Annotated in this window: 53 protein-coding genes; 46 read left to right on the top strand and 7 right to left on the bottom strand. The window is 73.1% G+C overall.

The window, feature by feature from the left end; all coding sequences use genetic code 11:
- The first annotated feature begins 128 nt into the window (after window positions 1–128).
- Genes Q6969_RS01410 through Q6969_RS01395 form a run of 4 tightly spaced genes read left to right on the top strand, consistent with a single transcriptional unit; the run spans window position 129 to window position 3,436 of the window.
- On the top strand, window positions 129–1,484 hold the full coding sequence (locus tag Q6969_RS01410; protein ID WP_317228847.1) for a pitrilysin family protein: 1,356 nt from the start codon (window positions 129–131) through the stop codon (window positions 1,482–1,484).
- Window positions 1,485–1,492: 8 nt separating this feature from the next.
- Window positions 1,493–2,095, top strand: coding sequence for a histidine phosphatase family protein (locus Q6969_RS01405; protein ID WP_104289755.1), 603 nt, complete (start codon window positions 1,493–1,495; stop codon window positions 2,093–2,095).
- Window positions 2,096–2,153: 58 nt separating this feature from the next.
- Complete coding sequence (dapB, locus tag Q6969_RS01400) at window positions 2,154–2,987, top strand: 4-hydroxy-tetrahydrodipicolinate reductase (protein ID WP_317228846.1); 834 nt, start codon at window positions 2,154–2,156, stop codon at window positions 2,985–2,987.
- Window positions 2,987–3,436, top strand: a complete 450-nt coding sequence (locus tag Q6969_RS01395; RefSeq protein WP_317228845.1) for a hypothetical protein — start codon at window positions 2,987–2,989, stop codon at window positions 3,434–3,436. The genes dapB and Q6969_RS01395 overlap by 1 nt, the downstream gene beginning before the upstream one ends.
- A gap of 91 nt (window positions 3,437–3,527) precedes the next feature.
- Here the strand turns inward: Q6969_RS01395 and Q6969_RS01390 are convergent, their stop codons facing one another.
- Window positions 3,528–4,448 carry a TIGR01777 family oxidoreductase gene (locus Q6969_RS01390; RefSeq protein ID WP_317228844.1) on the bottom strand — a complete coding sequence of 307 codons (921 nt, stop codon included), beginning with the start codon at window positions 4,446–4,448 and terminating at the stop codon, window positions 3,528–3,530.
- 155 nt (window positions 4,449–4,603) lie between these two features.
- Between Q6969_RS01390 and thyX the strand changes: the two genes are divergently transcribed.
- On the top strand, window positions 4,604–5,353 hold the full coding sequence (gene thyX, locus Q6969_RS01385) for an FAD-dependent thymidylate synthase (RefSeq protein WP_317228850.1): 750 nt from the start codon (window positions 4,604–4,606) through the stop codon (window positions 5,351–5,353).
- A gap of 24 nt (window positions 5,354–5,377) precedes the next feature.
- On the opposite strand, the gene Q6969_RS01380 is transcribed toward thyX, so the two are convergent.
- Window positions 5,378–6,631, bottom strand: a complete 1,254-nt coding sequence (locus Q6969_RS01380; protein ID WP_317228843.1) for a hypothetical protein — start codon at window positions 6,629–6,631, stop codon at window positions 5,378–5,380.
- A 153-nt stretch (window positions 6,632–6,784) separates the two neighbouring features.
- Here Q6969_RS01380 and dapA point away from each other — a divergent pair, with 153 nt between their 5' ends.
- The 15 genes from dapA (at window position 6,785) to dapF (ending at window position 23,546) form a co-directional block, all read left to right on the top strand.
- Window positions 6,785–7,768, top strand: coding sequence for a 4-hydroxy-tetrahydrodipicolinate synthase (gene dapA, locus Q6969_RS01375; RefSeq protein WP_104289759.1), 984 nt, complete (start codon window positions 6,785–6,787; stop codon window positions 7,766–7,768).
- Between the two features lie 58 nt (window positions 7,769–7,826).
- Window positions 7,827–9,503: a ribonuclease J gene (locus Q6969_RS01370; RefSeq protein ID WP_317228842.1), complete on the top strand. Its 1,677-nt coding sequence runs from the start codon at window positions 7,827–7,829 to the stop codon at window positions 9,501–9,503.
- A 188-nt stretch (window positions 9,504–9,691) separates the two neighbouring features.
- Window positions 9,692–10,708, top strand: coding sequence for a hypothetical protein (locus tag Q6969_RS01365; protein WP_317228841.1), 1,017 nt, complete (start codon window positions 9,692–9,694; stop codon window positions 10,706–10,708).
- Window positions 10,705–11,412 carry an ABC transporter ATP-binding protein gene (locus Q6969_RS01360; protein WP_317228840.1) on the top strand — a complete coding sequence of 236 codons (708 nt, stop codon included), beginning with the start codon at window positions 10,705–10,707 and terminating at the stop codon, window positions 11,410–11,412. Before Q6969_RS01365 ends, Q6969_RS01360 begins: the two co-directional genes overlap by 4 nt.
- Window positions 11,409–12,641, top strand: coding sequence for an ABC transporter permease (locus Q6969_RS01355; protein WP_317228839.1), 1,233 nt, complete (start codon window positions 11,409–11,411; stop codon window positions 12,639–12,641). The genes Q6969_RS01360 and Q6969_RS01355 overlap by 4 nt, the downstream gene beginning before the upstream one ends.
- A 77-nt stretch (window positions 12,642–12,718) precedes the next feature.
- Window positions 12,719–15,583: a DNA translocase FtsK gene (locus tag Q6969_RS01350; RefSeq protein ID WP_317228838.1), complete on the top strand. Its 2,865-nt coding sequence runs from the start codon at window positions 12,719–12,721 to the stop codon at window positions 15,581–15,583.
- A gap of 5 nt (window positions 15,584–15,588) precedes the next feature.
- A complete protein-coding gene (gene pgsA / locus Q6969_RS01345) occupies window positions 15,589–16,218 on the top strand; it encodes a CDP-diacylglycerol--glycerol-3-phosphate 3-phosphatidyltransferase (protein WP_317228837.1) in 630 nt (209 codons plus the stop codon).
- Complete coding sequence (locus tag Q6969_RS01340) at window positions 16,215–16,736, top strand: CinA family protein (RefSeq protein WP_317228836.1); 522 nt, start codon at window positions 16,215–16,217, stop codon at window positions 16,734–16,736. Before pgsA ends, Q6969_RS01340 begins: the two co-directional genes overlap by 4 nt.
- Window positions 16,737–16,875: 139 nt before the next feature.
- Entirely contained in the window at window positions 16,876–17,184 is a 309-nt protein-coding gene (locus Q6969_RS01335) for a helix-turn-helix transcriptional regulator (RefSeq protein WP_317228835.1), read from the top strand.
- A 90-nt stretch (window positions 17,185–17,274) separates the two neighbouring features.
- Window positions 17,275–17,499, top strand: a complete 225-nt coding sequence (locus tag Q6969_RS01330; protein ID WP_094116180.1) for a DUF3046 domain-containing protein — start codon at window positions 17,275–17,277, stop codon at window positions 17,497–17,499.
- A 312-nt stretch (window positions 17,500–17,811) separates the two neighbouring features.
- A complete protein-coding gene (gene recA, locus Q6969_RS01325; RefSeq protein ID WP_094116179.1) occupies window positions 17,812–18,897 on the top strand; it encodes a recombinase RecA in 1,086 nt (361 codons plus the stop codon).
- Between the two features lie 111 nt (window positions 18,898–19,008).
- The gene (locus Q6969_RS01320) at window positions 19,009–20,115 is read left to right on the top strand and encodes a regulatory protein RecX (protein WP_317228834.1); all 1,107 of its coding nucleotides are present in this window, start codon (window positions 19,009–19,011) and stop codon (window positions 20,113–20,115) included.
- A 48-nt stretch (window positions 20,116–20,163) separates the two neighbouring features.
- A complete protein-coding gene (gene miaB / locus Q6969_RS01315) occupies window positions 20,164–21,738 on the top strand; it encodes a tRNA (N6-isopentenyl adenosine(37)-C2)-methylthiotransferase MiaB (RefSeq protein WP_317228833.1) in 1,575 nt (524 codons plus the stop codon).
- Window positions 21,735–22,658, top strand: coding sequence for a tRNA (adenosine(37)-N6)-dimethylallyltransferase MiaA (miaA, locus tag Q6969_RS01310; protein WP_317228832.1), 924 nt, complete (start codon window positions 21,735–21,737; stop codon window positions 22,656–22,658). The genes miaB and miaA overlap by 4 nt, the downstream gene beginning before the upstream one ends.
- Window positions 22,659–22,667: 9 nt before the next feature.
- Window positions 22,668–23,546, top strand: a complete 879-nt coding sequence (dapF, locus tag Q6969_RS01305) for a diaminopimelate epimerase (RefSeq protein ID WP_317228831.1) — start codon at window positions 22,668–22,670, stop codon at window positions 23,544–23,546.
- 72 nt (window positions 23,547–23,618) lie between these two features.
- Here dapF and Q6969_RS01300 read toward each other — a convergent pair whose 3' ends face one another.
- Window positions 23,619–24,245 (bottom strand): methyltransferase, encoded by a 627-nt coding sequence (locus Q6969_RS01300; RefSeq protein WP_317228830.1) that lies wholly within the window; start codon window positions 24,243–24,245, stop codon window positions 23,619–23,621.
- A 41-nt stretch (window positions 24,246–24,286) separates the two neighbouring features.
- Between Q6969_RS01300 and hflX the strand changes: the two genes are divergently transcribed.
- A complete protein-coding gene (hflX, locus tag Q6969_RS01295) occupies window positions 24,287–25,852 on the top strand; it encodes a GTPase HflX (RefSeq protein WP_317228829.1) in 1,566 nt (521 codons plus the stop codon).
- A 76-nt stretch (window positions 25,853–25,928) separates the two neighbouring features.
- On the opposite strand, the gene lexA is transcribed toward hflX, so the two are convergent.
- Complete coding sequence (gene lexA, locus Q6969_RS01290) at window positions 25,929–26,609, bottom strand: transcriptional repressor LexA (RefSeq protein WP_317228828.1); 681 nt, start codon at window positions 26,607–26,609, stop codon at window positions 25,929–25,931.
- A 360-nt stretch (window positions 26,610–26,969) separates the two neighbouring features.
- On the opposite strand from lexA, the gene Q6969_RS01285 reads away from it, so the two are divergent.
- From Q6969_RS01285 to Q6969_RS01265, 5 genes are all read left to right on the top strand, one after another.
- Window positions 26,970–27,377, top strand: a complete 408-nt coding sequence (locus tag Q6969_RS01285; RefSeq protein ID WP_317228827.1) for a hypothetical protein — start codon at window positions 26,970–26,972, stop codon at window positions 27,375–27,377.
- Between the two features lie 110 nt (window positions 27,378–27,487).
- The gene (gene hisB / locus Q6969_RS01280) at window positions 27,488–28,096 is read left to right on the top strand and encodes an imidazoleglycerol-phosphate dehydratase HisB (RefSeq protein ID WP_317228826.1); all 609 of its coding nucleotides are present in this window, start codon (window positions 27,488–27,490) and stop codon (window positions 28,094–28,096) included.
- Window positions 28,093–28,734: an imidazole glycerol phosphate synthase subunit HisH gene (gene hisH, locus Q6969_RS01275; RefSeq protein WP_317228825.1), complete on the top strand. Its 642-nt coding sequence runs from the start codon at window positions 28,093–28,095 to the stop codon at window positions 28,732–28,734. The genes hisB and hisH overlap by 4 nt, the downstream gene beginning before the upstream one ends.
- 70 nt (window positions 28,735–28,804) lie before the next feature.
- Window positions 28,805–29,551: a bifunctional 1-(5-phosphoribosyl)-5-((5-phosphoribosylamino)methylideneamino)imidazole-4-carboxamide isomerase/phosphoribosylanthranilate isomerase PriA gene (gene priA, locus Q6969_RS01270; protein WP_094116171.1), complete on the top strand. Its 747-nt coding sequence runs from the start codon at window positions 28,805–28,807 to the stop codon at window positions 29,549–29,551.
- Window positions 29,551–30,318, top strand: a complete 768-nt coding sequence (locus tag Q6969_RS01265) for an SseB family protein (protein ID WP_317228824.1) — start codon at window positions 29,551–29,553, stop codon at window positions 30,316–30,318. The genes priA and Q6969_RS01265 overlap by 1 nt, the downstream gene beginning before the upstream one ends.
- A 64-nt stretch (window positions 30,319–30,382) precedes the next feature.
- Here the strand turns inward: Q6969_RS01265 and Q6969_RS01260 are convergent, their stop codons facing one another.
- Window positions 30,383–30,865 (bottom strand): DUF1844 domain-containing protein, encoded by a 483-nt coding sequence (locus Q6969_RS01260; RefSeq protein ID WP_317228823.1) that lies wholly within the window; start codon window positions 30,863–30,865, stop codon window positions 30,383–30,385.
- Between the two features lie 376 nt (window positions 30,866–31,241).
- On the opposite strand from Q6969_RS01260, the gene infC reads away from it, so the two are divergent.
- The 19 genes from infC (at window position 31,242) to Q6969_RS01165 (ending at window position 49,714) form a co-directional block, all read left to right on the top strand.
- Window positions 31,242–31,835 carry a translation initiation factor IF-3 gene (gene infC / locus Q6969_RS01255; RefSeq protein WP_015490649.1) on the top strand — a complete coding sequence of 198 codons (594 nt, stop codon included), beginning with the start codon at window positions 31,242–31,244 and terminating at the stop codon, window positions 31,833–31,835.
- The gene (rpmI, locus tag Q6969_RS01250; protein WP_012298616.1) at window positions 31,828–32,022 is read left to right on the top strand and encodes a 50S ribosomal protein L35; all 195 of its coding nucleotides are present in this window, start codon (window positions 31,828–31,830) and stop codon (window positions 32,020–32,022) included. The genes infC and rpmI overlap by 8 nt, the downstream gene beginning before the upstream one ends.
- 46 nt (window positions 32,023–32,068) lie before the next feature.
- A complete protein-coding gene (rplT, locus tag Q6969_RS01245; protein ID WP_317228822.1) occupies window positions 32,069–32,461 on the top strand; it encodes a 50S ribosomal protein L20 in 393 nt (130 codons plus the stop codon).
- 65 nt (window positions 32,462–32,526) lie between these two features.
- Window positions 32,527–33,327, top strand: coding sequence for an RNA methyltransferase (locus Q6969_RS01240; protein WP_317228821.1), 801 nt, complete (start codon window positions 32,527–32,529; stop codon window positions 33,325–33,327).
- A 163-nt stretch (window positions 33,328–33,490) separates the two neighbouring features.
- Window positions 33,491–34,279, top strand: coding sequence for an amino acid ABC transporter ATP-binding protein (locus tag Q6969_RS01235; protein ID WP_396335498.1), 789 nt, complete (start codon window positions 33,491–33,493; stop codon window positions 34,277–34,279).
- A 148-nt stretch (window positions 34,280–34,427) separates the two neighbouring features.
- Window positions 34,428–35,351: a glutamate ABC transporter substrate-binding protein gene (locus tag Q6969_RS01230; RefSeq protein WP_317228820.1), complete on the top strand. Its 924-nt coding sequence runs from the start codon at window positions 34,428–34,430 to the stop codon at window positions 35,349–35,351.
- 109 nt (window positions 35,352–35,460) lie between these two features.
- Window positions 35,461–36,108 (top strand): amino acid ABC transporter permease, encoded by a 648-nt coding sequence (locus Q6969_RS01225; RefSeq protein WP_094116166.1) that lies wholly within the window; start codon window positions 35,461–35,463, stop codon window positions 36,106–36,108.
- Entirely contained in the window at window positions 36,105–36,929 is an 825-nt protein-coding gene (locus Q6969_RS01220) for an amino acid ABC transporter permease (protein ID WP_317228819.1), read from the top strand. The genes Q6969_RS01225 and Q6969_RS01220 overlap by 4 nt, the downstream gene beginning before the upstream one ends.
- Before the next feature lie 98 nt (window positions 36,930–37,027).
- Entirely contained in the window at window positions 37,028–38,065 is a 1,038-nt protein-coding gene (pheS, locus tag Q6969_RS01215; protein ID WP_317228818.1) for a phenylalanine--tRNA ligase subunit alpha, read from the top strand.
- A 2-nt stretch (window positions 38,066–38,067) separates the two neighbouring features.
- Window positions 38,068–40,611, top strand: coding sequence for a phenylalanine--tRNA ligase subunit beta (gene pheT, locus Q6969_RS01210; RefSeq protein WP_317228817.1), 2,544 nt, complete (start codon window positions 38,068–38,070; stop codon window positions 40,609–40,611).
- Window positions 40,612–40,738: 127 nt separating this feature from the next.
- A complete protein-coding gene (gene argC / locus Q6969_RS01205; protein ID WP_317228816.1) occupies window positions 40,739–41,788 on the top strand; it encodes an N-acetyl-gamma-glutamyl-phosphate reductase in 1,050 nt (349 codons plus the stop codon).
- Window positions 41,785–42,939, top strand: coding sequence for a bifunctional glutamate N-acetyltransferase/amino-acid acetyltransferase ArgJ (gene argJ / locus Q6969_RS01200; RefSeq protein ID WP_317228815.1), 1,155 nt, complete (start codon window positions 41,785–41,787; stop codon window positions 42,937–42,939). Before argC ends, argJ begins: the two co-directional genes overlap by 4 nt.
- Before the next feature lie 23 nt (window positions 42,940–42,962).
- Window positions 42,963–43,874: an acetylglutamate kinase gene (gene argB, locus Q6969_RS01195; protein ID WP_181034797.1), complete on the top strand. Its 912-nt coding sequence runs from the start codon at window positions 42,963–42,965 to the stop codon at window positions 43,872–43,874.
- Complete coding sequence (locus Q6969_RS01190; protein ID WP_317228814.1) at window positions 43,871–45,088, top strand: acetylornithine transaminase; 1,218 nt, start codon at window positions 43,871–43,873, stop codon at window positions 45,086–45,088. Before argB ends, Q6969_RS01190 begins: the two co-directional genes overlap by 4 nt.
- 159 nt (window positions 45,089–45,247) lie before the next feature.
- A complete protein-coding gene (gene argF, locus Q6969_RS01185) occupies window positions 45,248–46,171 on the top strand; it encodes an ornithine carbamoyltransferase (protein ID WP_317228813.1) in 924 nt (307 codons plus the stop codon).
- A gap of 47 nt (window positions 46,172–46,218) precedes the next feature.
- Window positions 46,219–47,472, top strand: a complete 1,254-nt coding sequence (locus Q6969_RS01180; protein WP_317228812.1) for an argininosuccinate synthase — start codon at window positions 46,219–46,221, stop codon at window positions 47,470–47,472.
- Window positions 47,473–47,476: 4 nt separating this feature from the next.
- Window positions 47,477–48,958 carry an argininosuccinate lyase gene (gene argH / locus Q6969_RS01175; RefSeq protein ID WP_317228811.1) on the top strand — a complete coding sequence of 494 codons (1,482 nt, stop codon included), beginning with the start codon at window positions 47,477–47,479 and terminating at the stop codon, window positions 48,956–48,958.
- Entirely contained in the window at window positions 48,955–49,092 is a 138-nt protein-coding gene (locus Q6969_RS01170; RefSeq protein WP_181034796.1) for a hypothetical protein, read from the top strand. Before argH ends, Q6969_RS01170 begins: the two co-directional genes overlap by 4 nt.
- 7 nt (window positions 49,093–49,099) lie before the next feature.
- The gene (locus Q6969_RS01165; RefSeq protein WP_317228810.1) at window positions 49,100–49,714 is read left to right on the top strand and encodes a DNA-3-methyladenine glycosylase; all 615 of its coding nucleotides are present in this window, start codon (window positions 49,100–49,102) and stop codon (window positions 49,712–49,714) included.
- A gap of 10 nt (window positions 49,715–49,724) precedes the next feature.
- Here Q6969_RS01165 and Q6969_RS01160 read toward each other — a convergent pair whose 3' ends face one another.
- The gene (locus Q6969_RS01160; RefSeq protein WP_317228809.1) at window positions 49,725–50,324 is read right to left on the bottom strand and encodes a hypothetical protein; all 600 of its coding nucleotides are present in this window, start codon (window positions 50,322–50,324) and stop codon (window positions 49,725–49,727) included.
- Entirely contained in the window at window positions 50,321–51,004 is a 684-nt protein-coding gene (locus tag Q6969_RS01155; protein WP_317228808.1) for a DNA-binding protein, read from the bottom strand. The genes Q6969_RS01160 and Q6969_RS01155 overlap by 4 nt, the downstream gene beginning before the upstream one ends.
- Window positions 51,005–51,295: 291 nt before the next feature.
- On the opposite strand from Q6969_RS01155, the gene tyrS reads away from it, so the two are divergent.
- Window positions 51,296–52,600: a tyrosine--tRNA ligase gene (tyrS, locus tag Q6969_RS01150; protein WP_317228807.1), complete on the top strand. Its 1,305-nt coding sequence runs from the start codon at window positions 51,296–51,298 to the stop codon at window positions 52,598–52,600.
- Window positions 52,601–52,685: the final 85 nt, after the last annotated feature.

Here is a 52,685-nt window from a genome sequence, read left to right as displayed (position 1 = left end):
GGTCCACGGTCCTGGTGCCCGGGCCGTGCGGGACCCACCACGCCGGACCGGGATGCTGACCGGCTCGTGCCCGCGCACCGCGCGGCGACCCCGATCGCGCACCAGGCCCGTGGCGTAGGGTGACGCTGATGTCCCGCGCCGTAGAACTCCCCCTCGACCTCCCCGAGCTCACCGTGCAGTCGGCGGGCGGTGCCCGCGTCCGACGCTCGGTCCTCCCGTCCGGCGTGCGCATCCTCAGCGAGGACGTGCCCGGCAGCCGCAGCGCCACGATCGGCATGTGGGTCGCGGTCGGCTCCCGCGACGAGCAGCCGGGCGACCTCGGATCCACCCACTTCCTCGAGCACCTGCTCTTCAAGGGCACGCCGTCGCGCACGGCCCTCGACATCGCGGTGTCCTTCGACGCGGTCGGCGGCGAGCACAACGCCGTCACGGCCAAGGAGTACACCTGCTACTACGCGAAGGTGCAGGACCGCGACCTCGGCATGGCCGTGGACGTGCTGGCCGACATGGTCACCTCCAGCCTCATCGACGCCGAGGAGTTCGAGACCGAGCGCGGCGTCATCCTGGAGGAGCTCGCCATGGCGGACGACGACCCGGGCGACGTCACGAGCGAGCGCTTCTTCGAGGCCGTGTTGGGCGAGCATCCGCTGGGCCGTCCCATCGGCGGCAGCCCGGCCGACATCGAGGCCGCCGAGCGCGACGCCGTCGTCGCCCACTACCGCCGCAACTACCGCCCGCAGGACCTCGTCATCACGGCAGCCGGAGCAGTGGACCACGACGCCCTCGTCTCCCGCGTCACCGCGGGCCTCGAGCGCGCCGGCTGGGACCTCGGCGTCCCGGCGGCTCCCGTCGCCCGGCGCACGGGCGCCGCAGGGGTCATCACGCGCGGCAGCGAGCTGGTCGTCGTCGACCGCCCCATCGAGCAGACCAACATCCTGCTCGGCGTCCCCGGCCTCGCCGCCTCCGACGACCGGCGTCCGGCCCTCGCCATGCTCAACTCGGTGCTCGGCGGCGGGATGTCGTCGCGCCTGTTCCAGGAGGTGCGGGAGAAGCGCGGCCTCGCGTACTCCGTCTACTCGTTCGGCGCCTCCTACTCCGACGCGGGCGTCTTCGGCCTCTACGCCGGATGCACGGCGGCCAAGACGGCGCAGGTCTCCCGCCTCATGCTCGACGAGTTCCGGAAGCTCGCCGAGGAGCACGTCACCGAGGAGGAGCTGTCCCGCGCGTTCGGCCAGCTCTCCGGCCAGTCGGCCCTCGCCCTCGAGGACTCGGACACGCGCATGTCGCGCCTCGGCCGCTCCGAGATCACCACGGGCGAGTACGTCGACCTCGACGAGACCCTCGTCCGCCTGTCCCGGGTCACCGCGGAGGACGTCCGCGCCCTCGCCGCTGACCTCGTGTCCCGTCCGCTCTCGATCGCCGCTGTGGGCACCGTCGGCGCCGACGCGTTCGCGCCGCTGCTCGAGACCACCTCGCTCCCGTAGGAGGAACCGTGTCCCACTACATCTACCTCGTCCGCCACGGCGAGCAGCAGGATGCCGAGCACGGCCTCCCCGACGGCCCGCTCTCGGGCCGCGGCAAGCGCCAGGCGCACTGCATCGCCGACCGGCTGAGCGGGGTCCCGTTCACCTCCGTCCGCCACTCGCCGCTCGCGCGCGCCGAGGAGACGGCCGCCATCATGGCGGAGCGCATGCCGGCGATCGAGCCCGAGCCGTCCTCGCTGCTGTTCGACTGCATCCCGTCGGGTCCGGTGCCGGACATGCCGCACGCGTTCGAGTCGTTCTTCGGCGGCATCACCGAGGAGGAGATCGACGCGGGCAGCGCGCAGATGGCCGATGCGGTGAGCGAGTTCCTCGCACCCGCGCGCGGCGACCGCCACGACCTGCTCATCACCCACAACTTCGTCATCGCCTGGTTCGTGCGGCACGTCTTCGACGCCCCCGACTGGCGGTGGATGGGCATCAACCAGGCCAACTGCGGACTCACCATCATCCGCGTGCGCTCGGCGAAGCCGCCGGTGCTCGTCGTGCACAACGACCTCGGCCACCTGCCCGTCGAGCTGCGCACCGGGCTCCCCGAGCAGCAGCCGTACTAGCGCCGCGGAGCGCCGGGCCGACCCGCACCGCCCGGAGACGCGCCGGTACGCTGGGCGGATGACAACCACGGTCGCCGTCGTCGGCGCTACGGGCCGCATGGGCCAGCTGATCTCCCAGATCGTCGAGGCGAGCACGGAGTTCGAGCTCGTCGCGAGCCTCGACTCCAAGGACGAGCTGTCGGACATGCTCGGCGCCGACATCGCCGTCGACGTCACGCTCCCGGCGGTCAGCCAGGGCGTCGTCGAGTACGCGGTCGCGCACGGCATGAACGTCCTCGTCGGCACGAGCGGCTGGACGGGCGAGCGCATCCAGGCCCTGGAGCGGCGGATCACGGGCAACCTCGCCGTCGGCGTCGTCATCATCCCGAACTTCTCCGTCGGCAGCGTCCTCGCGACCTCGTTCGCGCAGATGGCCGCCCGGTTCTACGACTCCATCGAGATCGTCGAGGCGCACGGCGCCTCCAAGATCGACTCTCCCTCGGGCACCGCGGTCCGCACCGCCGAGCTCATGTCGCAGGCGCGCGGAACGCGGGGGCCCGTGCAGGCGCCGCACACCGACCAGCGCGCGCGGGGCCAGCAGGTCGCGAGCATCCCCGTGCACAGCCTGCGGATGCAGGGCGTCGTCGCCAAGCAGGACGTCGTCTTCGGCGGCAACGGCGAGGTCCTCACCATCAGCCACGACACCCTGGCGCCGAGCGCCTACGAGGCGGGCATCCTGCTCGCGCTCCGCGAGACCCGCACGGCGCGGGGCGTCGTGGTCGGGCTCGACCGGCTCATCGACCTCGACGGATCGCGCGAGCGCGCGTCCCAGCAGGCCTCGGCCGCAGCGTCCGCGGGCCCCGTGGACGACGGGGGTCCGAGCGGTCAGGCCGCCACCGTCACGAGCGCCTGATGGGCACCCGCATCGGCGTGGGCCTCATGGCCGTGCTCATGGTGCTGTACCTGGCGGTGCTCGGCCAGCGCGCCGTGCTGCTCGTGATCTCCGGCGAGCCCGTGGGCGTCGCGCTGGGCCTCGGCCTCGTCATCCTCCCGGTGCTCGGCGTCTGGGCGCTCGTCCGGGAGCTCCTGTTCGGCACGCGCAGCGCGCGCCTCGTGCGGATCCTCGACGAGGAGGGCGGCCTGCCCGAGGACGACCTCCCGACGCGCGCGAGCGGGCGGCCGATCCGCGAGGCGGCGGACGCCACGTTCCCCCGGTACCAGGCCGAGGTGGAGCAGGATCCCGACAGCTGGCGCGCCTGGTTCCGGCTCGGCCTCGCCTACGACGCGAGCGGCGACCGCCGCCGCGCCCGCGGAGCCATCCGTCAGGCGATCGCGCTGCACGGCGCCGAGCCCGCCGCCTGAGCGCCGCCCGCGCCGGCATCGCCGCCACGACGCACGAAGGGTGGACCGCCCCGCCCCCGCGCCGATGGCATCGTCGCCGCAATGCGGGCCGCTACCCCTTCGCGAGCAGGCGGTCGATGGCGAGCTCCACCGTGGGGTCGCGGAAGGCGAACCCGTCCGCGAGCAGCTTCCCGGGTCGCGCGGGCTGGCTGGACAGCAGAAGCTCCTGACCGGCGTCCTGCAGCGCGAGCCGGATGAGGAACTCCGGCGCGGGGATCAGGTAGGGCCGGTGCATGCGCTTCGCCAGGTGCCGCATGAGCCGATCGGCCATGACGGGCTCGGGGCCGGTGAGGTTCACGGGTCCGGAGACGGACGAGGTCAGGAGGTGGACGATGGCGGCGGCCTCGTCGCGGAGCGAGATCCACGGCCACACCTGCCCGCCCGTGCCGAGGCGCCCGGCCAGGCCGAGGTTCGTGAGGAGGCGCAGCGGTGCGAGGGCCCCGGCCTCGGCGAGCACCAGCCCGGTGCGGAGCGTCGCCACGCGGACGTCGGCGGAGGCCTGGAACGCCTCGGCCTCCCACGCCTCCACGACCTCGGCGAGGAAGCCCGTCCCGCGCGGGGAGTCCTCGGTGAGGCGCTCGGCCGGCCGGTCGCCGTAGAAGCCGACCGCGGATCCGTTGAGCAGCACCCGGGGCGGGTGCGCCGCGGTGGCGAGCGCTCCGACGATGGTCCGCGTGGCCGTCACGCGCGACGACCGGATCTCCTCCTGGTACGGCTTCGTCCACGGGAGCCGGCTGATGGAGGCTCCCGACAGGTTCACCACGGCGTCGACCCCGTCGAGCACCGCGGGATCCAGCCGTCCCGCGGACGGCTCCCACTCGTGCTCGTCGGGTGACGACGCCGGGTGGCGCACGAGCCGCTGCACCCGGTGGCCGGCCGACTCCAGCTGCGCCTGCAGCTCGGTGCCGATCGTGCCGCCGGCGCCGGAGATGAGGACGGTGAGCGGTGCGGGGGATGCGGTGCTGTCGGACATGGTCGAGCCCTTCGTCGGTGCCCATCAGCCTAGGACGCGGCCCCGCGAGGACGCCGGGGAACGGCCGCGGAGCGCCGGGCCCGCCGGGCTCCCGGCGTCGGACGGTCGCGTACAGTGACGTCGTGCCCCACGACGACATCGCCTTCCGATCCGACATGACCGTGGAGCTCGTCCGCTCGAGCGCCCACGACTCCGACGTGATCTTCGCCGCCCGCGTCTCCACCGCCGGCGAGAAGACCCTCGAGCGCGCCCTCGACGAGCCCGACGCGCAGGACCGCGCCCTGGAGGGCGACGTCGACACGGAGGCGGAGGAGAAGCGGGTGAAGCGCGACCGCGGCCTCATCAACTACCTCATGCGCGACCGTCACGGATCGCCCTTCGAGCACAACTCGATGACCTTCTACGTCCAGGCGCCGATCTTCGTGTTCCGCGAGTTCATGCGCCACCGCATGGCGTCCTACAACGAGGAGTCGGGCCGCTACAAGGAGCTCGACGCCGTCTTCTACGTCCCGGGCCCGGAGCGCAACCTCGTGCAGGTCGGCAAGCCCGGCGCGTACGAGTTCCACGCCGGGAGCCCGGAGCAGACCGCGCTCGTGCAGGAGGAGACCCGGCGCACGTCCGCCGAGGCCTACGCCTCCTACCAGCGCATGCTCGAGCAGGGCGTCGCCCGCGAGGTGGCCCGCATCGTGCTCCCGCTCAACATCTACTCGTCGATGTACGTCACCCTGAACGCCCGCGCCCTCATGAACTTCCTGTCCCTGCGCACCAAGCACGAGGACTCGACGTTCCCGAGCTTCCCGCAGCGGGAGATCGAGATGTGCGCGGAGCGCATGGAGACCGAGTTCGAGCGGCTCATGCCCCTCACCCACTCGGCCTTCCAGAAGAACGGCCGCGTCGCGCCGTAGCGCGCGACGCGGCCGTGCGCGCCGTCACCCCACGCGCACCGCGACGCTGGTCCGCGAGACGGTGGGGTAGGGGTACCGCTCTCCCGTCACCCGCACCGCGAGGAGCCGCCCGCGGTCGGCGGCGACGGGCGTGTACGCGGGTGCCTCGGCGCCCGGGATGACCACCCCGTCGCGCAGCCACTGGTAGGTCAGCCAGGTGGGCGCCGGGCGCCAGAACCCGGTCCGCACGGTGAGCTGCCGTCCGACGAGCGGGAGCCCGCCGATCGCCGGCACGCCCGGGGAGATGACGGGCATCGCGACACGCGGCGTTGGGGCCGAGACGCGCTCGAGAGAGGCGCGGCCCGGTGCGCTGCCCCGGACGCCGACGGTGATGCGCTTGCCGCCGTCGAAGCGCGCGTCGACCTCGTAGGTCGGTCCCGAGGCGCCGGAGATCCGCTGGCCGTCGCGGTACCACTGGTAGGCGAGCGCGACCGGGCCGGGACGCCACGTGCCGGTCCGGACGGACAGCGTGCTCCCCGCGACCGCCCGGCCGACGACGGTCGGGGTCGGCGCGGAGGTGAACGACGGCGTCCCGGGCGCGCTGCCGGTGGCGAGATCCAGGTACACGTACCGGGCCACGTCGACGTTGGGCCCGTGCCAGAACACGAAGCGGACCGTGCGGTCGTAGCCGACGTCGACGGTGGTCGCTCCCACGGCGTCGGCGAAGGTGTACGGGTCGTCGCCGAACGCGTAGACGACCGAACGCTCCTCCGGCCAGCCGGCGAGGTACCCGCGCACGTCCCAGGCGAGGGTGATCCGGGGCCCGTCGACCGTGATGACCGGGTCGTACCGCGTGGGGTACCCCAGCGAGCGGACGTCCACGGGCGCGGACGCGGCGCCGATGACGGGGACGCCGTCGATCACGCCGGCGGCCCGGAAGGAGATGACGTGCGGTCCGGCCGGGGCCGGGATGCGGATCACGGCGGAGTCGAGCGGGCCCGTGTGGGCGGTCGTCCAGGGGCCCTGGCCGTCCAGCCGGTACTCGAAGCGGGGCTCGTCGACCACGAGCTCCCCGAGGTCGAGCCCGACGTAGACCTCGATCTCGGGGATGTCCGTGACCTCCCCGCCGATGTTCACGACGGGGGCGGGGAGCGCGGCGACCGCGTCCGCCGCGACGCGGGACGGCGGCGCACCGGGCGCGGCGATGGCCGGCGATGCGCCGACGAGCGAGACCCCGGTGACGAGCGCCAGGGTGAGGGCCAGAGCGGGCGTGCGCCTGCTCCGTGCCGTGAGGGTCATGGTCCACCGCCTTCTCGAGGACTCCGTCGTCCTCACGCGCAGGATGCTCCCGTGCGGGCCGTTCCGGCATCCCCCGTCCGGGGGCGGGTCGGGCCCGTCGGGGGCGACGGGGCGCGGATCCCGCTCCCGTCCGCGCGCGGTCCGAGCGTTACGATGGGAGCCGTGTCCTCAGAGAACCCCTTCGGCCAGGTCCTGGTGGCGCTCGTCACCCCGTTCACGGCCGACGGCGAGGTGGACTGGGCGGCCGTCGAGAAGCACATGGACGACGTCATCGTCGCGGGCGCGGACGGCATCGTCGTCACGGGCACCACGGGCGAGACCAGCACGCTGACCGACCCGGAGAAGATCAAGCTCGTCGAGGTGGGCCGGTCGGTGAGCGCGGGCCGCGCCAAGATCATCACGGGCGGCGGCTCCAACGAGACCGCGCACGCCATGCAGCTCGCCCGCCAGAGCGAGAAGGCCGGCGCCGACGGCAACATGATCGTCACGCCGTACTACAACAAGCCCACGCAGGCGGGCGTGCTCACGCACTTCCGGATGATCGCGGACGCCACGGACCTGCCCGTCATCCTCTACGACATCCCCGGCCGCACCGGCATCCCCATCCAGTACGAGACCATCCTGCGGGCGGCGAAGCACCCGAACATCCTCGCGGTGAAGGACGCCAAGGGCGACCTCGCGCAGGCGAGCCGCGTGCTCAACCAGACCGGCCTCATGTACTTCGCGGGCGACGACGCGAACGCGCTCCCCACGCTCGCCATCGGCGGCACCGGGCTCATCGGCGTCACGGCGAACATCACGGCCACGCCGTACCGCACCATGGTCGACGCCGTGAACGCGGGCGACCTGCGCGCCGCCACGCACGCCCACCAGCAGCTCGAGCCGCTCGTCCGCGCGGTCATGACCCACGTGCCCGGCACGGTCGCGGCGAAGTACATCCTCCACGGCCTCGGCCGCATCGGCAGCCCCCGCGTCCGCCTGCCCCTCGTCGGGCCGGAGGAGTGGGAGGCCGCCCAGATCGAGGACGAGATCGACCTCGTCCGCGACGTCCCCGGCGTCGACTTCCGCAACTTCCGCCCCGATCGCAACGCGGCCGCCGGCGGAGCCCTGCCCCAGGTCGCCGGCACCACGCGCTGACGCGCGCCCGCATCTCCCCGCAGCCGGCCCCCGGGCCGCACCGTCACCTAGGAGCCCCATGCCCCGGACCATCTACGATCCTCCCGCTCTCAAGCCCGGCATCCTGCGCATCACGCCCATCGGCGGCCTGGGCGAGATCGGGCGCAACATGACCACGTTCGAGATCGACGGCAAGGTCCTCGTCGTCGACTGCGGCGTGCTCTTCCCCGAGGAGCACCAGCCCGGCGTCGACCTGATCCTCCCCGACTTCAGCTCCATCGCGGACCGCCTGGACGACGTCGTCGGCATCGTCCTCACGCACGGCCACGAGGACCACATCGGCGCCGTGCCGTACCTCCTCAAGCTGAAGCAGGACATCCCGCTGATCGGCTCCGGCCTCACGCTCGCCCTCATCGAGGCGAAGCTCAAGGAGCACCGGATCAAGCCGTACACGTTCCAGGTGAAGGAGGGCGACCGCGAGCGCCTCGGGCCGTTCGAGCTCGAGTTCGTGGCCGTCAACCACTCCATCCCGGACGCGCTGGCGGTCGCCATCAAGACGGAGGCCGGCAGCGTCCTGCACACCGGCGACTTCAAGATGGACCAGCTGCCGCTCGACGACCGCATCACGGACCTCCGCGCGTTCGCCCGGCTCGGCGAGGCCGGCATCGACCTGTTCATGTCGGACTCCACGAACGCCGACGTGCCCGGGTTCACGCCCACGGAGCGCTCCATCGGCCCGGTGCTCGAGGCCGTCATCTCGAAGGCGCCGCGCCGCGTCATCGTCGCGAGCTTCTCCAGCCACGTCCACCGCGTGCAGCAGGTGCTGGACGCGGCCGCCGCGAACGGGCGCCGCGTCGCCTTCATCGGCCGGTCGATGATCCGCAACATGACCATCGCGGCCGACCTCGGCTACCTGAAGGTGCCGGACGGGGTCCTCATCGACTCCAAGAAGGCCGTCAACCTGCGGGACGACGAGATCGTGTACATGAGCACGGGGTCCCAGGGCGAGCCGATGGCCGTGCTCAGCCGCATGGTGAACTCGGAGCACCAGATCGAGATCGGCCAGGACGACACCGTCATCCTCGCGTCGAGCCTCATCCCCGGCAACGAGAACGCCGTGTACCGCATCATCAACGGGCTCACGAAGCTCGGCGCCAACGTCGTGCACAAGGCCAACGCCAAGGTCCACGTCTCGGGCCACGCGGCCGCGGGCGAGCTGCTCTACTGCTACAACATCCTGAAGCCCCGCAACGTCCTTCCCGTCCACGGCGAGTACCGTCACCTCGTCGCGAACCAGCAGCTGGCGATCCAGACGGGCGTGCCGGAGCGCAACACGTTCCTCGCGGAGGACGGCACGGTGCTCGACATGAAGGACGGCCACGTGCGCGTCACGGGTCAGCTCGACATCGGCTACGTCTACGTCGACGGCTCCACGGTCGGCGAGATCACCGACGCCGACCTCAAGGACCGCCGCATCCTCTCCGAGGAGGGCTTCGTCACGATCTTCGCCGTCGTCGAGCCGCAGACCGGCAAGGTCATCGTGGGCCCGGAGATCGAGGCCCGTGGCTTCGCCGAGGACTCGAAGGTCTTCGACAGCGTCAAGCCGCTGGTCGTCCGGGCCCTCGCGGAGGCCGCCGCGAACGGCACGCGCGACACCCACGCCTACTCCCAGGTCGTGCGCCGCACGGTCGGCCGCTGGGTCAACTCGTCGCACCGCCGTCGGCCGATGATCATCCCGGTGGTCATCGAGGCCTAGCCCGGTGCCGTCACGGCACGGCTGACAGGACGTCCGGAGGGGGCGGGGGAGACCCCGTCCCCTCCGTCGTGCGGCCCCCCGACGGCACGCGCATCTCATCCCCGCGGACGACCCGCCGCGCCGGTCCCCGGCCCTAGCGTCGGAGGCGACCGGACGGGCCGCTGGGGACCGCCGGGGAAGGAGCGGCTGTGGGCGTCTGGCGGAGATGGATCCTCCCGATCACGAGGCTCGTCGTGCTGGCCGCCATCGCGGTGGCCCTCGTGCGCATGGCGTTCTTCGGGACGGCGACCGAGGAGGTCGCCGAGGTGCCCACGGGCTCCGTGGTCGAGTCGCAGGTGCCGGCGACCCTCGCGACCGTGGTGAACGACGTGACGGTGGAGGGCAGCATCCAGCCGGACCCGGACGTGACGGTCAAGGCGACCCTGCAGGGGAAGGTCTCCAAGCTCGTCGCCGGCCAGGGTGCAACCGTCGCCGCGGGTGATCCCGTGCTCATCATCCGCCAGGAGACACCGGTGGACCCCGTGGTCGCCGCCGACGGCACGGTCACGCAGTCGAAGCCGAAGGTCGTGACGGAGACCGTCACCGCCTCCACCGCGGGCTCGCTCGCGGAGCTCGGCGTCCTCGTCGGCCAGGAGGTGTCCGTGGGCGATGCCGTCGGCCGCATCTCGCCGCCGACCTTCCGCGCCACCGCGCCGCTCACCGCCGAGGAGCAGTACCGGCTCGTCACGCAGCCGACGACCGCGGAGGTCGCCATCACGTCCGGTCCCGCGCCGTTCGAGTGCTCGGACCTCCGCATCGGCCAGCAGTCCTCGGGTGGGGGCGGCACGCCGTCCGGCGATGACGCCGGGTCGACCGGGGGAGCGGAGCCGGCTTCCACGGGCGCGACCGTGTCCTGCGCCATCCCCTCGGACGCCCGCGTCTTCCCGGGGCTCGCGGCCGAGATCACGATCCCCGCGGGCGAGGCGGCCGACGTGCTGACGCTCCCGACCACCGCCGTCGAGGGCCTCGCGGACACCGGCAACGTCTGGCTGCCGTCGGAGACCGGGGAGCCGGAGGAGCGCGCCGTCGGCCTCGGCATCAGCGACGGGAAGGTCGTGCAGATCACCTCGGGGCTCTCCGAGGGCGACATGGTGCTCGAGTTCGTGCCCGGCGCCCCGGCACCGGAGGTCGACCCGATGACCATGCAGGGCGGGTACGGCGGATGAGCCTCATCCGGCTCGAGCAGGTCACCCGCACGGTCCTCCGCCCCGACGACGAGCCGTTGACGATCCTGCACGGCGTCGACCTCGACGTCTCCGTGGGCGACCACGTCTCCATCGTCGGGCGCTCCGGTTCCGGCAAGTCGACCCTGCTCAACATCCTCGGGCTGCTGGACACCCCGACCACGGGCGAGGTGCTCCTCGACGACGTGCCGATGGCCCGGGTCTCCGGCTCCCGGCGCGACCGGGCGCGCGGCGGCGACATCGGCTTCATCTTCCAGCAGTTCAACCTGCTGCAGGGACGCACGGCGCGGGAGAACGTGATGACGCCGCTGCTGTACTCCACCGGCCGCACCTTCTGGCGTCGGGCGTCCATCGCGGCCGACATGCTGGAGCGCGTGGGCCTCGGCCACCGGATCGACTCCATGCCCGAGACCCTCTCCGGGGGCGAGCGGCAGCGCGTGGCCATCGCCCGCGCGCTCGTCCGGTCGCCGCGGCTGATCCTCGCGGACGAGCCCACGGGCGCCCTCGACATCGAGACGGGCGCCACCGTGATGACCCTGCTCGCCGAGGTCGCGCACGCGTCCGGCGCGGCCCTCGTCACCATCACGCACGACCCGACGGTCGCCGCGCGCGCCGACCGGCACCACCGGCTGGAGGCCGGCGTGCTCGCCCCGTCCGAGGTCCTCGTCCGCGAGGCCGTCGCGTGAGCGGGTGGCTGGCGCGGACGGGCACGGGCCTCGTCGGCGCGGTCGTCGAGGCGTGGGCGGAGCTGCGGATCCACCGCACGCGCGTCCTCCTCTCCCTCATCGGCGTCGCGGTCGCGGTGGCGGCGATCACGTCCGTCGTCGGGCTCGGCGCGGTCGTGCAGCAGGCGCAGACGGAGCAGTTCGAGCGGCAGTCCGGGCGACCGGCCTCGCTCTCCGTGTCCATGTACTCGGAGACGGGGCAGGGGATGCCGTACGACGACCAGCGCGAGCTCCTCGCGGACGTCGCGGCCCGCTACGGCATCACCTGGTCGACCGTGATCGGCTATGCGCCGCTGTCGGTCGAGCTCCCGGGCGGGACCGCCGAGGTGCAGGGCACGGTGGTGGATCCCGACTACGGCCAGATGCGCCGCGTCGACGTGGTGGACGGCCGGTGGTTCGGCGACCGCGACGCCGACCTGCTCGCCCCGACCCTCGTCGTCAACCGCGCGTTCCTGGCCGGCATGGGCTCGCCCGCCGTCGCGTCGCATCCCACGGTCGTGCTGCGGGGCGAGCAGGGCGAGCGCACGGCGGTGGTCGTGGGCGTCGTCCCCGACATGTACGAGCAGGAGCCGCCGTCGATGTACGTGCTGTCCGCGACCGCCGAGCGGATGATGGGCGCGGACGCGCTGGCTGGCATGAGCCCGCAGATGGAGCTGTGGGTCCCGGAGGACGAGGCCGACGGCCTGTCCGAGGCCATCCGGTCCGACGTCGCGGCCTCCGCGCCCGAGGGCGTGGAGGCGTCCGTGAACCGGAACGACTACGGGACCTACGACTACGACCCGCTGCTGTCGCTGAAGATCCTCGTCGGGGGAGTGGCGGGGCTCGTGCTCCTGCTGGGTGCGCTCGGGCTCGTGAACATCTCGCTGGTGACCGTCAAGCAGCGGATCCGCGAGATCGGCGTCCGCCGCAGCTTCGGCGCGAGCGCGGGCCGGGTCTTCTTCGCGGTGATGATGGAGAGCATCGTCGCCACGATGGCGGCGGGCGTGGTCGGCGTCATGGCGGCCGTCGCGATCGTGAAGAACCCGTGGATCCTGTCGTTCGTCGCCTCGGGCGTCACGGAGTTCCCGCCGTTCCCGCTCTCGGCGGCGCTGCTCGGCCTCGGCGCGTCCCTCGCGGTGGGCGCGATCGCGGGCCTGATGCCGGCGCTGGTCGCCGTCCGCGTGTCGGTCATCGACGCGATCCGGTACTGATGCCGCGGCCGGGCGGGGAGCGTCCCGTCCGGCCCGGCGGACCGTCGCGGACGGCGGTGCGGGATAACGTGGGACGCATGGCTACGAGCACCAGGTCGACCAGCCGCGCCGGGAAGACCTCCTCGGGCGCGCCGCGTGCCACGCCCCCGCGCAAGGGGCGTGCCGCCGAGACGAAGCAGCAGACCGTCGCCTACCCCGTGCAGCCGGAGCGCCGCGGGCCGCTCGTCGCCGCCTGGATGGGGCTCGCCCACGCCACCGGCGCCCTGTTCCGCGCCCTCGGACCGGAGAAGCTCGCGAAGGAGGAGCGCCGCGACGGCATCCCCTTCCTGCTCGTGGTGCTCGCTGTCGCCGGGGTCGTCGTCGAGTGGTTCAACCCGCTCAACGACGTGGCCATGGCGTTCGACGCCTACACGTTCGGCGGGCTCTTCGGCCGGGTGGCGTTCGCGCTGCCCATCGTCATGGTCCTCCTGGCGCTCTGGCTGTTCCGCCACCCCTCCTCGGTCAGCGACAACGGGCGCATCGGGGTCGGCGTGACGCTCTTCCTCGTCTCCATCGCCGCGCTCTGCCACCTGTTCAACGGGGCTCCGGATCCGCGCGACGGCATGCTCGCCCTCGCTCGCGCCGGGGGAGTGCTCGGCTGGGTGCTGGCGGCGCCCCTGGCGCTGCTCATCACGTCCATCGGCGCGGGCATCGTCGCCGGGATCCTCCTGGTGCTCTCCCTCTTCATCATCACGCGCACGCCGCCGAACCGCGTCGGCGTCCGCCTGCGCGAGCTCTACTCGTACCTGTTCGGCGCCCCGCCGGTCGACGAGGAGCAGCGCGCGGCCGAGCGCGCCGCCCGCAGGTCCGGTGCGACCCAGCAGGTGGAGCTGGACGGCGTCGACGACGACGGCCCCGTGGACACCGACAGCCTGCCGTGGTGGCGTCGCAACCGCAGCCAGCGCGAGGACGCCCCGGCGTTCGACAGCCCGGTCCTGGCGCCGCACGCGGGATCCGACGACGAGGACGACCCGGTGCGCCCGCCGCGCCGACCGGCAGCCGAGGCTCCGACCGCGGTCATCGACCGCACGGTGGACCCGGACTCGACGCGCCCTGAGCCCGGTGCCTTCGCGGGCGACGACGCCGCCACCCGCCGGATCGACCTCGACGCCCCCGTCGTGGACGCCGCGGCCACGGCGATCCTCCCGACCATCCCCGCGCACCCCACCGGCATCCGCGACGACGACGAGCCCGCCGTCCTCCCCGGCTTCGAGGACGACGGGTCGGAGGCCGCCACGGTCACGGGCGCGTCGGACGCCCCGCAGGCGCCGTACCGCCTGCCCGCCGCGAGCACCCTCTCGCCGGGCACGCCCGCCAAGTCCCGCTCCTCCGTCAACGACGAGGTGGTCCGCGCGCTCACCGAGGTCCTCACCAACTTCCAGGTCGATGCGACGGTCACGGGCTTCTCGCGCGGCCCCACCGTGACCCGGTACGAGCTCGAGCTGGCCCCCGGGGTCAAGGTCGAGCGCGTCACGGCCCTCGCGAAGAACATCAGCTACGCCGTCGCCTCGAACGAGGTCCGCATCCTCTCGCCCATCCCGGGACGCAGCGCCATCGGCGTGGAGATCCCGAACACCGATCGCGAGATCGTCTCCCTGGGCGACGTGCTGCGCTCGTCCGCCGCCACGAACAGCGCCCATCCGATGACCATCGGCGTCGGCAAGGACGTCGAGGGCGGCTACGTCATCGCCAACCTCGCGAAGATGCCCCACCTCCTGGTCGCCGGATCCACGGGCTCCGGCAAGTCGAGCTTCGTGAACTCCATGATCACCTCGCTCCTCATGCGCGCGAAGCCGAGCGACGTGCGCATGGTGCTCATCGACCCCAAGCGCGTGGAGCTCACCATCTACGCCGGCGTCCCGCACCTCATCACGCCCATCATCACCAACCCGAAGAAGGCGGCCGAGGCGCTGCAGTGGGTGGTGAAGGAGATGGACATGAGGTACGACGACCTCGCCAGCTTCGGCTTCCGCCACATCGACGACTTCAACAAGGCCGTGACGGGCGGCAGCATCGTCCTCCCGGAGGGCAGCGAGCGGACGCTCCGCCCCTACCCCTACCTCCTCGTGGTGGTGGACGAGCTGGCCGACCTCATGATGGTCGCGCCGCGCGACGTCGAGGACTCGATCGTCCGCATCACGCAGCTCGCCCGCGCGGCCGGCATCCACCTCGTGCTCGCGACGCAGCGCCCGTCCGTCGACGTCGTCACGGGCCTCATCAAGGCGAACGTCCCGTCGCGCCTCGCCTTCGCGGTGTCGAGCATGACCGACTCCCGCGTCATCCTCGACCAGCCCGGCGCGGACAAGCTCATCGGACAGGGCGACGGCCTGTTCCTCCCCATGGGCGCCAACAAGGCCGTCCGCGTGCAGGGCGCGTGGGTGCAGGAGGCGGAGATCGCCAAGGTGGTGGAGCACGTCACCCGCCAGGCCCGCCCCGAGTACCGGCAGGACGTCGCGGTCGCCGCCGAGCGCAAGGAGATCGACGCGGACATCGGCGACGACCTCGAGGTGCTGCTCGCGGCCGCCGAGCTCGTCGTCAGCACGCAGTTCGGATCCACGTCGATGCTGCAGCGCAAGCTCCGCGTGGGCTTCGCCAAGGCCGGCCGCCTCATGGACCTCCTCGAGGCGCGGGAGATCGTCGGCCCGTCCGAGGGGTCGAAGGCTCGCGACGTGCTCGTCTCGGCCGAGCAGCTCCCCGGCGTCCTCGCGACGCTGCGCGGGGAGACGCCGGCACCGGCGCCCGCCTCGGCACCGGCCGCCTCCGCATCCGCCACCGGTGCTGCCGACGACGGGGACGACGCGGACCGCTATCCGTCGGATCCGCTGCACAAGGACCTGGACGCGTACGAGCAGGTGGAGGCCGAGGGCGACGACGACGCCTGGGGCCTGACGGGCAGGGACTGATCGCCATGGCCGACGGGAACGCAGCACGGACCGGCGCGTCCGGCGCTCCCCGCGTCTGGCGCGCGGGGGACTCGCCCGCGAGCCCGTGGAACGTCGCCAACGTCCTGACCATCGCCCGGATCCTGCTGGCCCCCGTCTTCGTCGTGCTGCTCGCGGCGGACGACGGCGCCGACGGCCCGCTCCGCTACGCGGCCGCCGCCCTGTTCGTGATCGCCATCGCGACCGACGGCATCGACGGCCACATCGCCCGGAGCCGCAACCTGGTCACCGACCTCGGGAAGCTGCTCGACCCCATCGCCGACAAGGTGCTCACGGGCGCCGCGCTCGTGATGCTCTCCGTGCTCGGCGAGCTCCCCTGGTGGGTGACCATCGTGATCCTCGTGCGCGAGCTCGGCATCACGGCATACCGCTTCGCCGTGCTCCGCGACCGCGTCGTGGCGGCGTCACGGGGCGGCAAGCTGAAGACCGTCGCCCAGGCCGTCGCCATCAGCGTGGCGCTGCTCCCGCTGTGGGACGTGATGGGGGACGGCATGCACGTCGTCAACGCCGTGCTCATGTCCATCGCCCTGGTGCTCACCGTCCTCTCCGGCCTCGACTACATGCGCCAGGCCCTGCGCGCGGAGCGGGCGTCGTGAACACGTCGGCGGACGCCACCGACGAGCAGCTCGCCGGGCGGGTCATCGCCGCCCTCGTCGCGAGCGGCCGCCGCCTCGCGGTGGCCGAATCGCTCACGGGCGGCCTCCTCACGGCGGCCCTCGTGGGGGTCCCCGGCGCCTCGCGGGCCCTGTCGGGCGGCATCGTGTCCTACGACACGGCGCTCAAGCGCACCATCCTCGGCGTCGAGTCCTCCATCCTCGCGGTCCACGGGGCGGTGCACCCCGACGTCGCCCGTCAGATGGCGCGCGGCGTCCGCCAGGCGTGCGCCATCGACGGACGCCCCGCCGACGTCGGCGTCTCCACGACCGGCGCCGCGGGTCCGGATCCCCAGGACGGGCAGCGGCCGGGCACGGCCTTCGTCGGCCTGTCCATCGACGGCGACTCCCGCGCCGTCGCGCTGCACCTCGACGGGGACCGTCAGGCGGTCCGCGCCGGAGTCGTCCGCGCGGCCCTCACGGCACTCGTCGACGCGCTCGACTCCGACGGGAACATCTGATGCGCATCCCGCGTTGTCGTAAGCAGGTTCACAAGCAACGCCCAGTGCCCGTGCTTAGCCTTGGTCCTCGGCCAGATGCTCTCGCATCCGCCCCGGACCTCCGGTTCGATCAGGCACCAGGCAGAACGAGGAGGGTCCCGTGGTTCTAGTCCGTCAGGAGATCGGCGACGTCCTTCGGGACTTCCGCCTGCAGAAGGGGCGCACGCTCCGCCAGGTCGCCAGCAAGGCGAGCGTCGCGCTCGGCTACCTCAGCGAGGTCGAGCGGGGTCAGAAGGAGGCGTCGAGCGAGATCCTCGCCTCCGTCGCCGACGCGCTCGACACCCCCATCTCGGTCATCATGCGCGAGGTCGGCGACCGTCTCGCCGTCATCGAGGCGCTCAACCCCATCCCCGACACCATCCCGGACGACCTGGTCGCCGGCTTCGACAGCGGGCTCGTCGCCCGCTGAGCCCCCGCCCACCGCACGCCCTCCCGCCCCGCCCGTCCTCGTGACGGGCGGGGCGTCGTCGTGCCGGGACGAGCGGGTACCGTTGTCGGCATGCGACTGAGCGAGTTCCAGCGGGCCGTCTCCGACGAGTTCGGAGCCGGTTACGGGCCGGTGCTCGTCGCGGACCTGGTGCTCGGCGAGCTCGGGGGCCGCACGTCGGCGCAGGCGCTGCGCGACGGCACCCCCGCCCGCGAGGTCTGGCTGGCGCTCTGCCGCGCGCAGGACGTGCCCCGCTCCCGTTGGAACGGCGCAGGACTCCCCGAGCCCCGAGCCTGAGGCGGCGGCGCCGTCCTGCTCGAGCCCCGCGCCAGCCCGACGGGCGCTTCGTCCGCCTCCGGTCCGCGTCGGGATCCCGGCGCGCCGTACGGCGCGTCGTTCGAATATCCCTTCGAACGCGCGTAGTCTCCCCACAGGAGCGATTCGAAGCGGGACTGCACGGGTCCGGCCCCTCCGGCAGGGATGTCGGCGGCGCCGCATAACGTGCACCTCGCGGAGATCACCCGCCGCCTTGTCGGCGCCGGACCCCGCGGCCAGCGGGATCGGAGCGACAGCCTGCAGGCACCCCACCTTCGACACGAGGAGCACCCCATGGCATCATCCGCAGACCGCGAGAAGTCCCTAGAGACCGCGCTCGCCCAGATCGACCGGCAGTTCGGCAAGGGCTCGGTCATGCGCCTGGGCAGCGACGAGCGGGCCCCGGTCGCCGTCATCCCCACCGGCTCCGTCGCCCTGGACGTGGCGCTCGGCATCGGCGGGCTGCCGCGCGGCCGCATCGTCGAGATCTACGGCCCCGAGTCGTCCGGGAAGACCACGCTCACGCTGCACGCCATCGCGAACGCGCAGCGCGCCGGCGGCATCGCCGCCTTCATCGACGCGGAGCACGCTCTCGACCCCGAGTACGCGAAGAAGCTCGGCGTCGACATCGACGCGCTCCTCGTGTCCCAGCCTGACACGGGCGAGCAGGCCCTGGAGATCGCCGACATGCTCGTGCGCTCCGGGTCCATCGACCTCGTCGTCATCGACTCGGTCGCGGCGCTCGTGCCGCGCGCCGAGATCGAGGGCGAGATGGGCGACTCGCACGTCGGCCTCCAGGCGCGGCTCATGTCGCAGGCCCTCCGCAAGCTCACGGGTGGGCTCAACCAGACCCAGACCACCATGATCTTCATCAACCAGCTGCGCGAGAAGATCGGCGTCTTCTTCGGCAGCCCGGAGACCACCGCGGGTGGCAAGGCGCTCAAGTTCTACGCCTCGGTCCGCCTCGACATCCGGCGCATCGAGACGCTGAAGGACGGCACCGACGCGGTCGGCAACCGCACGCGCGTGAAGGTCGTCAAGAACAAGATGGCGCCGCCCTTCAAGCAGGCCGAGTTCGACATCCTGTACGGCACCGGCATCTCCCGCGAGGGCAGCCTCATCGACTTCGGCGTCGAGCACGAGATCGTCCGCAAGTCCGGCGCCTGGTACACCTACGACGGCGACCAGCTCGGCCAGGGCAAGGAGAACTCGCGCAAGCACCTCCTCAACAACCCGGACATCGCGGCCGAGATCGAGCAGAAGATCAAGGTCAAGCTCGGCCTCGTCAAGGACCCGAACGCGGATGCGGCTGCGGCCGACGCCGCACCGGCTCCCGTCGTCGCGGCCGCGCCCAAGGCGTCCGCGCGCAAGAGCGCCTGAGCCGACGCTCCACGGCGGGGCGCGTCACCATGACGCGCCCCGCCCTCCCGCACCTGCACGACACCGGTCCGACCCGTCGTCGACGGTCGGCCGCCCGAGGACGGACGCACCATGGTCAGATTCCCCTCCGCCGGCGAGCAGGGCACGGGCCCCGGGCCCGATGAGGTCGCCCCCGTCGCCTCCCTCGCGGACCGTCGCTCGCGCAGGGCCGCCGCCCGGCCGCTCGTCGAACCGGCCGACCCTCCGGTCGAGCCGACCGACCCTGTCGACGGGACGGCCGATGCGCGTGACGGGTCGACGCACCCGTCCCGCGGCCGCACGGTGACCGAGGTGGACGGCATCGTCACCATCGGTGCCGCCGTCGACGCATCCGAGGCCGGTCGCGCCCTGGCGGCGCAGGAGCGCATCGCCGTGGCGCGCCGAGTGCTCGCCGAGGCGGAGGCGCAGGCCTCGCGCGGCACGTCGGCCCCCGAGCCGGCCGCGGGGGCGGGCGTCGCCTCCGACGCCGTCGACGGCTGGGACGCCCCGGCATCGTCGCCCGCGGAGGCGGCCGCGGAGGAGATCCCCGCCGCCTGGCGAGCCGAGGAGGAGCGTGCGGAGCGCGCACGCGCCCGCGCTGAGCAGGACGAGGCGTACCGCCGGGACATGATCCAGCTCGAGGAGCAGCGGGTCGAGGACGAGCGGCGCGAGGCGGAGGCGGAGGAGGAGCGGGCGGCCGAGCGCACGCCCGAACGGCAGCGTCGTCGCGCCGACAACGTCCTCGCCAACCGGCTGCGAGGGCGAGGCCTCTCGCTCGCGGAGGCTCGGGAGGTGCTCGACGGGGCGGAGATCGACCCGGACATCGCCGAGGAGACCCTCGCACGCTACGTGTCGCTGCAGTACATCGACGAGGCCGCGCTGGCGGAGCAGATCCTGCATACGCACCTCGACCGGAAGGGCCTCGGGCGACGATCGGTCGAGATGGAGATGCGCCGCCGCAAGCTCGACCCGCTCGTCATCGAGGAGGCCATGGCCGAGCAGCCGGACGACGAGCTGGCGCGGGCCACCGAGGCCGCCATGAAGCGCGTCGGGCAGCTGTCGTCGTACGACGACGAGACGGCCGAACGGCGCCTGACGTCGTTCCTGATGCGCCGCGGCTACGGCGGCGGCGTGGTGCGCGATGCCGCGAAGGCGGCGCTGGCGACCCGGCGCGGGTCGTCCCGCGTCCGCTTCCGCTGATCCGGTCGGGGGAACGGGCCGCGACCCCGCACGTAGGATTGACGGATCATGAGCACCGTCGTCGAGCATGTCCGTGTCGCCGTCCCTCCCGCTGAAGACCGGCCCCGCACGTACGAGGTCCGCACCTACGGCTGCCAGATGAACGTCCACGACTCCGAGCGGCTCACGGGCTCGCTCGAGGCGGCCGGGTACGTCTCCGCCGAGGGAGCGGAGGCGGACATCGTGGTCATCAACACCTGCGCCGTCCGCGAGAACGCCGACAACAAGCTCTACGGCAACCTCGGCCATCTCGCGGGCGTCAAGCGCCGGCACGAGGGCATGCAGATCGCCGTCGGCGGCTGCCTCGCGCAGAAGGACCGCGCGACCGTGCTGGAGAAGGCGCCGTGGGTCGACGTCGTCTTCGGCACCCACAACATGGGCGCCCTCCCCGCGCTCCTGGAGCGCGCGCGCCACAACGGCGAGGCGCAGCTCGAGATCCTGGAGAGCCTCGAGACGTTCCCGTCGACGCTGCCGACGAAGCGCGACGAGATCGCGAGCGGCTGGGTCTCCATCTCCGTCGGGTGCAACAACACCTGCACCTTCTGCATCGTGCCGGCCCTGCGCGGCAAGGAGAAGGACCGCCGGCCGGGCGACATCCTCGCCGAGATCCAGGCGCTGGTCGACGACGGCGCCGTCGAGGTCACGCTCCTCGGCCAGAACGTGAACTCGTACGGCGTCGAGTTCGGCGATCGCCGGGCGTTCGGCAAGCTGCTGCGCGCCGCGGGCGCCATCGACGGCCTCGAGCGCATCCGCTTCACCAGCCCGCATCCCGCCGCGTTCACCGACGACGTCATCGACGCGATGGCGGAGACGCCCGCCGTCATGCCGCAGCTGCACATGCCGCTGCAGTCCGGGTCCGATCGGGTCCTGAAGGCCATGCGGCGGTCCTACCGGTCCGAGCGCTTCCTCGGGATCCTCGACCGCGTGCGCACCCGCATCCCGGACGCCGCGATCACCACCGACATCATCGTGGGCTTCCCGGGCGAGACCGAGGACGACTTCCGGGAGACCCTCCGCGTGGTCGAGGCGGCGCGGTTCTCGTCCGCGTTCACGTTCCAGTACTCCATCCGCCCGGGCACCCCCGCGGCGACCATGGACGAGCAGGTCCCGGCGGACGTGGTGGCCGAGCGCTACGGGCGCCTCACGGCCCTGCAGGAGCGCATCAGCCACGAGGAGAACCAGCGCGTGGTCGGCCGCACCGTCGAGGTGCTCGTCAGCGCCCACGAGGGCCGGAAGGACGGCGACACGCGACGCGTCACCGGCCGGGCCCAGGACGGGCGCCTCGTGCACCTCGACGTGCCCGCGGGCAGCGGCGAGCCCCGCCCCGGCGACGCGGTGCAGGTGGAGATCACCCGCGCGGCGCCGTTCCACCTGATCGCCGACTCGGTAGACCAGACTCCGCTGCGCATCCGCCGCACCCGCGCCGGCGATGCGTACGAGCGCGCCCAGGCCGACTCCTGCGGCGTGCCGACCCCCGCGGTCGGCGCGTCGGCCGGGGGAGCGCCGCGCGTCTCCCTGGGCCTCCCGTCGCTGCGCGTCGGCGACGGCGCCCCGACGGCCCTGCCCCGCCACCCGCACGCGTGACCGGGCTCGTCGCGGTCGTCGGTGCCACGGGGACGGGCAAGTCGGCCCTGTCGCTGGACATCGCGGAGCGGCTCCGGTCCGACGGCCGGAGCGCGGAGATCGTCAACGCCGACGCCATGCAGCTCTACCGCGGCATGGACATCGGCACCGCGAAGCTGCCCGAGGCCGGACGGCGCGGGGTGCCGCACCACCTCCTCGACGTCCTCGACGTGACGGCGGAGGCCACCGTCGCGGCCTACCAGGAGGACGCCCGGGCGGTGGTCACGGACATCCTCGCCCGCGGAGCGGTCCCGATCCTCGTCGGCGGATCCGGTCTGTACGCGTCGTCCGTGCTCTTCGACTACGCGTTCCCCGGCACCGATCCCGAGATCCGCGAGCGGCTCGAGCGGGAGCTCGCCGAGACGGGGCCCGGCATGCTGCACCGTCGGCTCCGGCAGCTGGATCCCGCCGCCGCCCAGCGCATCGGCGCCCACAACGGACGGCGGCTCGTGCGCGCCCTCGAGGTCGTCGAGATGACGGGACCGCAGCCGGAGCGCGCGTCCGCCGAGCCGAGCGCGTGGCGTCCCGCCCGAATCCTCACGCTGACGCTGCCGCGGGAGGAGCTCGTGCCGCGCCTCGACGCGCGGGTGGCCGGGATGTGGGCGGAGGGCCTCGTCGACGAGGTCGCGCGCCTCCTGCCCGCGGGGCTCGCGGACGGAGTGACGGCATCCCGAGCCATCGGCTACGCGCAGGCGGCGCGGCAGCTCGCGGGAGAGCTGAGCGAGGCGGAGGCGGTGGAGGAGACGCGCGCGCTCACCCGCCGGTACGCGCGCCGCCAGGTGTCGTGGTTCGGCCGCTACGCCGACGCGGTGCGCCTCGACGCACGCGACCCCGACCTCCTCGCGCACGCCCTCGACGCCCTCCCGTCGGCGCGCCCGTAGGCTGGCGGGATGGCAGACCTGCAGTTCACCAAGGGCCAGGGCACGGGCAACGACTTCGTGCTGTTCGCCGATCCCGCGGGCGAGATCGACCTGACCGACACCCAGGTGCAGTCGCTCTGCGACCGCCACTTCGGCATCGGCGCCGACGGGACCATCCGCGCCGTCCTCTCCCGCCGCATCCCCGAGGGCCGCGCCGCCCTCGACGAGGACCCGGACGCCGAGTGGTTCATGGACTACCGCAACGTCGACGGCAGCCCGGCCGAGATGTGCGGCAACGGCATCCGCGTGTTCACGCTCTTCCTCATCGAGAACGGGCTCATCGAGCTGCCTCCGGGACGCACCGTCGCCATCGGCACCCGCGCGGGCGTCCGCGACGTGCAGCGCAGCGGTTCCGGCTTCCAGGTGGACCTCGGCCGCTGGGCCCTCGCGGGCGGCGAGCCGCTCGTGCGCGCGAAGGACCTCCAGGTCGCCCGGCCGGGCCTCGGCATCGACGTGGGCAACCCGCACGTGGTCGTCGCGCTGTCGAGCGAGGACGAGCTGGCCGAGGCGGACCTCGCGTTCGTCCCCCAGCTGGATCCCGAGCCCGCCGACGGCGCGAACGTCGAGCTCGTGGTGCCCGCCGACCCGCTCGTGGTGGACGGCGTCGGCCACATCACCATGCGCGTGCACGAGCGCGGCAGCGGCGAGACGCTGAGCTGCGGCACGGGCGCGGCGGCGGCCGCCCTCGCGACCCGGCACTGGGCGGGTGCCGCGGCCCCGCACCAGTGGCGGGTGCAGGTGCCCGGCGGCGTGCTCGGGGTGCGGATGTTCCCGACGGAGGACGGCGAGCACGTCGGGCTCTCGGGTCCCGCGGAGCTCGTGTTCGACGGGGTCGTGGCGCTGGCCTGATCCGGCCTCCCGCCTCGGGCGGGCGCGATCCGGATCGCGCCCGCGGCGGGCGCGCTGAGCGGAGCGATGCGGCTAGGCGCCGTTGCTGCCCGCGGCGCGGTGCACCCGCAGCACGCGGAAGCCCTTGTCGGACGCGGCGCGCGTCGTCTCGAGCCCGTCCGGCAGGGTCGCGGCGAGCCAGCGCTGCAGCGAGTCGGACCCGAGGTTGCGCTGCACGACGAGCCACGCGTCGGCGTCGGCCGCGAGCCGCGGGAGCCAGTCGAGCAGGATGCCGTGCAGCGCGTCCTTGCCGACGCGGATCGGGGGGTTCGACCACACGGTGGCGAACGACAGCCCGGCGGGAACATCCTCGGGCAGCACGGCGTTGACGTTCTCGAGACCGAGGGACCGGGCGTTCGCCCGCGTCAGCTCGAGGGCCCGCTCGTTCACGTCGACCGCCCACACGGTGGCCGCCGGCGACCGCATCGCGAGATCGAGCGCGACGGGACCCCAGCCGCATCCCACGTCCAGCACGTGCCCCTCCGCCGGAGGGGCCGGGACGCTCCGGAGCAGCACGAGGGTCCCCTGGTCGACGTGCTCGGGGCTGAACACCCCGCCCGCGGTCTCGACGTCGACCGTCCGTCCGCCCAGCTCGACCGTGATCGTGCGGGTGCGCAGGGGCCCGGCCGGCGACGAGGAGAAGTAATGCGCGTCGGCCATGCACGGGACGATACCGGACGCCGAGGCTACGATGGGAGCACATGATCACGCACGACGAGCACGACCACGAGTCCGCGGACACGACGACGACGTCCACCGAGACCAGCATCGGGGACGACGTCGTCGCGCGCGTCCTCGCCCGGGCGGAGGAGCGGTCCGCCGGCTACGCCCTCTTCCGCGGATCCGGCGCGCAGGCGCTGTCCGCGAGCCCTGACACCGAGCAGGGATCCGACGGCGACCAGAGCGAGCGGGCCGACCGGCAGGCGCTCCGCCGCGTCGCCGGCCTCTCGACCGAGCTCGAGGACGTCACCGAGGTCGAGTACCGGCAGCTGCGCCTGGAGAACGTCGTCCTCATCGGCGTCTACTCCCAGGGCTCGGTCGACGACGCCGAGAACAGCATGCGGGAGCTCGCCGCCCTCGCCGAGACGGCGGGCGCCGTGGTGCTCGACGGGCTCCTGCAGCGCCGTCCCACGCCGGACCCGAGCACCTACTTCGGCCGCGGCAAGGCGGAGGAGCTGCGCGCGCTCGTCGCCGCCGTCGGCGCGGACACCGTCATCGCCGACACGGAGCTGGCGCCCAGCCAGCGGCGTGCGCTGGAGGACGTGGTGAAGGTCAAGGTCATCGACCGCACGGCCGTCATCCTCGACATCTTCAGCCAGCACGCCAAGAGCCGCGAGGGCAAGGCCCAGGTCGAGCTCGCGCAGCTGCAGTACCTGCTGCCGCGCCTCCGCGGCTGGGGCGACTCGATGTCGCGGCAGGCCGGCGGCCAGGTGGGCGGCGCGGGGGCGGGCATGGGATCCCGTGGTCCCGGCGAGACGAAGATCGAGCTCGACCGCCGTCGCATCAACACGCGCATGGCGCGTCTCCGCAAGCAGATCCAGGCGATGAAGCCGGCGCGCGACACCAAGCGCGCCAACCGCGATCGGCACTCCGTGCCCTCGGTCGCCATCGTCGGGTACACGAACGCCGGGAAGTCGTCGCTCCTCAACCGGGTGACGAAGGCCGGCGTGCTGGTCGAGAACGCGCTGTTCGCGACGCTCGACGCGACCGTGCGGAAGACGGAGACGGACCAGGGGCAGCTGTACACGCTCGCCGACACCGTCGGCTTCGTGCGGAACCTGCCCCACCAGCTGGTGGAGGCGTTCCGCTCGACGCTGGAGGAGCTCGCCGACGCCGACGTCCTGGTCCACGTGGTCGACGCCTCGCACCCTGACCCGGCGGCGCAGCTCGCCACCGTCCACGAGGTCATCGCCGAGGTCGACGCGTCGTCGATCCCGGAGATCGTCGTCTTCAACAAGAGCGACCTCGCGTCGGACGACGACCGCGTCGTCCTCCGCGGCCTCGCGCCGCAGGGCGTCTTCGTCTCCGCCCGGACGGGCGAGGGCGTCGACGAGCTGCGTCGGCGCATCGCCGAGCTGCTCCCGCAGCCCACCATCGAGGTCGACCTGCTGGTGCCCTTCGAGCACGGCGAGGTCGTCGCGATGCTGCACGACGGCGCGAAGGTGCTCGAGACCTCGTACGTCGAGGAGGGCACGCGCGTGCGCGCGCTGGTCACGGCCGAGCAGGAGGCGCAGGTCCAGGCCTACGCGGTGGTGCCCGCGAGCTGACCGGCGCCGCCGCGACGCACGAGAGCGGCCGTCCCCCTCGGGGGACGGCCGCTCTCGTGCGCGACGCGGCGCCGGATCAGACGGAGCGCATGACCGCCACGACCTTGCCGACGACCTCGGCGAAGTCCCCGAGGATCGGCTCGAACGCGCTGTTGCGTGGCAGCAGCCAGGTGTGGCCGTCGCGCTGGCGGAAGACCTTGACGGTCGCCTCGTCGTCGAGCATGGCGGCGACGATGTCGCCGTTCTCGGCCGTCTTCTGCTGGCGCACGACCACCCAGTCGCCGTCGCAGATGGCGGCGTCGATCATGGAGTCGCCGACCACCCGCAGCATGAAGAGGTCGCCTTTGCCGACGAGCTGCCGGGGGAGGGGGAAGACCTCCTCCACCATCTGCTCCGCGGTGATGGGGATGCCGGCCGCGATCCGGCCGACCATGGGCACCATCGCGGCGTCGCCGACGGGCGTCGCCGGCTCGCCGCCCTCCGCCGCGCCGGTGCCGGGCAGGTCGATGAGGACCTCGAGCGCGCGCGGGCGGTTCGGGTCGCGCCGCAGGTAGCCGGAGAGCTCGAGCTGGTTCAGCTGGTGCGTGACGCTCGAGAGCGAGGCGAGGCCGACGGCGTCGCCGATCTCCCGCATGCTCGGCGGGTACCCCTGTCCGGCGATGGTGCGCTGGATGAACTCCAGGATCGAGATCTGCTTCTCGCTGAGGCTCTTGCGGCGCCTCGTGGCGCCACCGCCCGCTGCTCGCTCGTCCGCCATGGCACGGTCCGCCTCTCGTCGCCGACGCCTCCGCGGCTCGTCGGCCCGGCGGGCGGACGCCCTCACGGGGGCGATGTCGGTGGTACCCGGTCGAATGGACTCCAGGCACTCGAAACTGTATCCAGCCGAGGCACCCCGGGCAAACACCTGTTCGAGCGTGTCGCGCGTCCGGAGCCCGTCCGAGGCCGATGAGGGCTTGCGGAGGCCGTGATTCGAATGTATGTTCGGAACACAGCTTCGCACCCGGCTCTCCCGGCCGAGAGCCGGGTGCGGGCTGCCCGACCCGCATCGCATGCCGTACCGCACTGCACCGCAGGGCGCGTCGCCTCGACGCCCCACCGTCTCGCACGAGAGGTCACCATGAACACCGCAGCAGCACTCCGCACCGTCACCACAGCCGATGCCACCACGGCCGCCGTCCTCGACGCATCCGCCCCGGAGGCCGCCGTCGCGCCCCGCACGCGCCTGCGCATCACGCGGCGCGGCCGCATCGTCCTCACCGCCCTGGTCGCGGCCCCGCTCGCGCTCGGCGCCGGGCTCGTCGCCCTCAACGGCGGCGCGGCGGTCGCCGCCAAGGACGCCTCGGGCACCACGTTCGAGTACGTGACGGTCTCGAGCGGCCAGTCCCTGTGGGACCTCGCGGAGGAGATCGCGCCGTCGGCGGACCCGCGCGACGTCATCGCCTCGGTCGTCGACCTCAACCGCCTGCCCACGTCGGACGTCGCGGCCGGCCAGCAGCTCGCCGTCCCCGCCGAGTACGCGCACTGATCCTGCGTCCCTCCTCGGCGGCGGGAGGGCGCGGCGCGGGTCCGCCTCGGCTCCTGGTGGCGGCCGGCACCGGGGCGGGCCCGTCGGGACCGGTCGGTAGCATGGTCATCATGAGCACCCCCGCGCGCACCGCGCACGTCACGCGGCAGACCAGCGAGTCCCGCATCGATCTCCAGCTCGACCTCGACGGCACCGGCGCCTCCGAGATCAGCACCTCGGTCCCGTTCTACGACCACATGCTCACCGCCTTCGCGAAGCACTCGCTGACCGACCTGAAGGTCACCGCCACGGGCGACACCCACATCGACGTGCACCACACCGTGGAGGACGTCGGCATCGTCCTCGGCCAGGCCATCCGCGAGGCGCTCGGCGACAAGTCCGGCATCGCGCGCTTCGGCGATGCGCTCGTCCCGCTCGACGAGGCGCTCGTCCAGTCCGTCGTCGACATCTCCGGCCGCCCGTTCCTCGTGCACTCCGGCGAGCCCGCGGGCTTCGAGATGCACCTCATCGGCGGGCACTTCACCGGGTCCATGGTCCGCCACGTGTTCGAGGCCATCACCTTCCACGCGGGCCTCACCGTCCACGTGACCGTCCTGGGCGGTCGCGACCCGCACCACATCGCCGAGGCGGAGTTCAAGTCGTTCGCCCGCGCGTTCCGTCAGGCCAAGGAGCTCGACCCGCGCGTGTCCGGCATCCCCTCCACGAAGGGCGCCCTGTGACGCGCCCCTCCGTCGTGGTCCTCGACTACGGCAGCGGCAACGTGCACTCCGCCGTCAAGGCGCTGGAGCTGGCGGGCGCCGACGTCGAGCTGACGGGCGACACGAGGCGCGCGCACGAGGCCGACGGCCTCCTGGTCCCCGGCGTCGGCGCGTTCTCCGCCGTCATGAGCGCTCTCCGCGCGGCCGGGGGCGACCGCATCGTCGACCGCCGTCTGGCCGGCGGGCGCCCGGTGCTCGGCATCTGCGTCGGCATGCAGGTCATGTTCGACCGGGGCGTCGAGCGCGACGTGGACGTCGCGGGCCTGGGGGAGTGGCCGGGCACGGTCGACCGCATCGAGTCGGACGTCCTCCCGCACATGGGCTGGAACACCGTGGACGTCCCCGAGGGCTCCTCGCTGTTCGCCGGCCTCGAGGAGGAGCGGTTCTACTTCGTCCACTCGTACGCGGCCCGGGCGTGGGGCATCGATCCGCTCCCCCCGCTCCCCGCGCCCCGGGTGACCTGGGCGACCCACGGCGAGCGGTTCGTCGCCGCCGTGGAGAACGGCCCGCTCACCGCCACGCAGTTCCACCCCGAGAAGTCGGGCGACGCCGGGATCCGGCTGCTCGCGAACTGGCTCGGCACCCTCCGCGCCGCCTGACGTCCTCTCCCGCCGTCGCCGACGGCCCGCACGCCCGCACGCCCGCACGCCCGATCCTCGGAAGGTCCCCATGAGCGAGTTCACCACCACGCCCCGCCTGACCCTGCTGCCCGCCGTCGACGTCGCGGGGGGGCAGGCCGTGCGCCTCACCCAGGGAGCGGCCGGCACGGAGACCGGCTACGGGGATCCCGTGGACGCTGCCCGCGACTGGGCCGAGCAGGGTGCCGAGTGGCTGCACCTCGTCGACCTCGACGCCGCCTTCGGCCGGGGGGACAACCTGTCCGTCATCGCCCGCGTGATCCGCGCCATCGACGGCGTCCAGATCGAGCTGTCCGGCGGCATCCGCGACGACCGGTCGCTCGACGTGGCTCTCGAGAGCGGCGCGACGCGCATCAACCTCGGCACGGCAGCGCTCGAGAACCCCGAGTGGGCCGCCAGCGTCATCGCGCAGCACGGCGAGGCGGTGGCGGTCGGTCTCGACGTCCGCGGACGCACGCTGTCCGCCCGCGGGTGGACGCAGGACGGCGGCGACATCTGGGAGGTGCTCGAGCGCCTCGAGGACGCCGGGTGCGCGCGCTACGTCGTGACGGACGTGACGAAGGACGGCACGCTCCAGGGTCCGAACCTGCAGCTCCTCCGCGACGTGCTCGAGCGCACCAGCCGACCCGTCGTGGCGTCGGGCGGCGTGTCGAGCCTCGACGACATCCAGGCGCTCCGCGAGCTCGTGCCGCTCGGCCTCGAGGGCGCCATCGTCGGCAAGGCCCTCTACGCCGGCGCCTTCACGCTCGGCGAGGCGCTCGACGTCGCCGGGGAATGATGGCCGGCTCCTCCCCGTCCGCGGACTCGGCCGGGACGCCGTGGGCGGGCCGGTCGTTCGAGCCGACCGCCTTCCCCGGCGACGACGGCTCCGCGCCGCCTGCCCTGGCCGAGGCGCTCGCCCGGCACGGTCGCGGTGAGGCGGGCCCGGAGGTCGTCGTGGACGCGTTGCGGGACTCGCGTCTGCTGATCCCGCTCGTCGCCCGCCTGGGCGAGGAGGGCGTCGGCGAGCACGGGCTGGCCGTCGACAAGAGCGCCGAGCTGTCCATCATCACGGTCCAGGGCCCGGACGGCCGCACCGTGATGCCGGTGTTCACCTCGGTCACGGCCATGGGCCGCTGGAATCCGGCGGCGCGGCCCGTCCCCGCCGACGCGGTCCGCGTGGCGTTGGCCGCCGCCAGCGAGGAGACCGACCTCGTGGTGCTCGACCCCATGTCCGACACCGAGTTCGTGCTGCGCCGACCCGCCGTCTGGGCGGTCGCGCGATCGCTGCCCTGGATCCCGAGCCCGGAGGACCCCGAGGTCGCCGCCGCGCTGCGGGCCGGCGTCGACGAGGAGCCGGCGGTCGTGTCGCTCCGCACCGCGACGGGGGATCCGCGGGCGCGCCTGGAGGGGCCGGAGCTGGTGATCGAGCTCGCGCTCGTCGACGGACTCGACCGCGCCGCGCTCGACGGGCTGCTCGCACGGCTGCAGGACGCGTGGTCGCGCAGCGACGTGATCGCGCAGCGGGTGGACAGCATGGCGCTGCGGATCACGTCGGCGTCCTGAGGCCCCTGCCGGCGAGGCCCGACCGCGGGCGGATCCTGGTCGGGCGCCGTGCGACGCCGTCCCGCTACGAGACGGGGCCGGTGTACTTCTCGCCCGGGCCCTTGCCGATCTCGTCCGGGTAGGGGGAGGCCTCGCGGAAGGCGAGCTGCAGGGAGCGCAGGCCGTCGCGGAGGCTGCGGGCGTGCTGGTCGCCGAGCTCGGGGGAGGCGGCGGTGACGAGCCCGGCGAGCGAGATGATGAGCTTCCGCGCCTCGGCGAGGTCGGTCTGCGTCGCGGGGTCGTCGGCGAGCCCGCACTTGACGGCGGCCGCGCTCATGAGGTGGACGGCCGTGGTGGTGATGACCTCGACGGCCGAGACCTCGGCGATGTCGCGCGCGTACTGGTCGGCGACGAATCCGGCCGTGTCGTCGTCGGCGACGCCGGCAGCGGCGCCGGTGCCCGTAGCGGACGGGTCGGCGGGCTCCTCGAAGCGGTGCACGTGGGCGTCGGCGGGTCCGGCGGACGCGGGGTCGGCGGGAGCGGCGTCGGGGCGGGGCGAGTCGGTCATGTCAGTCCTCGGGCTCGGTGGCGGTGCCGGATGGCGGCGGAGGCGGCGGGCCCGGTCGACGCCCGCCCTTCCGGGGCGGGGTCGTCGTCTGCTATGCTCGTCGACGGCTCCGGGGCTGTCACAGTCCCGGTTCGAAAGAGGATTGATCTCCCACCCGCGCTTGACCGCCTCCATAGGTTACCGGGTCGATTTCGCTCCCCCGTCCGATGCCGTTCCTCCCGAGGAGCGGCGCACGACGGGAGCCCCGCATCGCGGGCATGGGCGTGTTGCCGAGTACGACGGAACCGTCGCACCCTGGTGAAGAACCCTCCTCGTCTCGAATTCGAGCGGCTCCGAGAGCCGCCGGGCCACCCGAAGACACGAATAGGAGCAGTCCATCAGCGATCCCCGTACCAACGATCGAATCCGAGTTCCCGAGGTTCGCCTCGTTGGCCCAGCAGGCGAGCAGGTCGGCGTCGTATCCATCGACGTCGCACTCCGGCTCGCGCAGGAAGCCGACCTCGACCTCGTCGAGGTCGCGCCCAATTCCAAGCCCCCCGTGGCGAAGATCATGGACTACGGCAAGTTCAAGTACGAGGCCGCGCAGAAGGCCAAGGAAGCTCGCCGCAACCAGGCGAACACCATCCTCAAGGAGGTGCGCTTCCGCCTGAAGATCGACAAGCACGACTACGAGACCAAGCGCAAGCGCGCCGAGGGCTTTCTGCAGGACGGCGACAAGGTCAAGGCCATGATCCTGTTCCGCGGGCGCGAGCAGTCGCGTCCCGACCAGGGCGTGCGCCTGCTCAAGATGTTCGCGGAGGACGTCGCCGAGTTCGGCAGCGTCGAGTCCACCCCCACGATCGACGGCCGCAACATGGTCATGGTCATCGGACCGCACAAGAACAAGTCCGAGGCCAAGGCCGAGGCCAACGCGAAGCGCGACGCCACCAAGGCGAGCGCACGAGAAGCGAGAGAAGAGAACAATGCCTAAGCAGAAGACCCACTCGGGTGCCAAGAAGCGTTTCAAGGTCACCGGCAGCGGCAAGATCATGAAGCAGCAGGCCGGCATGCGGCACAACCTCGAGGTCAAGTCCTCCAAGCGCAAGGCGCGACTCAACCAGGACCAGCCCCTGGCCAAGGCCGACATGAAGGTCGCCAAGAAGCTCCTCGGCCGCTAGGCCCCTCGTCGTCCGCGACACCTGAACTCGAATAGGAATCACTGAAATGGCAAGAGTCAAGAGGGCCGTCAACGCCCACAAGAAGCGTCGGGTCATCCTCGAGCGCGCCGCCGGCTACCGCGGGCAGCGTTCGCGCCTGTACCGCAAGGCCAAGGAGCAGGTCACCCACTCCCTCGTCTACGCGTACCGCGACCGCCGCGCCAAGAAGGGCGAGTTCCGCCGCCTCTGGATCCAGCGCATCAACGCCGCCGCGCGCGCGAACGGCCTCACGTACAACCGCCTCATCCAGGGCCTCGCCCTCGCCGGCGTCCAGGTCGACCGTCGCATCCTCGCGGACCTCGCCGTCCACGAGCCCGCGACCTTCGCCTCGCTCGTCCAGACGGCCAAGGCCGCGCTGCCCGCGAACACCTCGGCCCCCAAGGTCGCCGCGAACGCGTAGCACGCACCGCACCGCACCGCTGATGGCGCGTCCCCTGCCGGGGGCGCGCCATTAGTCTTGGGCCCATGCTCGACAACCCCCGTTCCCCGCGCGTCCGCGGCGTCGCCAAGCTCGCGAAGCGGGACGCCCGCGCCGACACCGGGCTCTTCCTGCTCGAGGGGCCGCAGGCCGTGTCCGAGGCCCTGGCGTTCCGTCCCGACCTGGTGCTCGAGCTCTTCGCGACGCCCACGGCCCTGGACCGGTACCCCGACCTCGCCCGGGCCGTGCGCGAGTCGGGCATCGAGGTGGAGTTCGTGACGGAGGACGTCATCGCCTCCATGGCCGACACGGTCACCCCCCAGGGCGTCGTCGGCGTCTGCCGGCAGTTCCCGACCTCGCTCAAGCAGATCCTGGGCGACGAGCCGCGGCTCATCGCGATCCTCGAGGAGGTGCGCGACCCCGGCAACGCGGGCACCATCATCCGGGCCGCCGACGCGGCCGGCGCCGACGCCGTGATCCTCACCGGCCGCTCGGTCGACCTCTACAACCCGAAGGTCGTCCGCGCGACGACCGGCTCCCTCTTCCACCTGCCCGTGGCGATCATGCCGGAGCTGGACGCGGTGCTCGAGCGCGTGAGGGCGGCGGGCCTGCAGGTGCTCGCGGCGGACGTGAAGGGCGACGACCTCCTCGCCGAGCGCACGTCCGGCGGTCTCGCGGCGCCCACCGCATGGCTCTTCGGCAACGAGGCCCGGGGCCTCCAGGATGAGCACCTCGCCCTCGCGGACCGCGCTGTCGTCGTGCCGATCTACGGGCAGGCGGAGTCGATGAACCTCGCCACGGCAGCGTCCGTGTGCCTGTACGAGTCCGCGTTCGCCCAGCGCGCCTGAGGGCGTCGAGCCGGGTCCCGGCCGTCGGCCGGGGCGCGTCCGCGTGCGCGCGCGACCGGTCATCTCCCGGTCTGACCGGCGGAAAGGCCGGCCCCGCGTCACGAGTGGGTGACGATGCCGCCCGGAAACGCGGACGAAACACCGTCACGGATATGGTGTTCGCATGGAGCCGAGCCACACGGCGGACCGCGCCTCGAACGCCGCAGCAGCGGTGGGCGAGCCCCTGGTCGTCGTCTCACACGTCAACAAGCACTTCGGGGACCTCCACGTCCTCAAGGACATCTCGACCACGGTGAACCGCGGCGAGGTCGTCGTCGTCATCGGCCCCAGCGGGTCGGGCAAGTCCACGCTGTGCCGGGCCATCAACCGGCTCGAGACCATCGACGACGGGACCATCTCCATCGACGGCGAGGACCTCCCGTCGGAGGGCGCGGAGCTCGCGCGCCTCCGCGCCGACGTCGGCATGGTGTTCCAGTCGTTCAACCTGTTCGCGCACAAGACGGTGCTCGAGAACGTGACCCTCGGGCCCATCAAGGTCCGCAAGAAGGGCAAGGCCGAGGCGGAGAAGCGGGCGATGGAGCTCCTCGACCGCGTCGGCGTCGCGAACCAGGCCCAGAAGATGCCCGCCCAGCTCTCCGGCGGCCAGCAGCAGCGCGTCGCCATCGCCCGGGCCCTGGCCATGGACCCGAAGCTGATCCTCCTCGACGAGCCGACCTCCGCGCTCGACCCCGAGATGATCACCGAGGTCCTCGACGTCATGGTCGGCCTCGCCAAGGACGGCATGACGATGATGGTCGTCACCCACGAGATGGGCTTCGCCCGAAAGGCCGCCGACCGCGTGATCTTCATGGCCGACGGCGCCATCGAGGAGGACACCACCCCGCAGGCGTTCTTCGACGACCCGCAGAGCCCCCGCGCGAAGGACTTCCTCTCGAAGATCCTCGCCCACTGACGCGCGCGGAGGGCACGCGCCCTCCCGCTCACCGCACCCGGTCGCCGTCGAGGCAGGCCCGTCCGGGTGCCGCACGACCCGCACCACCGCACCACGCGCGATCCCCCTCGCATCCGTCATCCACCTCACCAGCAGAGAAACGGGAACCATGAAGCACAGGAACCTCTCCATCCTCGCGGCGGCCGCCGCGGTCGTCGTCGGCCTCACCGGCTGCGGCGCGGCCGGCAGCGCCTCCGGCGGAGCCGTCGACGCGGGCACCGACGCCCCCGCCAACGGCGACGGCCCCTACAAGCTCGAGCTCGCCGAGGACCCCACGTTCGACGAGGGCACCACCATGGCGCGCCTCGCCGAGGCCGGCTCGATGAAGGTCGGCACGAAGTTCGACCAGCCGCTGTTCGGCCTCGCGGGCCTCGACGGCAAGCCCGCCGGGTTCGACGTCGCGATCTCGGCGCTCATCGCCAGCAAGCTCGGCATCGGCTTCGACGACATCCAGTTCACGGAGACGGTCTCGGCCAACCGCGAGCCCTTCATCCAGAACGGCTCGGTCGACGCGGTCGTCGCGACCTACACGATCAACGACAAGCGCAAGGAGGTCGTGGACTTCGCGGGCCCGTACTACGTCGCCGGTCAGGCGCTGATGGTCCTCGCGGACGACACCGAGATCAACACGCCCGAGGACGTCCGCGGCAAGCAGGTCTGCTCCGTCGCCGGATCCACCCCGGCCGCGAACATCGAGGCCACGTTCGGCGCCGTCGTCGTGCCGACCGACGTCTACAGCAAGTGCCTCGACCCGCTGCGCAACGGCCAGGTCTCCGCGGTCACCACCGACAACGTGATCCTCTCCGGCTTCATCGACCAGAACGAGGGCGAGTTCAAGCTCGTCGGCGACGGCGAGACCTTCACGGAGGAGCCCTACGGCATCGGCATCGCCAAGGACGACGAGGCGTTCCGCACGTTCATCAACGACACGCTGCAGGAGGCCTACGACGACGGCACCTGGGCGCGCCTGTTCGAGGCGACGGCCGGCACGGTCATCGACACGCCGGAGCCCCCGGCGATCGACCGCTACTAGCACCACCGGGTCCCGCACGCCCCGCGCGTGCGGGACCCGTCCCTGTCCGGGGTCCCGTGCCCCGACCCGACCCGCCCGGCCCCGCCGGTGCCCAGCCAGGAGGTGTGCCGTGGACGTGATCCTCGACAATCTCGACGTGTTCCTGCGGGGGTTCGGCGGCACGCTGCGCCTCCTCCTCACCACGGTGCTCTTCGCGCTCCCGCTCGGGGTCGTGATCGCCGCCATGAGGATCTCGCCCGTCGCGAGCCTCCGCGCCACCTCCACCGTCTACGTCGAGCTGCTGCGGAACACCCCGCTGCTGCTCGTCTTCACCTTCTTCAGCGTCGTGATCACCTCCATCTCGGGCGCCCTGCCGTTCATGACGGCCGCGGTGCTCGCGCTCACGCTGTACACGGCGCCGTTCTTCGCCGAGGCGATCCGGTCGGGCATCAACAGCGTCCCCGTCGGCCAGGCCGAGGCGGCGCGCAGCATCGGGCTGACGTTCTCGCAGACGCTGGGGCACGTGATCCTGCCGCAGGCGCTCCGCACGGTGGTGCCCCCGCTGATCAACGTGATCATCGCGCTGACCAAGAACACGTCCATCGCGGGCGCCTACTTCATCTACGAGCTGTTCAACGTGGGCCGCGACGTCGCGAACGCCAACGGGAACGCGGTCGTCTGGGTGTTCGTCGGCGTGGCGTTCTTCTACCTCATCATCACGGTCCCGCTCGGCCAGCTGGCGGACCACCTCGAGAAGCGAGTGGCGGTCTCCCGATGAGCCAGGTCCTCTACGACGTCCCCGGTCCCCGTGCCCGCCGGCGCTCGCGCATCCTCTCGATCGTCACGGGCGTCGTCCTCGTCGCCGTCCTGGCCTTCGCCGCCGTCCGCCTCCAGCAGGCCGGGCAGTTCAGCCCCGACATCTGGCTCGTGCTCAACGACCCGCTCGTGTGGGGCCTGCTGCTGAAGGGCCTGTGGGTCGTCCTGCAGTCCGCCGCGGTCGCCGCCGTGCTGGCGATCCTCCTCGGCATGGTGCTCGCGCTCCTGCGGATGAGCGAGCACCGGGTCGTCCGCTACGCGGTCACGGTCGTGCTCGAGTTCTTCCGCGGCATGCCGGTGCTGCTGATGATGCTGTTCATCTACCTGATCTTCCCCATCGGCCCGTACTGGTCGGTCGTCACGGCGCTCACGCTGTACAACGGCGCGATCATCGGCGAGGCGCTGCGCTCCGGCATCCTCGGGCTGCCGCGCGGACAGCGCGAGGCGGGTCTCGCCATCGGCCTGCGCCCGCTGCAGAACCGCCTGCTGGTCGAGTTCCCCCAGGCGTTCCGCACGATGCTGCCGATCATCGTCGCCCAGCTCGTGGTCCTCATCAAGGACACCGCCCTCGGCACGATCGTGAGCCTCGTGGGCCTCACCAAGCAGGGCGAGCTGATCCTCGAGGCGACGAGCCGCGCGAACTCGCTGCCGATCTTCGTGGTCATGGTGGGCATGTACCTCGTCCTGAACCTCACCGTGTCGACCATCGCCCGACGCCTCGCCCGGAAGCGCGGACCGCGCATGGCGAAGACCGTCGCCGCGGGGACCTCGCAGGGCGCGTAGGCGCCGGGGGGCGCGCTCGTCGCCGCGCCCTCCGTCGGCGCCCCTCCGGGCCCGGCGCGGACGGGGAGCGGGGTGCCCGATCGGTAGACTCGGGCCTCATGTCCGAACCCCAGATCTCCGAGGAGAGCGTCGGCGCCGCCGTCGAGCAGGCGCTGGCCGCGCTCGCCGCGACCACCGACTCCGCGTCCCTCGCGCAGGCGCGCACCGCCCACATCGGCGAGGCCTCCCCGCTCGCCCGGCTGAACGGATCGCTCCGCTCGCTGCCGCCCGAACAGCGCAAGGACGCCGGCCGGCTCGTCGGCCAGTCGCGTGCCCGCGTCACGCAGGCGTTCCAGGCGCGGGAGGCGGAGATCCAGGAGCAGGAGGCCGCCGCGCGCCTCGTCGCCGAGGCCGTGGACGTCACCGCGCTGCCGAGCCGCTGGCGCGCGGGCTCGCGGCACCCCCTCACCATGCTCGAGGAGCGCATCGCCGACATCTTCGTCGGCATGGGCTGGGAGGTGAACGAGGGCCCGGAGCTCGAGAGCGAGTGGTTCAACTTCGACGCCCTGAACTTCCCGCCGGACCACCCGGCGCGTGCCATGCAGGACTCCTTCTACGTGGACCCCACGGACGCGCACCTCGTGCTGCGCACGCACACGTCGCCCGTGCAGATCCGCACGCTCCTGCAGGACCGGCTGCCCGTCTACACGATCGCGCAGGGACGCACCTTCCGCAGCGACGAGCTCGACGCGACCCACACGCCCGCGTTCCGCCAGGTGGAGGGCATCGCGATCGACCGCGGCCTCACCATGGCGCACCTCCGCGGCACGCTCGAGCACTTCGCGCGCTCGATGTTCGGCGACGAGGCCCGCATCCGGCTGCGCCCGAACTACTTCCCCTTCACCGAGCCGAGCGCCGAGATGGACGTCTGGCACCCGGCCGCCGCGGGCGGACCGCGCTGGATCGAGTGGGGCGGCTGCGGGATGGTGAACCCGAACGTGCTCCGCTCCGCCGGCATCGACCCGGACGAGTACCAGGGCTTCGCGTTCGGCATGGGCACCGAGCGCACCCTCATGTTCCGCAACGACCTCTCCGACATGCGCGACATCGTCGAGGGCGACATCCGATTCGGCGCGCAGTTCGGGATGGTGGTGTAGTCGTGAGGATCCCGATCAGCTGGCTCGGCGAGCACGTCGAGCTCCCCGCGGGCGTCAGCCCCGAGGACGTCCACGCCTCCCTCGTGAGGGTGGGCCTCGAGGAGGAGGACGTGCACGCGTTCCCGATCTCGGGTCCCGTCGTCGTCGGGCAGGTGCTCGAGGCGAACCCCGAGCCGCAGACCAACGGCAAGACCATCAACTGGTGCAGCGTCCGCGTCGCCCCCGAGGGCGTCGCGGCGGCCGACGGCGGCGGCGACGTCCGCGGCATCGTCTGCGGTGCGCACAACTTCGTCGTGGGCGACAAGGTGGTGGTGAGCCTGCCGGGCGCCGTGCTGCCCGGCCCGTTCCCCATCTCCGCGCGGAAGACCTACGGGCACGTCTCCGACGGCATGATCGCCTCGGCCCGCGAGCTCGGCCTCGGCGAGGAGCACGACGGGATCCTCGTCCTGTCCGCCCTCGGCCTCGACCCCGAGGTCGGCACGGACGCGCTCGCGCTCCTGCACCTCGACGACCGGGCCGTCGAGGTCAACGTCACGCCCGACCGCGGGTACGCGTTCTCGATCCGCGGCATCGCCCGCGAGTACGCGCACGCCACGGGGGCGGCGTTCACGGACCCGGCCGACGCGCTGGCGCTCCTCACCGCGGATGCGCCCGCCACCGGCGTCGACGTGCGCGTGGACGACGCCGCGCCCCTCCGCGGCCGCGTCGGATCCGACGTCTTCGTCACGCGCGTCGTCTCCGGCGTCGACGTGTCCCGCCCCACCCCGCCGTGGATGGTCTCGCGGCTGACCCTCGCGGGCATCCGCTCGATCTCGCTCGTCGTCGACGTCACCAACTACGTCATGCTCGAGCTCGGCCAGCCGCTGCACGGCTACGACCTCGACCGGCTCCAGGGCGGCATCGTCGTCCGACGCGCCGCCGAGGGGGAGACGCTCGTCACCCTCGACGGGCGGGAGCGCGCGCTGCATGCGGAGGACCTCGTCATCGCCGACGACTCGGGGCCCGTCGGGCTCGCGGGCGTCATGGGCGGCGCGGCCACGGAGATCGGCACGGGCACGACCCGCGTGCTGATCGAGGCGGCCGGGTTCGACCCCGTGTCGATCGCCCGCACCGCCCGCCGCCACAAGCTGCCGAGCGAGGCGTCCAAGCGCTTCGAGCGCGGCGTCGACCCGCGCATCGCGCCCGCCGCGGCGGCCCGTGCCGTGCGGCTCCTGGAGGAGCTGGCCGGCGCCCACGCGGAGGGCCTCGGCTCGATCCTCGACACCACCACCGCGCCCGCAGCGATCGAGCTGCCGCTCGGCTACCCGGCGTCGCTCGTCGGCGTCGACTACACGGCCGACGAGGTGCGCCGTGCGCTCGTCGACGTGGGCTGCGCCCTGGAGGAGCGCGACGGCGTGCTCGCCGTCACGCCGCCCACGTGGCGTCCGGACCTCCGGCACCGCGCCGACCTCGTGGAGGAGGTCGCGCGCATCGTCGGCTACGACCGGATCCCCGCCGTGCTGCCCGTCGCGCCCCCCGGCCGCGGTCTCACCACGGCGCAGCGCCTCCGCCGCCAGGCCTCGCTCGCGCTCGCCGCGGGCGGGCTCGCCGAGGTCATGGGCTCCCCGTTCGCCTCCGAGGCGCAGAACGCGCGCTTCGGCGCGGCGGACCGCGAGGACGCCCCCGCCGTCCGGCTCGCCAACCCGCTCGACGTGGCGTTCCCGTACCTGCGTCGCTCGCTGCTGCCCGGCCTCATCGACATCGCACGGCGGAACCTGTCGCGCGGATCCACCGACCTCGCGCTCTTCGAGGCCGGCACCGTGTTCCTCCCCTCCGCGGGGGTGGCGTACGGCTCGCCGCAGATGCCGCCCGGGGCCGCGCGTCCCGACGCGGAGGCCCTGCGGGGTCTCGACGCGGGCATCCCGCCGCAGCCGCGCCACGTCGGCGTCCTGATCCTCGGCGACGCCGTGCCGAAGCAGCCGGGCACCCCCGCGCAGCGCGCCGGGCTGATCGACGCGCTCGACGCCGTGCGGCAGCTCGCGCACGCGGTGGGCGTGGAGATCCGGTTCGAGCAGGGCGCGCACCTGGCCATGCACCCGGGGCGCACTGCCGCGGTCGAGGCCGTGACCGCGGACGGCCCGGTCATCGTCGGCTTCGCGGGCGAGCTCCTGCCCGCGCTGGCCGCGGAGCTCGACCTCCCCGACCGCGTCGCGCTCGCCGAGGTCGACCTCGACCTGCTCGTCGCGCTGGCGGGCGGCACGGTCGACGTGCGCCCGCTCACGTCCATGCCCGTCGCGACGCAGGACCTCAGCCTCGTGGTCGGGCTCGAGGTGCCGGCGGGGGAGGTCCTCCGCACGGTCATCCAGGGCGCCGGCGAGCTGCTGGAGTCCGCCCGCCTGGTGGACGACTACCGCGGCTCGGGGGTGGCGGAGGGCGCACGCTCGCTCACGTACGCGCTCCGGTTCCGCGCTCCGGACCGCACGCTCACCGCCGCCGAGGCCAGCGCGGCCCGCGACGGGTCCGTGCGGCTCGCCGCCGAGCGCTTCGGCGCGACGCTCCGCGAATAGCGGCGGCTCACCCGGGCGCCGCCGAGGCGTCGTGCGGGCGGGCTCCTCCTCCGGAGGGCCCGCCCGCGCTCGCGTCCGCGCCCCGCCGCCGACGGGGCGCCTCCCGCACCGGCACTAGATTTGATGCATGTCATTCTCAGTCGCCGTCGCGGGCGCGAGCGGCTACGCGGGCGGGGAGCTCCTCCGCCTGCTCGCCGACCACCCGCGCCTCGAGGTCCAGACGCTCACCGCCTTCCAGAACGCGGGCGAGCGTCTGCGCCAGGTGCACCCGCACCTCACCTCGTACGCCGACCGCACGTTCGTCGAGACCACGGCGGAGCAACTGGCCGGACACGACGTCGTCTTCCTGGCGCTGCCGCACGGCAGGTCGGGCGCCATCACGGCCGAGCTCGACGACTCGACGCTCGTCGTCGACTGCGGCGCCGACCACCGGCTGGTCGACGAGGGCGCGTGGGACGCGTTCTACGGCGGCGACTTCGCGGGCGCCTGGCCGTACGGGCTCCCCGAGCTCCTGCACGCGGAGGAGGGCGGCACCCAGCGCACGCGCCTGTCCGGCGTGAAGCGCATCGCGGTGCCCGGGTGCAACGTCACCGCCATCACCCTCGGGCTCCAGCCCGGGATCCGCGCGGGCGTCATCGAGCCCGAGGACGTCGTCGCCGTCCTCGCGGTCGGCCCGTCCGGCGCCGGCCGGGCGCTCCGCACGAACCTCCTCGCGAGCGAGGTCCTCGGATCCGCGAGCGCCTACGCGGTCGGGGGCACCCACCGCCACACGCCGGAGATCCGGCAGAACCTCGAGACGGCGGGCGGCCGGCGTGTGAGCGTCTCCTTCACGCCGGTGCTCGTGCCGATGGCCCGCGGGATCCTCGCCACGGCCACCGCGCGCCTCGCCCCCGGCTTCTCCGCCCACGACGTGCGCGCGGCCTGGGAGCTCGCCTACGCCGACGAGCCGTTCGTGCACCTCCTGCCGGAGGGGGCGTTCCCGAACGTGTCCGACGTCACCGGATCCAACACCTCCCTCGTCGGCCTCGCCATCGACGAGGCCGCGGGCCGCGTCGTCACGGTCACCGCGATCGACAACCTGGTCAAGGGCACGGCGGGCGCCGCGATCCAGTCGGCGAACATCGCCCTGGGGCTGCCCGAGGGCATGGGCCTCCCGGTGAACGGCGTCGCCCCGTGAGCGTCACCGCCGCGCGCGGCTTCGTCGCCGGAGGGGTCGCCGCGGGCCTCAAGTCCACGGGTGCGCTCGACGTCGCCCTCGTCCGGAACCTCGGTCCGTCGCAGGCCGCGGCCGCCGTGTTCACCAGCAACCGCTGCCAGGCGAACCCCATCCTGTGGTCGCGCCAGGTCATCGGCGACGGGCTCGTGAGCGCCGTCGTCCTCAACTCCGGCGGCGCCAACTGCTACACGGGCTCCCGCGGCTTCCAGGTGACGCACGCCACGGCGGAGGCGGTCGGCCGCGCGCTCGACGTCTCCAGCGGCGACGTTCTCGTGTGCAGCACGGGCCTCATCGGCGAGCAGCTCCCGCTCGACCGGCTCGAGGACGGGGTCGCGCGCGTCGCGGTCGCGCTCGCCGAGGACGGCGGGGACGACGCCGCGCGCGCCATCATGACCACGGACACCCGCCCCAAGCAGTCGATCCGCGCATCCGACGCCGGCTGGACGGTGGGCGGGATGGCCAAGGGCGCGGGCATGCTCGCGCCGGGCCTCGCCACCATGCTCGTCGTGATCACCACCGACGCCGACCTCGACGCCGCCGCGCTCGACGCGGCGCTGCGTGAGGCCACCCGGGTCACCTTCGACCGGCTCGACTCCGACGGCTGCATGTCGACCAACGACCAGGTGACGCTGCTCGCGTCCGCCGCCTCCGGTGTCGTGCCGGACGCCGCGGAGTTCCGGACCGCGCTCACGGCCGTCTGCGCCGACCTCGCCGAGCAGCTGCAGGCCGACGCCGAGGGCGCGTCCCACGACATCGCCATCGAGGTCGTGCACGCGGCCGACGACGCCGACGCCGTCGAGGTGGGCCGCGCGGTGGCGCGCAGCAACCTCTTCAAGGCCGCCGTGTTCGGCAACGACCCCAACTGGGGCCGGGTCCTCGCGGCCGTGGGCACCACGGGCGCGGCATTCGACCCGTACGGCATCGACGTCGCGATCAACGGCGTCGAGGTCTGCCGGGCGGGCGAGCCGCACGAGAGCCGCGACCTGGTGGACCTCCACCCGCGGTCCGTGCACGTCCTGATCGACCTCCACGCGGGCGACGCGACGGCGACGATCCTCACCAACGACCTCACGCACGACTACGTGCACGAGAACAGCGCGTACGCGAGCTGATGGCGGACGCAGACGGGACGCACGTGACCGGCATCACCCAGGAGGACGCGGACCTCGACCAGGCGCAGGCCGAGTCGAAGGCGGCGACGCTCATCGAGTCACTGTCGTGGCTGCAGCGCTTCCACGACCGCATCGTGGTCGTGAAGTTCGGCGGCAACGCGATGGTCGACGAGGACCTCACGCGCACGTTCGCCGAGGACGTCGTCTACCTCCGCTACGCGGGGCTCCGTCCGGTCGTCGTGCACGGCGGCGGGCCGCAGATCAGCGCCATGCTCACGCGCCTCGGCATCGAGAGCGAGTTCCGCGGGGGATACCGCGTCACCACTCCCGAGGTCCTCGAGGTCGTCCGCATGGTGCTCACCGGGCAGGTGAGCCGCGACGTGGTGCGCGGCATCAACGCGCACGGCCCGCTCGCGGCCGCCGTCTCCGGCGAGGACGCGGGCCTGTTCACGGGACGCCGCCGCGGCGCGGTGGTCGACGGCGTCGAGGTGGACCTCGGCCTCGTGGGCGACGTCGTGGCGGTGGATCCCACGGCCGTGCTCGCGCAGCTCGACGCGGGGCGCATCCCCGTCGTCTCCTCCATCGCGCCCGACGAGTCCGACCCGGGGGTGTCGCTCAACGTGAACGCCGACGCCGCGGCCGCCGCCCTCGCCGTCGCGCTCGGCGCCGAGAAGCTCGTGATCCTCACCGACGTCGCCGGCCTCTACCGGGACTGGCCCGACCGCGGCTCGCTCGTCTCCGACATCCGCGCGGACGAGCTCCGCGCGCTCCTCCCGACGCTCGAGTCGGGGATGATCCCCAAGATGGCGGCGTGCCTCGAGGCCGTCGACGGGGGAGTGCCCAAGGCCGCCATCATCGACGGCCGCATCCCGCACTCGATGCTCCTCGAGATCTTCACCACGAACGGAATCGGAACGGAGGTCGTGCCCGCATGACCACGAGCCAGCCAGAGCGCCGCACCACGCAGACGGAGAGCGAGTGGTCCGACCGCTTCCAGACGGCGATGATGCGCTCCTCGCCGCCGCCGCTCGCCATGCTCGTGCGCGGCGAGGGCTGCCGCGTCTGGGACTCCTCGGGGCGCGAGTACCTCGACTTCCTCGCGGGCATCGCCGTCAACTCGCTCGGGCACGCGCACCCGGCGCTCATCCGCGCCGTCACGGCGCAGGTGTCCACGCTCGCGCACGTGTCCAACTACTTCGCGACGCCGCCGCAGATCGCGCTCGCGGAGCGCCTGCGCCGGATCACGGGCGCGGGCGACACCGGCCGCGTCTACTTCGGCAACTCGGGGGCCGAGGCCAACGAGGCCGCGTTCAAGCTCGCCCGTCGGAACGGGAGCGACCGGCGCACGCGCGTCATCACGCTGCAGGGCTCGTTCCACGGCAGGACGATGGGCGCGCTCGCGCTCACGGGGCAGCCCGCGCTGCAGGCGCCGTTCCTGCCGCTCCCGGGCGGGGTCGAGCACATCGCGCCCACGCTCGAGGCGCTCGAGGCCGCCATCGACGACCGGGTGCAGGCGCTCGTCCTCGAGCCCATCCAGGGCGAGGCCGGCGTCGTCGACCTGCCGGCGGGGTTCCTCCGCCGGGCCCGCGAGCTCACGCGGGAGCACGGCGCGCTGCTCATCCTCGACGAGATCCAGACGGGCGTCGGCCGCACGGGCCGCTGGTTCGCCTACGAGCACGAGGGCGTCCGCCCGGACGCGGTCACCATCGCGAAGGGCATCGCGGGCGGCGTCCCGATCGGGGCGCTCGTCGCGTTCGACGCGGCGGCCGACCTCCTCACCAAGGGCCAGCACGGCTCCACGTTCGGCGGCAACCCGCTGGCCACGGCAGCCGGCGACGCGGTCCTCGCCGAGATCGAGGAGGCGGGGCTCGTCGAGAACGCGGCGCGCCGCGGCGAGGAGATCCGCGCCGCCATCTCGGGCCTCGAGTCGCCGCTGATCGCGGAGGTCCGGGGCCGGGGCCTGCTCATCGGCGTCGGCCTCCACCACGAGGACGGCGGGCGCATCGCGGCCGCCGCGCTGGGCGAGGGCCTCATCATCAACGCGCCGAACGCCCGGAGCCTCCGCATCGCGCCGCCGCTGATCGTGGGCGACGCCGAGGTGCGCGACTTCCGCGAGCGGTTCGGGCGGGCGCTCGGCCACCTGCGCTGACCCCGCGGGGGCCGGTCCGCCGCCCGGCGCGGGCTCCCCTGCACCGCCGCGCGGACCGCACGCCGGGCACCCCCGCGCGGGGGTGCGCGACGACGGATCCGCCCCCGCGCGTCCCCTAGGCTTGTCGGATCCGCAAGTCCCCCGAGAGCGAGCGATGCGATGACCCGCCACTTCCTGCGCGACGACGACCTGAGCCCCGCCGAGCAGGCCGAGGTGCTCGACCTCGCGGTGCGGCTGAAGCGCGAGCGCTGGTCCGAGCGGCCCCTCGCGGGCCCGCAGACCGTCGCGGTCATCTTCGACAAGTCCTCGACCCGCACGCGCGTCTCCTTCGCGGTCGGCATCGCCGACCTCGGCGGCGTCCCGCTCATCATCAGCACGGCGAACAGCCAGCTGGGCGGCAAGGAGACCGCGAGCGACACCGCGCGGGTGCTCGAGCGCCAGGTCGCCGCCATCGTCTGGCGCACGTACGGGCAGGCCGGGCTCGAGGAGATGGCGGAGGGCACGACCGTCCCCGTCGTCAACGCGCTCTCCGACGACTTCCACCCCTGCCAGCTCCTCGCCGACCTGCTCACCATCCGCGAGCACCGCGGGGACCCCGCCGGCCAGACCCTGACCTTCCTCGGCGACGGCGCCTGCAACATGGCGCAGTCCTACCTGCTCGCCGGCACGACCGCGGGCATGAACGTGCGGATCGCGGCGCCCGCCGGCTACGTGCCCGCGGAGGCCGTCGTCGCGGACGCCGAGCGCATCGCCGCGTCCACGGGCGGTTCCGTCCGGGTCCTCACGGATCCGGTCGAGGCCGTCACGGGCGCCGACGTCGTGGTCACCGACACCTGGGTGTCGATGGGCCGCGAGGAGGAGAAGGCCGCGCGCCTGGCCGACCTCGGCGCCTACCAGGTCACGACCGAGCTCATGGAGCACGCGGTCGACGACGCGATCTTCCTGCACTGCCTGCCCGCCGACCGCGAGTACGAGGTGGCCGCCGAGGTCATCGACGGCCCGCGTTCGGTGGTCTGGGACGAGGCGGAGAACCGCCTGCACGCCCAGAAGGCGCTGCTCGTCTGGCTCCTGCGCCAGGCGTAGGCAGCACGCACCCCCCGAGACACCCAGCAACGGAAACGGAGAACGACATGGCCGAACGCGTGGTCCTCGCCTACTCAGGCGGACTCGACACCTCAGTCGGCATCGGCTGGCTCAAGGACGCCACCGGCAAGGAGGTCGTGGCGCTCGCCGTCGACGTCGGCCAGGGCGGCGAGGACATGGAGGTCATCCGGCAGCGCGCGCTCGACTGCGGCGCGGTCGAGGCCGTGGTGGTGGACGCGAAGGACGAGTTCGCGGACGACTACATCGTCCCGGCCCTCAAGGCCAACGCGCTCTACCAGAAGCGCTACCCGCTGGTCTCGGGCCTCAGCCGCCCGCTGATCGCGAAGCACCTGGCGCGCGTCGCCCACGAGCTCGGCGCGAACAGCGTCGCGCACGGCTGCACCGGCAAGGGCAACGACCAGGTGCGCTTCGAGGCCGCCGTCGCCGCGCTCGCGCCCGACCTGACCTCCATCGCGCCCGTCCGCGACCTCGCGCTGACCCGCGACAAGGCCATCGTCTACGCGAACGAGCACGACCTCCCCATCGAGCAGAGCAAGAAGAGCCCGTACTCCATCGACAAGAACGTGTGGGGCCGCGCGGTCGAGACCGGCTTCCTCGAGGACCCGTGGAACGGCCCCATCGAGGACCTCTACGAGTACACGCAGGACCCGGACGTCCTCCGCGACCCCACCGAGGTCACCATCACCTTCGAGGCGGGCGTCCCCGTGGCGATCGACGGCGTGCGCTACTCGCCGCTGCGCATCGTCCAGGAGCTGAACGCCGCGGCGGGTGCGCACGGCATCGGCCGCATCGACGTCGTCGAGGACCGCCTCGTCGGCATCAAGAGCCGCGAGGTCTACGAGGCCCCGGCGGCGATGACCCTCATCGAGGCGCACGAGGAGCTCGAGAGCCTCACGATCGAGCGCGACCTCGGCCGCTACAAGCGCGGCGTCGAGAAGGACTGGGCGAACCTCGTGTACGACGGGCTCTGGTTCTCGGGCCTCAAGCGCTCGCTCGACGCGTTCATCGAGGACTCGCAGCGCCACGTCTCGGGCGACATCCGCATGACGCTGCGCGGCGGTCGTGCGGTCGTCACCGGCCGGCGCAGCGAGACGAGCCTGTACGACTTCGACCTCGCGACCTACGACACCGGCGACACGTTCGACCAGTCGCTGTCGAAGGGCTTCATCGAGCTGTGGTCGCTGCCGAGCAAGATCTCGGCCCGTCGCGACCTCGCGGTCGAGCAGGCCGCGCTGGCCGCCGACGCCGCGACGCCCGACGCCGCGCCCGCCGCGGAGTAGCCGCATGACCGAGAGCACGGATCCGTCCTCCCGGGCGGGCGAGGCGGGTGCCCTCTGGGGCGGCCGCTTCGCCGGCGGTCCGTCGCCGGAGCTCGTCGAGCTGAGCCGCTCGACGCACTTCGACTGGCAGCTCGCGCCGTACGACATCGCGGGGTCCCGGGCGCATGCCCGGGCCCTCGCGGCCGCCGGGTACCTGTCGGACGCCGAGCGGCAGTCCATGCTGCAGGCGCTCGACACCCTGGAGGACCGCGTGCGCTCGGGCGCCCTGGTCGCATCGGAGGCGGACGAGGACGTGCACGGCGCGCTCGAGCGCGGCCTCATGGACATCGCGGGACCCGAGCTCGGCGGCAAGCTCCGCGCGGGCCGCAGCCGCAACGACCAGATCGCCACCCTCGTCCGCATATACCTGCGCGACCACGCCTCGGTGATCCACGCGATGCTCGTGCGTCTCGTCGACGCCCTCGCCGCGCAGGCGGAGGCGGCGGGCGGCGCGGTCATGCCGGGGCGCACCCACCTGCAGCACGCGCAGCCGGTGCTCCTCGCGCACCACCTGCTCGCCCACTGCTGGCCGCTCGTGCGCGACCTCGAGCGCCTCGCCGACTGGGACGCGCGCGCCGACGTGTCGCCCTACGGATCCGGAGCGCTCGCGGGCAGCACCCTCGGCCTCGACGCCGGCGCGGTCGCCCGCGACCTCGGCTTCGCCCGCAGCTCCGAGAACTCGATCGACGGCACCGCCAGCCGCGACGTCGTGGCGGAGTTCGCGTTCGTGCTCGCGCAGGTCGGCATCGACCTCTCGCGGCTGAGCGAGGAGATCATCCTCTGGAACACGCGCGAGTTCGGGTTCGTCACGCTGAGCGACGCGTTCTCGACCGGGTCCTCGATCATGCCGCAGAAGAAGAACCCGGACATCGCCGAGCTCGCGCGCGGCAAGTCGGGGCGCCTCATCGGCAACCTGGCCGGGCTCCTGGCCACCCTCAAGGGGCTCCCGCTCGCGTACAACCGCGACCTGCAGGAGGACAAGGAGCCCGTGTTCGACTCGGTGCAGACCCTCGAGGTGCTGCTGCCCGCGTTCACCGGCATGATCGCGACGCTCCGCTTCGACACCGACCGCATGGCCGAGCTGGCGCCGCAGGGGTTCTCGCTCGCGACCGACGTGGCGGAGTGGCTGGTGAAGCACCGCGTGGCCTTCCGGGATGCGCATGAGATCACGGGCGAGCTCGTGAAGCTCGCCGAGTCCCGCGGCGTGGGGCTCGAGGACCTGGACGACGCCGACCTGCGCTCGGTCTCGCCGCACCTCGTGCCGGAGGTCCGCGAGGTCCTGAGCGTCGAGGGGTCGGTGGCGAGCCGCGACGGCGTCGGCGGCACGGCGCGCGTGCGCGTCGACGAGCAGCGCGCGGAGCTCGTGGCGCGGGTCGCGGCCCTCCGCTCCCGGGCCGATGCCGCGGCCGAGCGCCGTGCGGCCGCATCCGCGGACGCCCCCGCATGACACTCTCGAACGGCCGCCGGCCCGAGCGACCGGAGCCCCGGCACCGGTGGCTCCTGCCGCTCGTGGTCGGCCTCGCGGTCGCCGTCCTCGTGTTCGTGGTCGTCGTGGCGAGCCTCAACGGCGAGCTGGTCTGATCCCGTCGTGATCGAGGCCGCGTTCTTCGCGCGCGACGCGGTCGAGGTCGCGCCCGCCCTCCTCGGGGCGGTGCTGTCGCGCGATTCCGAGGAGGGGCGGGTCGCCGTCCGCCTCACCGAGGTCGAGGCCTACCGCGGCGTCGGCGAGGACCCGGGCTCGCACTCGTTCCGCGGGCGCCGGGCGCGCAACGCGACGATGTTCGGGCCACCCGGCCACCTCTACGCGTACTTCACGTACGGGATGCACACCTGCGCCAACGTCGTCTGCGGCCCGGAGGGCACGAGCGCGGGCGTGCTCCTGCGGGCGGGCGGCATCGTCGAGGGCGTCGACCTGGCGCGGAGCCGCCGGGGCGCCGCCGTCCGGGACCGCGACCTCGCCCGGGGTCCGGCCCGTCTCGCCGTCGCGCTCGGGATCCCGCTGTCGGACGACGGCGCCGCGCTCGACGCCGCGCCCTACGAGCTGACGCTCCCGGACGCGCCGCTCGCGCTGCCGGCGTCGGGCCCGCGCGTCGGGGTGTCCGGCCCCGGCGGGTCCGGTGAGCTGTTCCCGTGGCGGTTCTGGGTGCCGGGGGATCCGACGGTCTCCCCGTACCGCGCGCACGTCCCCCGCATCCGCCGCTGACCGGCGGGTCCTACCGGACGACCAGCACGACCGCCGCGCAGGTCGCGGCCCACAGCCAGCTGACGAGCGTGCCGATGATGAACCGCTCGCGCGCCTCCGCGGCCTCGCCGAGCTCGCTGAAGCGGCCGACGCCCTTGATGGCGATCACGACCGCGAGCGCCTCGGGGTAGCCGGCGAGGATCACGGCCACGACGGCGAGCCGCTCGAGCATGCCGATGGTCGCGCCGCCGCGCAGCACCTCGTGCTTCGGCCGGCGGATCGCCGCCGGGTCGTCGTCGTGCCCCCGGGGTGCCACGAGTATCCCGCCGAACGCGCCCTGCGGCACCGAGCCGCGGGTGGCGAGCGCGAGCACGACCGTGGACGCGGATCCCCCGCCGAGCACGGCCAGCACCACCGCGACGAGTCCGAGGAATCCGACGACCAGCGGTGAGGCCGGGGAGGCGAGCGCCAGTCCCAGCACGAGCGCGGCGGCGAGCGCGCCCGCCGCGGCCGCGACCAGCCCGGTGCGCGGGGAGCGGAGGGTGAGCAGCGCGAGGACGAGCGCCGTGGTCGCGAGCACGCAGAGCACCGACCAGGCGGCGACCTCCGGGGCCGATCCCGCGGGGATCACGCGTCCGCTCCGTCGACGGTGCGGGGTGAGGCGACGTTCGCGGATGCGCGGGAGTCGAGGTGCGCCAGCAGCGCGACGAGTCCCGGGACCGCCGCGCGCTCGGCGCGCCAGCCGCTGGTGCGGAGGCGGGTGCTGACCGCCTGCGGGGTGATGCCGAGCGCCGCCGCCACCTCGCGCTGGGTCCCGCCGCCGGCCATGCGGTCGACGACGTCCCAGCCCTGGGGGGTGCGACGGTCGCGGGTGAGCAGCAGGAGGGTGATCAGCGACTCGACGGCGTCGGCGCCGGGCAGCGCGCCCGGCGCCCCGGCGTCGGCCGCGTCCGTCTCGGCGGATGGATCCGATGCGAGGGCGAACCGCGTGGCGCTCCGCTTGGCCGCCGTCACGGCTTCCCGGGCCGCGATGAACGCCGGCCCGGTCGCCTCCCGCGTGGCCCGGGGGAGCGGTGTCCGCACGTCGCCGATGCCGAGGCCGACGCTCCAGTGCCCGGCGCGGGTGAGCCGGAGCACCATGTCGAGCGCCGTGCCGGCGTCGAGCACGAGCGCCTGCACCTCGTCGCCGGAGGTGCGGTCGACGGGGAGCGCGAGCTGCCCCGCGTACCGCTCGGCGAGGTCGTCGCGCGCGGTCCCCGCGCGGTCGACGTCGGTGCGGCTGGCCTTCTGGTCCGCGGTGATGACGAACATGATCCCCCTCAATGCGTGATCATTGATCTCCGCCCATCAATGCTAAGCACTTGATCCATGTGGATCAATGCCACGAGCCTGATCCCCACGCAGCGCCTGATCCTGCCCCGAGCATCCACCCGGCCTCCGACACCCGCACCACACCCGTGCGGCGTCCGGTCCGCGCCACCTCCCCGCCGGGTCCACCCCATGGGGTCCTCACCGTGGGGTCCGCCCGTCGAGTCCGCCCCGCGGCCGCCGCCACCGCCGCGCCCCGCGGCCCCGGCGAGGACGCGCTGATACCGTGGCAGCGTGACGAACGCCGACCCCACCCGCCTCGCCTCCCAGCAGAACGACCCGTCCTTCGAGGACGTCTGGGAGGAGATCGTCTGGCGCGGGTACGTGCACGTGTCGACGGACGAGGAGGCGCTGAAGGCGCTCCTCGCCGGCCCCCCCATCACGTACTACTGCGGCTTCGACCCCACGGCACCGAGCCTGCACCTCGGCAACCTCGTGCAGCTCCTGCTGATGCGCCGGCTCCAGCTCGCCGGGCACCGGCCGCTGGGCCTCGTGGGCGGGTCGACGGGGCTGATCGGCGATCCCCGTCCCACCGCGGAGCGCACCCTCAACGACCCGGGCGTCGTGGCCGAATGGGTGCACCGCCTGCAGGCGCAGGTCACGGCCTTCCTCAGCGGGGAGGGCGACAACGCGGTGCGGATCGTCAACAACCTGGACTGGACGGCGCCGCTCACCGCGATCGACTTCCTGCGGGAGGTGGGCAAGCACTTCCGGGTGGGCACGATGCTCAAGAAGGACGCGGTCAGCGCCCGGCTGAACTCGGACGAGGGGATCAGCTACACGGAGTTCAGCTACCAGATCCTGCAGGGCCTCGACTTCCGGGAGCTGTACCGCACCCACGGGTGCGTGCTGCAGACCGGTGGCAGCGACCAGTGGGGGAACCTGACGAGCGGCACCGACCTGATCCGACGCAGCGAGCGGGTGGCGGCGCATGCCATCGGGACGCCGCTCATCACCAACTCCGACGGGACGAAGTTCGGCAAGAGCGAGGGCAACGCCGTCTGGCTCGATGCGGAGCTCACGAGCCCGTACGCGTTCTACCAGTTCTGGCTCAACACGGACGACGCCGACGTGGTCCACCGCCTGCGCGTCTTCACGTTCCTCGGCCGCGACCGGATCGACGAGCTCGCCCGTGCCGTGGAGGCCGAGCCCTTCCGTCGGGCGGCGCAGCGCGAGCTGGCATGGGAGGTGACCACCCTGGTCCACGGGGAGGCCGCGACCGCCGCCGCCATCGCCGCGTCCCAGGCCCTGTTCGGGCAGGGGGAGCTGAGCGCCCTCGACGAGCCGACGCTGCGCGCGGCGCTGGGGGAGCTGCCGTCGGCGGCGATCCCCGCGGGCACGACCGTGATCCAGGCGCTCGTCGACACCGGACTCGTGCAGAGCGCGGGGGAGGGTCGGCGGGCGATCGCGCAGGGTGGGGTGTACGTGAACAACGCCGCCGTGGCCCACGCCGACGCCGTCGTGGAGGATCTCCTGCATGGTCGATTCGCGGTCCTCCGCCGCGGCAAGAAGACCCTCGCCGGCCTCACGGTCGACTGAATCGGCTTCCTACCGGCTCTTCTCCGAGGAGAGCGTCGCGACACGCCCGGGATGCGGGTTGTTTTGCGGGGGTGGGGTGGTCCGC

Origin of the sequence: Clavibacter sp. MX14-G9D, from assembly GCF_032917815.1 — a bacterium.
Taxonomy (GTDB): domain Bacteria; phylum Actinomycetota; class Actinomycetes; order Actinomycetales; family Microbacteriaceae; genus Clavibacter; species Clavibacter michiganensis_K.
This window is presented reverse-complemented; position numbering and strand designations above follow the sequence as displayed.

Excerpts from the sequence above, each read along its gene's own strand:
- Q6969_RS01370 (WP_317228842.1), top strand. The coding sequence starts at position 7,827 with ATGCCCCGGACCATCTACGATCCTCCCGCTCTCAAGCCCGGCATCCTG.
- Q6969_RS01320 (WP_317228834.1), top strand. The coding sequence starts at position 19,009 with ATGGTCAGATTCCCCTCCGCCGGCGAGCAGGGCACGGGCCCCGGGCCC.
- argF (WP_317228813.1), top strand. The coding sequence starts at position 45,248 with ATGACCCGCCACTTCCTGCGCGACGACGACCTGAGCCCCGCCGAGCAG.
- hisB (WP_317228826.1), top strand. The coding sequence starts at position 27,488 with ATGAGCACCCCCGCGCGCACCGCGCACGTCACGCGGCAGACCAGCGAG.
- rpmI (WP_012298616.1), top strand. The coding sequence starts at position 31,828 with ATGCCTAAGCAGAAGACCCACTCGGGTGCCAAGAAGCGTTTCAAGGTC.
- Q6969_RS01170 (WP_181034796.1), top strand. The coding sequence starts at position 48,955 with ATGACACTCTCGAACGGCCGCCGGCCCGAGCGACCGGAGCCCCGGCAC.
- Q6969_RS01155 (WP_317228808.1), bottom strand. The coding sequence starts at position 51,004 with ATGTTCGTCATCACCGCGGACCAGAAGGCCAGCCGCACCGACGTCGAC.
- Q6969_RS01285 (WP_317228827.1), top strand. The coding sequence starts at position 26,970 with ATGAACACCGCAGCAGCACTCCGCACCGTCACCACAGCCGATGCCACC.
- recA (WP_094116179.1), top strand. The coding sequence starts at position 17,812 with ATGGCATCATCCGCAGACCGCGAGAAGTCCCTAGAGACCGCGCTCGCC.
- Q6969_RS01300 (WP_317228830.1), bottom strand. The coding sequence starts at position 24,245 with ATGGCCGACGCGCATTACTTCTCCTCGTCGCCGGCCGGGCCCCTGCGC.
- Q6969_RS01360 (WP_317228840.1), top strand. The coding sequence starts at position 10,705 with ATGAGCCTCATCCGGCTCGAGCAGGTCACCCGCACGGTCCTCCGCCCC.
- thyX (WP_317228850.1), top strand. The coding sequence starts at position 4,604 with ATGACCGTGGAGCTCGTCCGCTCGAGCGCCCACGACTCCGACGTGATC.
- Q6969_RS01395 (WP_317228845.1), top strand. The coding sequence starts at position 2,987 with ATGGGCACCCGCATCGGCGTGGGCCTCATGGCCGTGCTCATGGTGCTG.
- lexA (WP_317228828.1), bottom strand. The coding sequence starts at position 26,609 with ATGGCGGACGAGCGAGCAGCGGGCGGTGGCGCCACGAGGCGCCGCAAG.
- Q6969_RS01180 (WP_317228812.1), top strand. The coding sequence starts at position 46,219 with ATGGCCGAACGCGTGGTCCTCGCCTACTCAGGCGGACTCGACACCTCA.
- Q6969_RS01190 (WP_317228814.1), top strand. The coding sequence starts at position 43,871 with ATGACCACGAGCCAGCCAGAGCGCCGCACCACGCAGACGGAGAGCGAG.
- Q6969_RS01380 (WP_317228843.1), bottom strand. The coding sequence starts at position 6,631 with ATGACCCTCACGGCACGGAGCAGGCGCACGCCCGCTCTGGCCCTCACC.
- dapA (WP_104289759.1), top strand. The coding sequence starts at position 6,785 with ATGGGAGCCGTGTCCTCAGAGAACCCCTTCGGCCAGGTCCTGGTGGCG.
- dapB (WP_317228846.1), top strand. The coding sequence starts at position 2,154 with ATGACAACCACGGTCGCCGTCGTCGGCGCTACGGGCCGCATGGGCCAG.
- Q6969_RS01350 (WP_317228838.1), top strand. The coding sequence starts at position 12,719 with ATGGCTACGAGCACCAGGTCGACCAGCCGCGCCGGGAAGACCTCCTCG.
- Q6969_RS01235 (WP_396335498.1), top strand. The coding sequence starts at position 33,491 with ATGGAGCCGAGCCACACGGCGGACCGCGCCTCGAACGCCGCAGCAGCG.
- hflX (WP_317228829.1), top strand. The coding sequence starts at position 24,287 with ATGATCACGCACGACGAGCACGACCACGAGTCCGCGGACACGACGACG.
- Q6969_RS01390 (WP_317228844.1), bottom strand. The coding sequence starts at position 4,448 with ATGTCCGACAGCACCGCATCCCCCGCACCGCTCACCGTCCTCATCTCC.
- Q6969_RS01265 (WP_317228824.1), top strand. The coding sequence starts at position 29,551 with ATGGCCGGCTCCTCCCCGTCCGCGGACTCGGCCGGGACGCCGTGGGCG.
- Q6969_RS01230 (WP_317228820.1), top strand. The coding sequence starts at position 34,428 with ATGAAGCACAGGAACCTCTCCATCCTCGCGGCGGCCGCCGCGGTCGTC.
- dapF (WP_317228831.1), top strand. The coding sequence starts at position 22,668 with ATGGCAGACCTGCAGTTCACCAAGGGCCAGGGCACGGGCAACGACTTC.
- Q6969_RS01330 (WP_094116180.1), top strand. The coding sequence starts at position 17,275 with ATGCGACTGAGCGAGTTCCAGCGGGCCGTCTCCGACGAGTTCGGAGCC.
- Q6969_RS01240 (WP_317228821.1), top strand. The coding sequence starts at position 32,527 with ATGCTCGACAACCCCCGTTCCCCGCGCGTCCGCGGCGTCGCCAAGCTC.
- priA (WP_094116171.1), top strand. The coding sequence starts at position 28,805 with ATGAGCGAGTTCACCACCACGCCCCGCCTGACCCTGCTGCCCGCCGTC.
- Q6969_RS01410 (WP_317228847.1), top strand. The coding sequence starts at position 129 with ATGTCCCGCGCCGTAGAACTCCCCCTCGACCTCCCCGAGCTCACCGTG.
- rplT (WP_317228822.1), top strand. The coding sequence starts at position 32,069 with ATGGCAAGAGTCAAGAGGGCCGTCAACGCCCACAAGAAGCGTCGGGTC.
- pgsA (WP_317228837.1), top strand. The coding sequence starts at position 15,589 with ATGGCCGACGGGAACGCAGCACGGACCGGCGCGTCCGGCGCTCCCCGC.
- Q6969_RS01220 (WP_317228819.1), top strand. The coding sequence starts at position 36,105 with ATGAGCCAGGTCCTCTACGACGTCCCCGGTCCCCGTGCCCGCCGGCGC.
- pheS (WP_317228818.1), top strand. The coding sequence starts at position 37,028 with ATGTCCGAACCCCAGATCTCCGAGGAGAGCGTCGGCGCCGCCGTCGAG.
- miaB (WP_317228833.1), top strand. The coding sequence starts at position 20,164 with ATGAGCACCGTCGTCGAGCATGTCCGTGTCGCCGTCCCTCCCGCTGAA.
- argH (WP_317228811.1), top strand. The coding sequence starts at position 47,477 with ATGACCGAGAGCACGGATCCGTCCTCCCGGGCGGGCGAGGCGGGTGCC.
- Q6969_RS01260 (WP_317228823.1), bottom strand. The coding sequence starts at position 30,865 with ATGACCGACTCGCCCCGCCCCGACGCCGCTCCCGCCGACCCCGCGTCC.
- argC (WP_317228816.1), top strand. The coding sequence starts at position 40,739 with ATGTCATTCTCAGTCGCCGTCGCGGGCGCGAGCGGCTACGCGGGCGGG.